The organism is Phascolarctobacterium succinatutens (assembly GCF_023497905.1).
Lineage (GTDB): Bacteria > Bacillota > Negativicutes > Acidaminococcales > Acidaminococcaceae > Phascolarctobacterium_A > Phascolarctobacterium_A succinatutens.
The window spans coordinates 287,385-345,055 of the sequence record NZ_CP097284.1; the positions used below are offsets into that span (position 1 = coordinate 287,385).

General features: G+C 45.1%; 56 protein-coding genes, 3 tRNA genes and 2 riboswitches (2 of these 61 cut by a window edge). Of the genes, 51 read left to right on the forward strand and 8 right to left on the reverse strand.

The features are described 5' to 3' along the window. The 20 genes from fabZ to M5E81_RS01495 all read left to right on the forward strand — a co-directional run. Nucleotides 1–2: a 2-nt sliver of a 3-hydroxyacyl-ACP dehydratase FabZ gene (gene fabZ, locus M5E81_RS01400; RefSeq protein WP_021720680.1), read on the forward strand. Its footprint begins 445 nt before the window's first position; just 2 of its 447 coding nucleotides fall inside the window; the start codon falls outside the window, past its left edge; its stop codon straddles the left edge of the window (only 2 of its three bases are visible, at nt 1–2). A 177-nt stretch (nt 3–179) separates the two neighbouring features. Continuing rightward, nucleotides 180–986: an acyl-ACP--UDP-N-acetylglucosamine O-acyltransferase gene (gene lpxA / locus M5E81_RS01405; protein ID WP_249747687.1), complete on the forward strand. Its 807-nt coding sequence runs from the start codon at nt 180–182 to the stop codon at nt 984–986. Between the two features lie 4 nt (nt 987–990). Beyond that, nucleotides 991–1,797 carry an LpxI family protein gene (locus M5E81_RS01410; protein ID WP_009144988.1) on the forward strand — a complete coding sequence of 269 codons (807 nt, stop codon included), beginning with the start codon at nt 991–993 and terminating at the stop codon, nt 1,795–1,797. A gap of 104 nt (nt 1,798–1,901) precedes the next feature. Next, nucleotides 1,902–3,038 (forward strand): lipid-A-disaccharide synthase, encoded by a 1,137-nt coding sequence (gene lpxB, locus M5E81_RS01415; protein WP_249747688.1) that lies wholly within the window; start codon nt 1,902–1,904, stop codon nt 3,036–3,038. Then, nucleotides 3,035–4,768 (forward strand): lipid A export permease/ATP-binding protein MsbA, encoded by a 1,734-nt coding sequence (gene msbA, locus M5E81_RS01420; protein ID WP_249747689.1) that lies wholly within the window; start codon nt 3,035–3,037, stop codon nt 4,766–4,768. The genes lpxB and msbA overlap by 4 nt, the downstream gene beginning before the upstream one ends. Nucleotides 4,769–4,787: 19 nt before the next feature. Then, on the forward strand, nt 4,788–7,319 hold the full coding sequence (gene lpxK, locus M5E81_RS01425; RefSeq protein WP_249747690.1) for a tetraacyldisaccharide 4'-kinase: 2,532 nt from the start codon (nt 4,788–4,790) through the stop codon (nt 7,317–7,319). Next, complete coding sequence (gene kdsB / locus M5E81_RS01430) at nt 7,316–8,050, forward strand: 3-deoxy-manno-octulosonate cytidylyltransferase (RefSeq protein ID WP_009144992.1); 735 nt, start codon at nt 7,316–7,318, stop codon at nt 8,048–8,050. The genes lpxK and kdsB overlap by 4 nt, the downstream gene beginning before the upstream one ends. A gap of 14 nt (nt 8,051–8,064) precedes the next feature. Beyond that, on the forward strand, nt 8,065–8,883 hold the full coding sequence (kdsA, locus tag M5E81_RS01435) for a 3-deoxy-8-phosphooctulonate synthase (protein WP_249747691.1): 819 nt from the start codon (nt 8,065–8,067) through the stop codon (nt 8,881–8,883). 15 nt (nt 8,884–8,898) lie between these two features. Continuing rightward, complete coding sequence (locus M5E81_RS01440; RefSeq protein WP_009144994.1) at nt 8,899–9,873, forward strand: KpsF/GutQ family sugar-phosphate isomerase; 975 nt, start codon at nt 8,899–8,901, stop codon at nt 9,871–9,873. Then, nucleotides 9,873–10,451, forward strand: coding sequence for a KdsC family phosphatase (locus tag M5E81_RS01445; protein WP_249747692.1), 579 nt, complete (start codon nt 9,873–9,875; stop codon nt 10,449–10,451). Before M5E81_RS01440 ends, M5E81_RS01445 begins: the two co-directional genes overlap by 1 nt. Then, entirely contained in the window at nt 10,451–11,353 is a 903-nt protein-coding gene (locus M5E81_RS01450; RefSeq protein WP_009144996.1) for a lysophospholipid acyltransferase family protein, read from the forward strand. The genes M5E81_RS01445 and M5E81_RS01450 overlap by 1 nt, the downstream gene beginning before the upstream one ends. Next, nucleotides 11,343–11,897: an LPS export ABC transporter periplasmic protein LptC gene (lptC, locus tag M5E81_RS01455; RefSeq protein ID WP_249747693.1), complete on the forward strand. Its 555-nt coding sequence runs from the start codon at nt 11,343–11,345 to the stop codon at nt 11,895–11,897. The genes M5E81_RS01450 and lptC overlap by 11 nt, the downstream gene beginning before the upstream one ends. A 1-nt stretch (nt 11,898) precedes the next feature. Continuing rightward, nucleotides 11,899–12,669 carry an LptA/OstA family protein gene (locus M5E81_RS01460; protein WP_050787092.1) on the forward strand — a complete coding sequence of 257 codons (771 nt, stop codon included), beginning with the start codon at nt 11,899–11,901 and terminating at the stop codon, nt 12,667–12,669. Nucleotides 12,670–12,687: 18 nt separating this feature from the next. Beyond that, a complete protein-coding gene (gene lptB, locus M5E81_RS01465; RefSeq protein ID WP_210685018.1) occupies nt 12,688–13,407 on the forward strand; it encodes an LPS export ABC transporter ATP-binding protein in 720 nt (239 codons plus the stop codon). Between the two features lie 14 nt (nt 13,408–13,421). After that, complete coding sequence (locus tag M5E81_RS01470; protein WP_009145000.1) at nt 13,422–14,513, forward strand: LptF/LptG family permease; 1,092 nt, start codon at nt 13,422–13,424, stop codon at nt 14,511–14,513. 34 nt (nt 14,514–14,547) lie between these two features. Further along, the gene (locus tag M5E81_RS01475) at nt 14,548–15,705 is read left to right on the forward strand and encodes a DUF3084 domain-containing protein (protein WP_249747694.1); all 1,158 of its coding nucleotides are present in this window, start codon (nt 14,548–14,550) and stop codon (nt 15,703–15,705) included. Then, nucleotides 15,698–16,108 carry a RuvC family protein gene (locus M5E81_RS01480; RefSeq protein ID WP_249747695.1) on the forward strand — a complete coding sequence of 137 codons (411 nt, stop codon included), beginning with the start codon at nt 15,698–15,700 and terminating at the stop codon, nt 16,106–16,108. Before M5E81_RS01475 ends, M5E81_RS01480 begins: the two co-directional genes overlap by 8 nt. Continuing rightward, a complete protein-coding gene (locus M5E81_RS01485; RefSeq protein ID WP_249747696.1) occupies nt 16,108–16,740 on the forward strand; it encodes a cyclodeaminase/cyclohydrolase family protein in 633 nt (210 codons plus the stop codon). The genes M5E81_RS01480 and M5E81_RS01485 overlap by 1 nt, the downstream gene beginning before the upstream one ends. 69 nt (nt 16,741–16,809) lie before the next feature. After that, nucleotides 16,810–16,899 (forward strand) — tRNA-Ser (locus M5E81_RS01490). Between the two features lie 66 nt (nt 16,900–16,965). Beyond that, a tRNA-Ser gene (locus M5E81_RS01495) sits at nt 16,966–17,057 on the forward strand. 178 nt (nt 17,058–17,235) lie between these two features. On the opposite strand, the gene M5E81_RS01500 is transcribed toward M5E81_RS01495, so the two are convergent. Continuing rightward, complete coding sequence (locus M5E81_RS01500; protein WP_249747697.1) at nt 17,236–18,402, reverse strand: CGNR zinc finger domain-containing protein; 1,167 nt, start codon at nt 18,400–18,402, stop codon at nt 17,236–17,238. 268 nt (nt 18,403–18,670) lie between these two features. Here M5E81_RS01500 and M5E81_RS01505 point away from each other — a divergent pair, with 268 nt between their 5' ends. The 13 genes from M5E81_RS01505 to M5E81_RS01565 all read left to right on the forward strand — a co-directional run bounded on the left by M5E81_RS01505 (nt 18,671) and on the right by M5E81_RS01565 (nt 29,395). Continuing rightward, nucleotides 18,671–18,889, forward strand: coding sequence for a helix-turn-helix domain-containing protein (locus tag M5E81_RS01505; RefSeq protein ID WP_249747698.1), 219 nt, complete (start codon nt 18,671–18,673; stop codon nt 18,887–18,889). Nucleotides 18,890–18,930: 41 nt separating this feature from the next. After that, the gene (locus M5E81_RS01510; RefSeq protein ID WP_249747699.1) at nt 18,931–19,563 is read left to right on the forward strand and encodes a zinc-ribbon domain-containing protein; all 633 of its coding nucleotides are present in this window, start codon (nt 18,931–18,933) and stop codon (nt 19,561–19,563) included. A gap of 51 nt (nt 19,564–19,614) precedes the next feature. Further along, nucleotides 19,615–21,021 (forward strand): hypothetical protein, encoded by a 1,407-nt coding sequence (locus tag M5E81_RS01515; RefSeq protein ID WP_249747700.1) that lies wholly within the window; start codon nt 19,615–19,617, stop codon nt 21,019–21,021. Between the two features lie 453 nt (nt 21,022–21,474). Beyond that, nucleotides 21,475–22,830, forward strand: coding sequence for a GmrSD restriction endonuclease domain-containing protein (locus tag M5E81_RS01520; RefSeq protein ID WP_249747701.1), 1,356 nt, complete (start codon nt 21,475–21,477; stop codon nt 22,828–22,830). A gap of 15 nt (nt 22,831–22,845) precedes the next feature. After that, complete coding sequence (locus tag M5E81_RS01525; protein ID WP_249747702.1) at nt 22,846–23,163, forward strand: hypothetical protein; 318 nt, start codon at nt 22,846–22,848, stop codon at nt 23,161–23,163. Then, nucleotides 23,100–23,435, forward strand: a complete 336-nt coding sequence (locus M5E81_RS01530) for a DUF4143 domain-containing protein (protein ID WP_419720852.1) — start codon at nt 23,100–23,102, stop codon at nt 23,433–23,435. Before M5E81_RS01525 ends, M5E81_RS01530 begins: the two co-directional genes overlap by 64 nt. Nucleotides 23,436–23,657: 222 nt before the next feature. Then, nucleotides 23,658–23,733, forward strand: a riboswitch (cyclic di-GMP riboswitch). Then, nucleotides 23,715–24,014, forward strand: a complete 300-nt coding sequence (locus M5E81_RS01535) for a hypothetical protein (RefSeq protein ID WP_249747704.1) — start codon at nt 23,715–23,717, stop codon at nt 24,012–24,014. (Overlaps the previous riboswitch by 19 nt.) A 58-nt stretch (nt 24,015–24,072) precedes the next feature. Then, on the forward strand, nt 24,073–24,426 hold the full coding sequence (locus M5E81_RS01540) for a GTPase (RefSeq protein WP_249747705.1): 354 nt from the start codon (nt 24,073–24,075) through the stop codon (nt 24,424–24,426). Nucleotides 24,427–24,510: 84 nt separating this feature from the next. Next, nucleotides 24,511–25,551 (forward strand): IS30 family transposase, encoded by a 1,041-nt coding sequence (locus M5E81_RS01545; protein WP_249746999.1) that lies wholly within the window; start codon nt 24,511–24,513, stop codon nt 25,549–25,551. Between the two features lie 90 nt (nt 25,552–25,641). After that, nucleotides 25,642–26,628 carry a CFI-box-CTERM domain-containing protein gene (locus M5E81_RS01550; protein ID WP_249747706.1) on the forward strand — a complete coding sequence of 329 codons (987 nt, stop codon included), beginning with the start codon at nt 25,642–25,644 and terminating at the stop codon, nt 26,626–26,628. Beyond that, nucleotides 26,619–27,311 (forward strand): GTPase family protein, encoded by a 693-nt coding sequence (locus M5E81_RS01555; protein WP_249747707.1) that lies wholly within the window; start codon nt 26,619–26,621, stop codon nt 27,309–27,311. The genes M5E81_RS01550 and M5E81_RS01555 overlap by 10 nt, the downstream gene beginning before the upstream one ends. A gap of 11 nt (nt 27,312–27,322) precedes the next feature. Next, nucleotides 27,323–28,270 (forward strand): GTPase family protein, encoded by a 948-nt coding sequence (locus tag M5E81_RS01560; RefSeq protein ID WP_249747708.1) that lies wholly within the window; start codon nt 27,323–27,325, stop codon nt 28,268–28,270. A 42-nt stretch (nt 28,271–28,312) separates the two neighbouring features. After that, on the forward strand, nt 28,313–29,395 hold the full coding sequence (locus M5E81_RS01565) for a hypothetical protein (RefSeq protein WP_249747709.1): 1,083 nt from the start codon (nt 28,313–28,315) through the stop codon (nt 29,393–29,395). A 250-nt stretch (nt 29,396–29,645) separates the two neighbouring features. Here the strand turns inward: M5E81_RS01565 and M5E81_RS01570 are convergent, their stop codons facing one another. The 3 genes from M5E81_RS01570 to tnpA all read right to left on the reverse strand — a co-directional run bounded on the left by M5E81_RS01570 (nt 29,646) and on the right by tnpA (nt 31,608). Beyond that, nucleotides 29,646–30,845: an IS256 family transposase gene (locus M5E81_RS01570; RefSeq protein WP_249747710.1), complete on the reverse strand. Its 1,200-nt coding sequence runs from the start codon at nt 30,843–30,845 to the stop codon at nt 29,646–29,648. Nucleotides 30,846–30,946: 101 nt separating this feature from the next. Then, the gene (gene tnpB / locus M5E81_RS01575) at nt 30,947–31,282 is read right to left on the reverse strand and encodes an IS66 family insertion sequence element accessory protein TnpB (protein WP_249747711.1); all 336 of its coding nucleotides are present in this window, start codon (nt 31,280–31,282) and stop codon (nt 30,947–30,949) included. Then, on the reverse strand, nt 31,276–31,608 hold the full coding sequence (gene tnpA / locus M5E81_RS01580; protein WP_249747712.1) for an IS66 family insertion sequence element accessory protein TnpA: 333 nt from the start codon (nt 31,606–31,608) through the stop codon (nt 31,276–31,278). Before tnpA ends, tnpB begins: the two co-directional genes overlap by 7 nt. Nucleotides 31,609–31,869: 261 nt before the next feature. Between tnpA and M5E81_RS01585 the strand changes: the two genes are divergently transcribed. The 4 genes from M5E81_RS01585 to thiD all read left to right on the forward strand — a co-directional run bounded on the left by M5E81_RS01585 (nt 31,870) and on the right by thiD (nt 37,608). Continuing rightward, on the forward strand, nt 31,870–32,916 hold the full coding sequence (locus tag M5E81_RS01585) for a tetratricopeptide repeat protein (protein WP_249747713.1): 1,047 nt from the start codon (nt 31,870–31,872) through the stop codon (nt 32,914–32,916). Nucleotides 32,917–32,929: 13 nt separating this feature from the next. Continuing rightward, on the forward strand, nt 32,930–34,330 hold the full coding sequence (locus M5E81_RS01590; RefSeq protein WP_249747714.1) for an ATP-dependent nuclease: 1,401 nt from the start codon (nt 32,930–32,932) through the stop codon (nt 34,328–34,330). Nucleotides 34,331–34,788: 458 nt separating this feature from the next. Further along, nucleotides 34,789–36,651 (forward strand): TonB-dependent receptor, encoded by a 1,863-nt coding sequence (locus tag M5E81_RS01595; RefSeq protein ID WP_249747715.1) that lies wholly within the window; start codon nt 34,789–34,791, stop codon nt 36,649–36,651. A gap of 144 nt (nt 36,652–36,795) precedes the next feature. After that, nucleotides 36,796–37,608 (forward strand): bifunctional hydroxymethylpyrimidine kinase/phosphomethylpyrimidine kinase, encoded by an 813-nt coding sequence (gene thiD / locus M5E81_RS01600; RefSeq protein ID WP_249747716.1) that lies wholly within the window; start codon nt 36,796–36,798, stop codon nt 37,606–37,608. A gap of 70 nt (nt 37,609–37,678) precedes the next feature. Here the strand turns inward: thiD and M5E81_RS01605 are convergent, their stop codons facing one another. Both M5E81_RS01605 and cysE read right to left on the reverse strand, forming a co-directional pair. Further along, nucleotides 37,679–39,067, reverse strand: a complete 1,389-nt coding sequence (locus tag M5E81_RS01605; protein ID WP_040564753.1) for an NAD(P)-dependent oxidoreductase — start codon at nt 39,065–39,067, stop codon at nt 37,679–37,681. Nucleotides 39,068–39,081: 14 nt separating this feature from the next. After that, nucleotides 39,082–39,774 (reverse strand): serine O-acetyltransferase, encoded by a 693-nt coding sequence (gene cysE, locus M5E81_RS01610; RefSeq protein ID WP_009144847.1) that lies wholly within the window; start codon nt 39,772–39,774, stop codon nt 39,082–39,084. Between the two features lie 370 nt (nt 39,775–40,144). Here cysE and M5E81_RS01615 point away from each other — a divergent pair, with 370 nt between their 5' ends. From M5E81_RS01615 to M5E81_RS01670, 12 genes are all read left to right on the forward strand, one after another. Next, nucleotides 40,145–41,455, forward strand: coding sequence for an amidohydrolase (locus M5E81_RS01615; protein ID WP_249747717.1), 1,311 nt, complete (start codon nt 40,145–40,147; stop codon nt 41,453–41,455). Nucleotides 41,456–41,484: 29 nt separating this feature from the next. Next, on the forward strand, nt 41,485–42,291 hold the full coding sequence (locus tag M5E81_RS01620) for a DUF3100 domain-containing protein (RefSeq protein WP_249747718.1): 807 nt from the start codon (nt 41,485–41,487) through the stop codon (nt 42,289–42,291). Continuing rightward, the gene (locus M5E81_RS01625) at nt 42,291–42,737 is read left to right on the forward strand and encodes a DUF340 domain-containing protein (RefSeq protein WP_249747719.1); all 447 of its coding nucleotides are present in this window, start codon (nt 42,291–42,293) and stop codon (nt 42,735–42,737) included. The genes M5E81_RS01620 and M5E81_RS01625 overlap by 1 nt, the downstream gene beginning before the upstream one ends. A gap of 136 nt (nt 42,738–42,873) precedes the next feature. Further along, nucleotides 42,874–43,320: a hypothetical protein gene (locus M5E81_RS01630; RefSeq protein WP_249747720.1), complete on the forward strand. Its 447-nt coding sequence runs from the start codon at nt 42,874–42,876 to the stop codon at nt 43,318–43,320. 3 nt (nt 43,321–43,323) lie between these two features. Further along, entirely contained in the window at nt 43,324–43,611 is a 288-nt protein-coding gene (locus M5E81_RS01635; protein ID WP_009144841.1) for a hypothetical protein, read from the forward strand. Between the two features lie 103 nt (nt 43,612–43,714). Next, nucleotides 43,715–43,789 (forward strand) — tRNA-Gly (locus M5E81_RS01640). A 177-nt stretch (nt 43,790–43,966) separates the two neighbouring features. Further along, nucleotides 43,967–45,250: a trigger factor gene (gene tig, locus M5E81_RS01645; RefSeq protein WP_009144840.1), complete on the forward strand. Its 1,284-nt coding sequence runs from the start codon at nt 43,967–43,969 to the stop codon at nt 45,248–45,250. A 36-nt stretch (nt 45,251–45,286) separates the two neighbouring features. Then, on the forward strand, nt 45,287–45,880 hold the full coding sequence (gene clpP / locus M5E81_RS01650) for an ATP-dependent Clp endopeptidase proteolytic subunit ClpP (protein ID WP_009144839.1): 594 nt from the start codon (nt 45,287–45,289) through the stop codon (nt 45,878–45,880). 25 nt (nt 45,881–45,905) lie between these two features. After that, complete coding sequence (gene clpX, locus M5E81_RS01655) at nt 45,906–47,156, forward strand: ATP-dependent Clp protease ATP-binding subunit ClpX (protein ID WP_009144838.1); 1,251 nt, start codon at nt 45,906–45,908, stop codon at nt 47,154–47,156. A 123-nt stretch (nt 47,157–47,279) separates the two neighbouring features. Next, nucleotides 47,280–49,613, forward strand: coding sequence for an endopeptidase La (gene lon / locus M5E81_RS01660; protein ID WP_249747721.1), 2,334 nt, complete (start codon nt 47,280–47,282; stop codon nt 49,611–49,613). Then, nucleotides 49,606–50,256 (forward strand): ribosome biogenesis GTP-binding protein YihA/YsxC, encoded by a 651-nt coding sequence (yihA, locus tag M5E81_RS01665; protein WP_009144836.1) that lies wholly within the window; start codon nt 49,606–49,608, stop codon nt 50,254–50,256. The genes lon and yihA overlap by 8 nt, the downstream gene beginning before the upstream one ends. 5 nt (nt 50,257–50,261) lie before the next feature. After that, nucleotides 50,262–51,299, forward strand: a complete 1,038-nt coding sequence (locus M5E81_RS01670) for an AbrB family transcriptional regulator (protein WP_009144835.1) — start codon at nt 50,262–50,264, stop codon at nt 51,297–51,299. Between the two features lie 564 nt (nt 51,300–51,863). On the opposite strand, the gene M5E81_RS01675 is transcribed toward M5E81_RS01670, so the two are convergent. Together M5E81_RS01675 and M5E81_RS01680 are read right to left on the reverse strand one after the other, a co-directional pair. Then, nucleotides 51,864–53,249 (reverse strand): IS4 family transposase, encoded by a 1,386-nt coding sequence (locus tag M5E81_RS01675; RefSeq protein ID WP_249747153.1) that lies wholly within the window; start codon nt 53,247–53,249, stop codon nt 51,864–51,866. 116 nt (nt 53,250–53,365) lie between these two features. Next, nucleotides 53,366–54,751: an IS4 family transposase gene (locus M5E81_RS01680; RefSeq protein WP_249747014.1), complete on the reverse strand. Its 1,386-nt coding sequence runs from the start codon at nt 54,749–54,751 to the stop codon at nt 53,366–53,368. Nucleotides 54,752–55,029: 278 nt separating this feature from the next. Beyond that, nucleotides 55,030–55,204: riboswitch (cobalamin riboswitch) on the forward strand. A gap of 398 nt (nt 55,205–55,602) precedes the next feature. On the opposite strand from M5E81_RS01680, the gene M5E81_RS01685 reads away from it, so the two are divergent. Both M5E81_RS01685 and M5E81_RS01690 read left to right on the forward strand, forming a co-directional pair. Further along, nucleotides 55,603–56,025, forward strand: coding sequence for a conserved domain protein (locus M5E81_RS01685; protein WP_009144834.1), 423 nt, complete (start codon nt 55,603–55,605; stop codon nt 56,023–56,025). 238 nt (nt 56,026–56,263) lie between these two features. Next, nucleotides 56,264–57,671: the 5' portion of an acyl-CoA mutase large subunit family protein gene (locus M5E81_RS01690; protein ID WP_009144833.1), read on the forward strand. 818 nt of this gene lie beyond the right edge of the window; only the first 1,408 of its 2,226 coding nucleotides appear in the window; it begins with the start codon at nt 56,264–56,266; its stop codon lies off the right edge, out of view.

Here is a 57,671-nt window from a genome sequence, read left to right on the forward strand (position 1 = left end):
AATCAGCAAAATATAAAAAAGGCTGTAATTGATAGTATAAGCGAGCAATACAGCTAAAATTAATGCTAAATTCATTTAACTGTGGTTTTTGTAATGTTAAAAATCGTGGATGCCTGTGATTATAGTATTATATTTGTATTTAATTGCTTGATTAACATCTTGTTTGGGGAGTGAAAATAATGAGTTCGGTTATTATGCCAACCAATGGTATCCATGAAACTGCAATCATTCATCCGTCTGCTAAAATCGGCAAGGACGTAAGCGTAGGTCCTTATGCTGTTATCGACGAAGATACGGAGATTGGCGACGGCTGCGTGATTGGCGCACATGTGACTATCCATCCATATACTAAAATCGGCAAGAATTGCCACTTTTTCCCGGGCTGCTCTATTGGCGCAGTACCGCAGGATTTAAAATTTGTAGGTGAAAAAAGCTATACCATTATCGGTGACGGCGGCAGCTTCCGTGAATGCTGCACTGTTCACCGTGCATGCGGTGAAGGCAACGAAACCCGTATCGGCAATAACATCCTGATGATGGCCTACACCCATGTAGCACATAACTGCATCGTGGGCAATAATGTTATTATGTCTAACGTTGCAACAATTGCAGGTCACGTTATCGTTGAGGACCGTGCTGTTATCGGCGGCTTGTCTGCAGTACACCAGTCCTGCAAGATTGGCCGTAACGCAATGATCGGCGGTATGGCACGTGTAACCCAGGATGTTCCTCCGTTCATGATCTGCGCCGGTGACCCCGCTTTTGTTTCCGGTCTGAACAGCGTAGGTCTTTCTCGTGCAGGTATGCCGGTTGAAGAACGCAGCGAGCTGAAAAAGGCTTTCCGCATTCTTTATCGCAGCGGTCTGCCGCTGCAGGAAGCAATCAGCACTATGGAGCAGGAGCTGACAAGCTCTGAGCCTATGGAACATCTGATGCGTTTCCTGCGTAATGTAGAACGCGGCATCATCCGTACACGCAGAGGCTAAGGCTATGGAGGTGCTGGGCGTACTTTCAGGTGTCGGACATCTGCCGGTAGAGGTAGCACGCTCAGCGAAAGAGCTGGGTTACCATGTTGTCGCTGTAGGTGTTGTTCCCGGTATTGACGAGGAGCTGCCCGGCAGTGTTGATGTTTATTACGATATCAACATCGGCAAAATCGGCAAGATTATTTCTACGCTGAAAAAAAATAAGGTTACCAAGGTCACAATGATCGGCAAGGTAACAAAGGAAGTTTTGTACAAAGCAGGCAGGATTGTTCCTGATCTGCGGGCGATAAAAATTTTGGCCACCATTCCGGACCGCAAGGATGATACTATCATGAATGCGATTGTCAAGGAGCTGGAGGACGAAGGCATTGAGGTTATGGATCAGACCTTATTGATTAAACCGCTGCTGCCGCCGCCCGGTGTTCTGACCAAGCGTAAGCCTACGGAGGCAGAGCTTGCGGATATGGAATTCGGTTTTGAGATGGCCAAAGCCATCGGCGGATTGGATATCGGTCAGACCGTTGTTGTAAAAAATCGTGCCGTTATGGCGGTAGAAGCGATTGAAGGCACTGATGCCTGCATTCTGCGCGGCGGTTTTTTAGGCAAGGGCGGCGTTATCGTAGCCAAGGCTGCCAAGCCGAAGCAGGACCAACGCTTTGATATTCCCGGTTTCGGTACGACGACGATTGAATCAATGATTCACGCCGGTGCTACAGGAGCTGTTATTGAAGCAGGTAATACTATCATTCCGGAGCGCGAAAAGGTGATAGCGCTGGCAGATGAGCATAATATTACCATTCTTGTAAAATAAATATCGGAAAAATTTCGTATTTCTTAGCGGCTGATAGCTTATGTCAGCCGCTTTTTGTGTTATAATATATACTGAATATATATAGGTAAATGCAAGGAGACATCATGGCGAAAATATTAATATCTGCCGGAGAAGCCTCTGGCGATATCCATGCAGCTGCTGTGACTGCTGCTATAAAAAAACTTGATAGCAAGGCCGAGGTTTTTGGTATGGGCGGCGACGCTCTGCGCAAGTCCGGCGGCGAGGTGCTGTGGGACATTAAGGACCACGGCGTAATGGGTTTTGTGGAGGTTATCCGCAAACTGCCTGATTTATTCCGTCTGCGCAGTGATTTTGCGCGCATTATGGACGAACGCAAGCCGGACTGTCTGGTAGTTGTCGATTACCCCGGTTTTAATATGAAGCTGGCTAAGCTGGCTCACGATAAAGGAATTCCCGTTGTATCATATATTGCTCCGTCGGCATGGGCCTGGAACAAGGGCCGTGCCAAAAAGGTTGCGAAAATAGTGGATAAGGTTGCCTGCATCTTTCCTTTTGAATACGATGTGTACAAGGAAGCAGGTGCTCCCGTAGAGTTTGTAGGTCATCCGCTGCTGGATATTGTACATCCTACGATGACCAAGGCTGAGGCTGAAGCCTGGGCCGGCAAGCAGCCCGGCAAAAAACTGATATTGCTGATGCCCGGCAGCCGTCTGATGGAAATTGAAAAAATGCTGCCGACGCTGCTGGCAGGTGCAAAGCTTTTAAAGCAGCAGTTGCCTGATGTGCAGTTTGTTATGCCGCGCGCTAACACAATTCCGCTTGCTATGCTGCAGGAAAAAATTGCGGCGTATGGCATTGAGGTAAAAATTACCGAAGGCCATAACTATGATTTGTTCAGTGTAGCGGATTTGGCGCTGGCTACCAGCGGTACGGTAACGCTGGAGGCTGCTTTGTGCGGACTGCCGAGTGTTATTGTTTACCGTACTTCCGCACTGAATGCTTTTATCGCGCGTTTGGTAATCAATATCCCCAATATCGGCTTGCCGAATATTGTTGCGGGCAAAACGATTATGCCGGAGCTGCTGCAGGAGGACTTCACCCCGGAAAAATTAGCGAAAACTGCAGTAGAGCTTTTGCAGCCTGAGCGTCAGGCACAGCTGCAAAGCGATTTGGCATATATGAAGCACAGACTTGGTGAACCCGGTGCGGTAAACCGCGTTGCTCAATTAATCTTAAAAATAACTGAGGAGAGAAAATGAATTTATACCTTCGAGCATTGAAATATGTAAAAGCCTATTGGATGCGTGCGCTGGCAGCGCTTATCTGCACCGGCATTGCCTCCGGCTGTACTGCTTATCTGCCTTGGGTTATCAAGGATATGGTAGACCAGGTTCTGCGAGATAAGGATACATCCATGCTGAACTATATTGTAATCAGCATTGTGGTTGTTTTTATTATCCGCGGTGTTTCCTATTACGGACAAAGCTATCTGATGAACTATGTCGGTCAGCGTGTGATTATTGATATCCGCAGGGATGTTTTTGAAAAGCTGCAGCGTTTAAGTATGAGCTTTTATGACAAGCATAAAACCGGTACCATTATGAGTTATGTTACTAACGACGTTAATGCGTTGCAGTCCGCGATGGTAGAAAACGTTGTGGAAATGTTTACCGAAAGCGTTATTCTTATCGTATCTATCGCTATGATGCTGTATCTGGACTGGAAGCTGTTCCTCGTAACCTTTGCAACCTTCCCGGTTGTACTGTTCTTCATTGACAGCTTCGGTAAGCGCATCCGTAAATCCGGCAGCCGTATTCAGGAGGCTGCTGCTGACATTACTTCTGTACTGCAGGAGGTTGCTTCCTCTCCGCGTGTTATCAAATCCTTTGTGCGCGAAGGCTATGAGGTAGAGCGCTTCGACAAGGAAAACATGAACAACTTCCGCGCCAATATGAAGTATGCGCAGCTTTCTTCAACGCTCACCCCGACGATTGAATTTGTTGCGGCTGTCGGCGTTTCCATTATTCTCTGGTACGGCGGCAACAGCGTTATCAACGGCAGCATTACCGCAGGCTCTCTGGTAGCCTTCCTGACCTATGCTGTTAATATTTCTAACCCGATTAAACGTTTAAGCCGTGTTATCGGCAATATTCAGAAGGCATTGGCTGCAGCGCAGCGTGTTTTCGACGTATTGGATTTGCCTGAGGTTATAAAAAATGCACCTGATGCCAAGGCTCTGCCGAAGGTAAAAGGCGATGTACGCTTTAATGATGTAAGCTTTGCTTATAACGAAAACGAAGAAGTGCTCAGCCATGTTTCCTTCGAGGTTAAGCCCGGCGAAATGATTGCCTTTGTCGGTCCTTCCGGTGCTGGTAAGTCTACAGTAGCCAGCCTGTTGCCGCGTTTCTACGATGCGACTAACGGCAGTATTACGATTGATGGGCAGGATATCCGTAAGGTTACGCTGGATTCCCTGCGTGAGCAGGTTGGTATTGTACCGCAGGAAACAGTGCTGTTCAACGGTTCTGTTTATGATAACATTCTTTACGGACGTCTTGATGCGACACGTGAAGAGGTAGAGGCTGCAGCGAAGGCTGCGAATGCCCATGACTTTATTATGCAATTGCCTAACGGCTATGAAACAATGCTGGGTGACCGCGGTATGAATATTTCCGGTGGTCAGCGTCAGCGCATTTCTATTGCCCGGGCAATATTGAAGAACCCGCAGATTCTGATTCTCGACGAGGCAACCTCTGCACTCGATACGGAAAGCGAGCGCGTGGTACAGGAGGCTCTGGACCGCCTGATGGTAGGCAGAACGTCCTTTGTTATTGCGCATCGTCTTTCGACGATTAAAAATGCTGATAAGATTATGGTTTTGGAAAATGGCCAGCTTATCGAGCAGGGTAACCATGATGAGCTGATGGCTATGGACGGGCTGTACGCGCATCTGTATAAGATTCAGTATCGCAGCAAGGAAGTCAAGTAAGGCGAAAAGAGGTTAGTAAATGTATATACTCTACAATATTCTTATTTTAATAGTGCTGGTAATTTTTATTGTCCCCTATTACACTTACCGCCTGTTTACAGAAAAAGGCTTCGCCTTGCGCTTTAAGCAGAGCCTCGGTTGTGTAGATGAAGAGGATATTGCCAAGGTTGCCGGCAAGGACTGCGTATGGATTCATGGTGCATCCGTAGGCGAAATTGTTGCCACCAGCCCGCTTGTTAAACAAATCCGCAAGGAAATGCCCGAGCGCCCGGTATTGGTATCTGCCTTTACCGTAGGCGGTTATAACATGGCCAAGCAGATTATTCCCGAAGCAGATGCTATTATCTACTTCCCGCTGGATTTACCGTTTGTTGCGGAATCTCTGGTCAAGCGTATTCACCCCGGTGTCTTTATGCCGGTAGAAACAGAGCTGTGGCCTAATTTCCTGCGCGCTATCCGCGAACGTCATATACCTGTAATGATGGTAAATGGCCGTATCTCCGAAAAATCCGTAAAAAATTACAAATATCTTTATGGTATCTGGGATGATATGCTAAATACTGTAACCCGTTTTTGCATGCAGTCCAGCATTGATGCCGATTATATTGCGCATCTCGGTGCCGACCGCAGCAAAATCTTTGTTACCGGTAATACAAAATTTGACCAGACCTATGCGGAGGTTACGCCGGAGGATTTGGCGAAATACCGCTTTGAGCTGGGATTGAAAGAGGATTATCCTATTATCGTTGCCGGCTCTACGCATCCCGGCGAAGAAAAGGTGCTGTTTGAATCCTTCAAGTGCATCCGTAAAAAATATCCGCATGCACGTCTGATTATCGCACCGCGTAAAACTGCCAGAGCAGATGAAATTGCCAAGCTGGCAAGCCATTACGGCTATGAAACAGGCTTCCGCTCCAAGATGCTGGAGAAAAGCGGTGAGCGCAAGGAATATCCTTTGCTGATTATCGATACCATCGGTGAGCTGGGACGTATTTATGCTGTCGGCGATGTTGTGTTCGTCGGCGGTTCCTTCAGCAATACCGGCGGTCATAACGTACTGGAGCCTGCTGCCCATGCCAAACCGATTCTCGTCGGCCCGAGCATGCAGAACTTTAAGGATTCCTATGCACTGTTGAGCAAGGTTAAGGCCTGTAAGATGGTTAACAATAATGATGAACTGACGAAGGAAATGCTGGATATTCTGGGCAATGACGAGCGTCGCACGCAGATGGGTGCAGCTTCCCTGCAGGTTATCAAAGAGAACCGCGGAGCGGATGTGCGCAGCATCCATTATCTCAAGGAACTGCTTGATTTAACTGCTGTGCCTGCCCGTGAATACAAAAGCTATCCGATTAATACGCGTAACCTGACGGATGAAGGCGGCGGACGCCTGCGTCACGGTGATGCGATTATCCAATATGTTATGCAGGTTGCCTATGGTCCGGAAACTCCGTTCTTCGGCTGGCTGTTGCTGGCAGTTCTGCGTGGCATGTCTTATTTATACGAATTCGGCGTTTGCTGCAAGCTGTCTATGTATAATTGCGGCCTGCTGCACAGAGAAAAGCTGAACTGCTGCGTTATCTCTATCGGTAATATTACCGTCGGTGGCACCGGTAAAACTCCTACCGCCCAGAAGATGGCGGCAATTATCAAGTCTATGGGCTATCGCGTTGTTATCCTGAACCGCGGCTACCGTTCGCATTGGGGCAAGGAGCTGGGCGTAGTTTCCGACGGCAATAAGATTTTCATGACTGCCTATGAAGCAGGTGACGAAGCTTACCTGATGGCTAAGACTTTGCCGGGTATTCCGGTAATCATCGGCAAAAACCGTGCCGTTACCGGCCGTTATGCCGTTGAAAAGCTGAATGCCGAGGTTATCATTATGGACGATGGCTATCAGCACTGGCAGCTGGAGCGCGACCTGGATGTCGTCTTGGTAGATACGCTGAATATGTTCGGCAACGGCTGTGTGCTGCCGCGCGGTACTCTGCGTGAGCCGCTCGAAAACCTGAGCCGCGGCGATTTGTTCCTGCTGACCAAAACCGACCAGAGCAGCAAGCTGAGCCGCATTCAGCTGCGTCATACTATTGCCAAATATAATGACAAGGCACCGATAGTAGAAAGTATTCACCATCCGAAAAACTTTGTGGAAATTGCCGACTGGTACAAGGGTATTTCCGAAAATATCAAGGATCTGGAAGAGCTGCGCGGCAAGGATGTTATGGTTTTTTCTGCAATCGGCAACCCGTCATCCTTCGAACAGACTCTCTCCAGTATCGGTTTGAATATCATGGAGGCTGTACGCTATCCAGACCATCACGATTACGGTATGCTGGAAATGCAGTACATCAACGAGCGTGCCAGCAGCCTAAAGGCTGTAGCAATGGTTACTACAGCGAAGGATGCTGTTAAGATACCGACTGAATTTATTTATTCTGCCCGCGAAATTCCTTTGTATATCCTGAATATGGATATCTGCATTACCGAGGGCATGGATAAGTTCAAAGAATATATTGATCATGCCATTAAAAAGGAGCTTGATAAAAAATGAAAGTTTTATGCGTAATTCCCGCACGTTATGCTTCTACCCGTCTTCCGGGCAAACCGCTTTCCCTGATTGCAGGTAAGCCGATGATTCAGCACGTTTATGAGCGTGCCTGTCAGGCTAAGCTGCCGGACGAGGTAGTTGTAGCTACCGATAATGAGCTTGTCAAAAAGGCTGTAGACGGCTTTGGCGGCAAAGCTATGATGACCTCTCCCGACCATCCGAGCGGTACCGACCGTCTGGCTGAGGTAGCTTTGAACTATCCCGATGTTGACGTTATCGTTAACGTACAGGGTGATGAGCCGATGATTCCGCCTGAGGTTATTGACCGCCTGGCTGAATGCTTTACCGGTGACAGCGAGCTGCAGATGGCAACATTGAAGGTTGCTATGAACGAGGAGGATTACAACAATCCTGCTGCCGTAAAGGTTGTAACCGACCTTAACGGCTATGCACTGTACTTCTCCCGCAGCCTGATGCCGTATCCGCGCAATAAGCCGGAGGGGTACAAGGTTTACAAGCATGTAGGCATTTATGCTTACCGCCGCAGCTTCCTGCTAAAATATGCAGCACTGCAGCCGACACCGCTGGAAAGAGCGGAAAGCCTGGAGCAGCTGCGTGCACTGGAAAATGGTTATAAGATTAAAGTTCTGGAAAGCGATTTCCAGGGCATCGGTGTTGATACTCCCGAGGATTTGGCAGCAGTCAATGAGCTGTTTGCTAAAATGAATAAATAAGCTGGAGGATACTTATGCAAATCGTTAAAGTTGGTAATTATGAAGTAGGTCAGGGCCATCCCCTGATGCTGATGGCCGGTCCCTGCGTGCTCGAAGGCTATGAGCGCAGCCTGATGATTGGTCAGCGTACAAAAGCAATCTGCGACAAGCTGGGCATTCCCTATGTATTTAAGGCTTCCTTTGATAAGGCTAACCGTTCCTCTTATGCTTCCTTCCGCGGACCCGGCATTGAAGAGGGCTTAAAGCTTCTGGCACAGATTAAAAAAGATCTTGGTGTTCCTGTTGTAACCGATATCCACGAGCCCTGGCAGGCTGAAAAGGCTGCCGAGGTTGTAGATATTCTGCAAATCCCGGCTTTCCTGTGCCGTCAGACCGATTTGGTTTATGCAGCTGCCAAAACCGGCAAGACTATTAATGTAAAAAAAGGTCAGTTCCTGGCACCTTGGGACATGAAAAATGTTATCAAAAAGGTTGAGGAAGCAGGCAATCATAACATTATGCTGACCGAGCGTGGTGCAAGCTTCGGCTACAACACACTGGTAACCGATATGCGCGGTCTGGCCATTATGCGTGAGCTTGGTTATCCCGTAGTTATGGATGCTACTCACAGCGTACAGATTCCCGGCGGCCAAGGCACCTCCAGCGGCGGTCAGAGCCAGTATGTTCCGCATATGGCACGTGCTGCTGCGGCTGTAGGCATTGATGCACTGTTCTTAGAGGTGCATGATAATCCGGCAGAAGCACTAAGTGACGGCCCGAATATGGTTAAGCTGGACAATCTGGAAAAATTATTGACCGACGTGCTGGCAATCGACAAGATTGTACGTGGCTAAAGGTAGGGTGATAACATGGAAGCAATGCTAAAGCATGCACAGGATGTTCTGCGCATGGAGGCAGAAGCAATTTTAGAGCTGGTGCCGCGTGTAGATGAAAATTTTGCTGCGGCAGTAAAATTGATTTTAGATTGTCAGGGCCGTACCGTTATTACTGGTATGGGTAAATCCGGCCTGATCGGCCGCAAAATGGCTGCAACCTTTGCCAGCACCGGCACACCGTCCTTTTATCTGCATCCTGCAGAGGGTATTCACGGTGACCTGGGCATGGTTACGGAAAGCGATGTTGTTATTGCTCTCTCCAACAGCGGTGAAACAGGCGAGGTTTTGAATATCCTGCCGTCCTTGCGCCGCATCGGTGCCAAGATTATCGCTATGGTTGGCAAGCCTGATTCAACACTTGGCAAGAATGCCGACGTTGTACTTAATGTAGGTGTCAGCAAGGAGGCCTGCCCGCTTGGTCTTGCTCCGACAAGCAGCACGACCGCAGCGTTGGCGTATGGCGATGCGCTGGCTTTGGCGCTGCTCAAAAAGCATAACTTTACAGCAAGTCAGTTTGCTATCTTCCATCCGGGCGGCAGCCTGGGACGCAAGCTGCTTCTGACCGTAGGCAGCATTATGCATAAAGGCGAGGAGAACCCGACTGTGCTGGCAGATACCAAGGTACAGGATGCTTTGTTTGTTATTACCGACAAAGGTCTGGGTGCTGTATCCGTTGTTGATGCGGACGGTGTTATGCAGGGTGTGCTTACCGACGGCGATATCCGCCGCGGTCTGAGTAAGGGTGTTGATTTCCTGCAGCGTCCTGTTTGCGAGCTGATGACAAAGGCTCCGAAAACTATTACCGAAGACAAGCTGGCAGCACAGGCTCTGCATCTTATGGAAAGCAACAAGCCGAAACCGATTACCGTGCTGCCTGTTATTGACAAAGATAATAAGGTTATCGGTCTGCTGCATATGACCGACCTTGTAAGGCAAGGAGTAGTATAATGGTAAGCTGGTTAGATGATGCACAGGATGAGGATGACGAATTTATAGAAGCAGCTAAAGCAATCAGACTGCTGGCATTGGATGTTGACGGTGTGCTGACCGACGGAACTATCTATATTGCGGCAGACGGAGAATGCTTTAAGGGCTTTAACGCAAAGGATGGCATGGGCATCAGCTGTGCCCTGCACAATGGTCTTGATGTAGCAATTATTACCGGACGCAAAAGCGAGATTATCCACCGCAGAGCCGAGGAACTGGGCATAACAACCATTATCGAAGGCGCGAAGGATAAGCGTGAAGCGCTGCGTTCCTTGAGAAGGCTGCGCGGACTGTCGGTAGAAGAGGTTGCTTATGTAGGCGATGACCTCAATGATTTGCCGGCCTTTGCCGAGAGTGGTCTGACATTTGCTCCCAATGATGCTGCAGAAGATGTGTATGATGCAGCTGATATCGGTTTGGATAATCCTGGCGGCAGAGGTGCTGTCCGCGAAGCAATAGAGTATATTTTAGCTGCTCAGGATAAATGGGAAAAAATTGTTGCTTCATATGAGCAAGCTGGACAAGGAGATAGACAATAATGTGGCTTTATTATTTATTAAAAACAATGAGTACCGTAATTTCCTGGCTGCCCTATAAGGCAGTTGTGGTTATCGGTAAGGGTATGGGCCACCTCTATCATAAAATTGCCAAAAAGCAGCGTGTGCGTGCTGAGGAAACTATCCGAGAGCGTTTAGGTTATAGTCAGGAGCAGGCCGAGGCTACAATCAAATCGCTGTTTGTGAAGCTGGGCATAACCTTTATGGAAATTATGTACATGCCGGCGTTGAACAAGGACAATATCCGCGGTCTGGTAACCTTTGACCGTCCGGAGGTTCTGTGGGATGCACTAAAGGAGAAGCATGGTGTTGTCATGCTGGCCTGCCATATGGATAACTGGGAATGGCTGGGCGCTGCACTGGCGCTGAACGGCTTCCCGCTGAGTGCGGTAGAAAAACCGCAGCCTAACCGTGTTTACAGCGATTTTATGAATGAGCTGCGCAAGGGCGTAGGCCAAGAAATTTTTTCGCGTGGTACAAGTGAAATCCTCGGCTGTGCGCGTGCTATGAAGAAGGGCCGTATGCTGGGTCTGATAGCTGACCAGGACGGCGGCTATGATGGCATCTTCGTTCCTTTTTTGGGCAAGATGGCATCAACGCCTAACGGACCGGCATATTTTTCCCGTAAATTCAAAGCACCTATTGTGCCGATTTTTATAGTACGTAAGCCTGACGGCTATGGCCATAAAGCGATTGTACGCGACCCTATCCATTATGAATTCACCGGCGACCAAAAGCTGGATGATTATAATGTTACCCTGAAAATGACTCAGGAAGTTGAAAAAATAATCAAGGAATATCCTGATAACTGGTTGTGGTTCCAGCATCGCTGGAATACACCATACACCCCACAGGAGGAGGAAAAGCAGCCAGATGAAAAATAAGAAAGTAATTCTGTCAGTATTGGCAGGCATTGTAATTGCCGGTGCAATTATTGCCTGGCTGATGCTGAGCGGCGATAAACCTATAACTGTAAAACCGGGTGATGGTGTTACAGCGCAGATTAATGCTTCCTTAAAAAACAGTATGGTTAAAAGGGAAAAGGATGGCAAAAAGCTGTGGGAGTTTACAGTAGAAGAGGTTGTTAACGATAAGGATAAAAACACAGCCTATCTGAAGGGCATCAAAGGCAAAGTTTATCGTGCGGACGGAAGCTTTATCGATATTTCTGCCGATAAAGGCAGTGCCGGCATGAAGAGCAATGACTTTTTCCTGGAGGGTAATATTAAGGCTGTACTGAATACCGGCGGCGAGCTTTATGCCGATAAAATAAGCTGGAATCAGGAAAAAGAGCTTATTACGGCAACAGGACATTTTAAAATGCATAAGGATGCCTATACCGCAACTGCGGATAGTGCTGTAACTACCAGTGCTTTTAAGCATATTAAGCTTAAGGGTAATGCTAAAGTGGAGAAAGGCGGCGAATAAGATGGCTTACAAAAATAGATTACTGCTGACAATGGCTGCAGCCATGCTGGCAGCAGGCATAACAGCAACTGCTTTTGCAGCTCCCGGCAATTTCAGCGTTCAGGCTGATGAGCTGGAGTATGACCTGGGCAGCGGTGAAGCTGTAGCAAAAGGAAATGTTGTACTGATGCAGGATGGCGGCAGAGCTACTGCCGATTATGCCAAATTCAACAGCAAAAGCAAGAGCGGTGTTTTAACCGGCAATGTTATTGCCGACCGTGATGATGCACATATTGTGTGCAATGAGTTTATAGTGCATAATGAAAATGATTTGTCTGCCGTAGGCGGTGCCATGATTACCAAGGGCGGCAAAAGCCTGAGCTCTGACAGAGTTGATTATTACAAGGCGCGCGAATTTGCCGAAACAATCGGCGGCTGGGCACGTCTTACCGACAGCGACGGCAGTGTGCTGAATGCGGCAAAGATTGATTATAATATGGCACAGGGAGTTGCCAATGCATACGGTGGTGTTGATATCCGCAGTGATGCACGCAGCCTGACTGCTTCTGCTGACAGTGCAGTCTACAAAACCGATAACAGCGGTTATGTAGAGCTTATCGGCAATGCCAAAGCAACTCAGAACGGCAACAGCGTTGCCGGCGATAAACTGCGCCTTACCAATACCAACGTGGCTATTGCCGACGGTAATGTAGATATTATCTATATTCCGGAAAAGCAGCCTGCGCTGCCCGGTAAAGAAAAACAGGGCGCAGATGATAAAGCTTTAGCCTAAGAAGCGGAGGGCAAAGTTTTGGTTATAACAACAGATAATCTGGTAAAAATTTATAATACCCGTCACGTTGTTGACGGAGTAAGCATCAGCGTAGAGCAGGGCAGCGTAGTAGGCCTGCTCGGTCCTAACGGTGCCGGCAAGACGACAACCTTCTATATGATTGTCGGTATTGAAAAGCCTGATGCTGGTACCGTGATGCTCGACGGCAAGGATATTTCCGCAATGCCCATGTATGAAAGAGCGCGTGCCGGTATCGGCTACCTGCCGCAGGAGGCTTCTATTTTCAGCAAAATGACGGTAGAAGACAATATCATGGCGATTCTGGAAACAACTGATCTGAATGCATCCGAGCGAGAAGCGAAGATGAACGCTCTGCTGGATGAGTTCCGTCTGAATCATGTGCGCAAGAGCGAGGGCAAGGCGCTTTCCGGCGGCGAACGCCGCCGCGTAGAGATTGCCCGTGCGCTGGCTACAGACCCGGCCTTCATTCTGCTGGACGAACCGTTTGCCGGCATCGATCCTATTGCCGTAGCGGATATCCAGGGCATGATTGCGCATCTGGCGCAACGCGGCATAGGTGTGCTGATTACAGACCATAACGTCCGTGAAACACTGAGCATTGTTGATAAGGCCTATATTTTGGCCGAAGGTCATATTTTACTGCATGGCGACAGCGAAACAATCGCTAATGACCCTGTTGCCCGTAAATATTACCTTGGCGATAACTTTAGCATGTAACAGGAGGAAGAAAAGTGCGCTTACGATTATTAGACCGTTATGTACTGAAGGAGCTTTTATACCCCTTCGTTTTCGGCATTGCTGCTTTCTCCAGTATTTTTATTGCCAGCACGATGCTGTTTAAAATTACGCAATACATGACTAAATACGGTGCTCCGTTGGAGACTGTAGCCCGTTTGTTTATGTATAATCTGCCGGAGGTTATCAACTATACCTTCCCGATGTCTATGCTGCTGGCAGCGCTGATGGCTTTTGGCAAGCTTTCCGGCTCCAGTGAGATTACGGCAATGAAGGCCGGCGGTGTCAGCTACTACCGTATTGTTGCGCCGGTGCTGGTTGTTGGCTTCTTTGTCAGCATGTTTTCCATGGTGTGGGCAGAAAAGGTAGTGCCCACCTCCAAAGCGAAGGCGTCGATAATCCTGAATGAGGAAATCCGCCACAATACGCGCCCCACAACTCAGAATCATATTATCATCAAAACTATCAGCGGTGATACCCAACGTGTTACCTATGCTAATAAGTTTGATGAAAAGCTTGGCAAGATGACCGATATCACTATCGAAGAGTTTAATAAAGGCAAAATTGCCCGTATTCAGACCGCCAAGGAAGGCTATTGGGAAAACGGCAGCTGGCGTATCGTAGACGGTAATGTTTTTGCGCTGGACGATAAGGACGGCGTACAAAGCAGTGCCAAATTCAAGGAACAGATTATTCCTTTGAATTTCTCGCCGAAGCAGATTTCCTGGGAGCAAAAGGAGCCTGAGGAAATGACTATCCGCGAATTACGCGAATATATCAGCATGCTGGAAGAACAGCATACCTCGGCAGCACGTCAGTGGTGCGAAATCTTTATGAGAATCAATATTCCGCTGGCAAGCTTCTTCTTTGCAATGATCGGTGCTTGTCTGGGCACTCAGAAGCAGCGTACCAGCTCTTCTATCGGTCTGGGCATCAGTATCATCGTAATATTTATTTATTATGCAATAATGACCTTCACCACCGGTTTGGGCAAGGGTGGTGCAATGCCGCCGCTGCTGGCCTGCGCATTGCCTAACATTCTTTGCTTGGGTGTCGGCGTTTATCTGATGAAAAAGAAAAATGCCTAAAAGACTTGGATGAGTAAGTCATGGAGGTGAGTACTTGGTAGGTATAAGATTAATTATCATTATGGCCATTGTAGGTGGCCTGATTGCCTATCTGGCCGATAAAATGGGCAGTAAAATAGGCAAAAAAAGAATGTCGGTATTTGGCTTGCGTCCAAAGCATACGTCCATATTACTTACGGTACTCGGCGGTACTATTATTGCTGTTCTGACTATCAGTGTTATGGCAATAGCATCACAGAGTGCGCGCACAGCTTTGTTCGGCATGGAAAAAATTCAGCAGGAGCTTAAGCTTTTAAACCAAGAAAAGGCAGATACAACTGCTGCACTTGAACAGGCTAAAGGCAAGGTTAACGAGCAGAACAAAAAAATCAGTGAGCTTGATGCTAAAATCCAGGAAGCAGTTGCCGAAAATGATGCAATGGAAATCAAGCTGGCCCAGGTTAATGACATGTACAGCCAGGCACAGAATGAGGTAAATTCGCTTACACATTCCAAGCTGCAGCTGACGAATGAAATTGACGAGCTGGAAAAAACTACCGAGGCTCTGCGTAAGGGTATCATCAATATGCGTGAAGGCCAGGTTTATTACCGCGCCGGTGAAGTTGTTTTTGCCGGTGTTATGCGTGGCGGTCTGAAGCATAAAGAAAATATAATTCAGATGAACTGGCTGCTGCAAAATGCAAATGAAGCAGCATTGCAGCGCTTGGGTGTTATCCACGATGAACAAAAGCCTCTGCAGGCTATCTGGATTGGTAAAAACGTTGTCGATAATGCTGTAGAAAGACTGGATAAAAGCAAGGGTAATATGCTTTTCCGTATCCGCGCTGTTGCTAATATCATAGTTGGCGAGCTGGCAGTATGCGATATTGAAATGGTAGATAATCAGCTCATTTATCCTGACGGAACCTTGATTTTCAGTGAGCAGTATAATCTTGGTAATAACGGCCCGAGCTATGAAAGCGTGCTTATGGAATTCTTGACGCAGATTAACCATAATGCGGTAAAGGCCGGTGTGCTGCCTGATCCGATGACGGGTAAGGTTGGCAGTATGGATGCTGCTACTATGATTGAAGCAGCTAATTCAATGCGTCGCACCAGAGGCAGCTTTATTCTGCGTGCTTATGCTAAAGGCGATATTACGACAGCCGGACCTGTAAGGGTAAGGCTGGAGGTGGTTCCGGTCAATGAGTAATTATCTTGGCGTAGATCCGGGGCGCAGCAAAACAGGATTGGCATTAGTTGCCGCTGATGGCAAAATCCTGAGCCTGCATATTGCGATGACGGATAATCTGGCTGCAGAGCTGCGACAGTTTGTCGGTTCAGCTAAGCTGCAGGGAATTATTATGGGCAACGGCACAAATAATAAGGCTATAGGCGCAGTTTTGCGTGAGCTTTATCCGGATTTGGTACCGGAGCTTGTCGGTGAAGCATACAGTACGGAAGAAGCTCGTAGCCTGTATTGGCAGGAAAATCCTCCTAAGGGCTGGCGTAAGCTGGTGCCGCTAGGTCTTTTGGTGCCGCCGGAGCCGCTCGATGCATATGCTGCTGTTGTGCAGGTGCGCAGATGGTTAGAGAAACATGAGGAAATGGATTAATGAATAAGCTTGGCGATTTAAGCTGTAACGAATTTTTAACTGAGCTTGCAAGCGCTGCGCCCGCCCCCGGTGGCGGCGGCGGCGCTGCAATGGCCGGAGCTTTGGCGGCGGCGCTTGCTTCTATGGTTGCTAATCTGACGATTGGCAAGGAAAAGTTCGCCGAATGCGAACCTGAGGTCAAAGAGCTGCTGAAGCAGGCGGAAGCAGAACGCGTACGTCTTTTGACGCTTGTAGATGAGGATGCGGCTGTATTCAACAGCTTTATGAGTTGTTATAAGCTGCCTAAGACTACTGATGAAGAAAAGGCTGCGCGTACAGCGGCAATACGTGCCGCTGCAAAGCAGGCAGCGACTGTACCGCTGAATATTGCCCGCAGCTCCTTTGCTGTACTGAAGCTGGCAGACAGGTTGGTAGTGGCAGGAAACCCGGGCGTGATTACGGATGGTGCCTGCAGCGGTTTGCTGGCGCGTGCGGCACTGCGCTGTGCGGAGTACAACGTGCGCATTAACCTGGGACTGACCAAGGATGAGGTGTGGAACGCGCAGGCTGCAGCAGACCTGAAGAAGCTTTTGGCAGATGCCGAAGCGTTGGAAACACGTTTGCTTGCAGTAACGGATAAAGCGTTGCAATAAGGCTTTATTGCTTGGTGCTTTGTAAGTACTTGACGTAAGCGTGTTTTTAAAGTATAATAAAATTCTAATGGAAAGGTGGCCGAGTGGTTGAAGGCTCTAGTCTTGAAAACTAGCGAAGGTGCAAGCCTTCCGTGGGTTCGAATCCCACCCTTTCCGCCATTAAAAAATTATAATAGGGTCTTGCAATTTAGATAAGAATCTGTTATAATAAACAAGTAGTCTAATGGAGTGGTACTCAAGCTGGCTGAAGAGGACGGTTTGCTAAATCGTTAGACGGTTTACCCCGTGCGTGGGTTCGAATCCCACCCACTCCGCCAACTATGGCAATCGGCTCTCGGAGAAATCCGAGAGCTTTTTTGTTTTTAAATTTTGCTTCTTGCGAAATGTTACAGCGGTTTACCCCGCACAGGGTTTGCCACCCCAACCCGCTCCGCCAACTATGGCAATCGGCTCTCAGAGAAATCTGAGAGCTTTTTTGTTGCTTGAATTTGTTTCTCATTTCTCTTTATGCGGTCTATATGTTTTGCCTTGCTTACCCATTTTGGAAGCACAGCGATTGGAGCAGTAGCGTTTGTCTGCGCGGCGTCCGCTGATGAGAAAATAATTGCTGCATTCAGGATTGGCGCAGCGATGGTATTCGCCCGGATTGAGCAGCAGCTGATACAAATCAAGATAAATTGCCTGCATAAGATAGCTGCATTGCCAAAGACTGGTAAATTTTTCTTGCGCCAGGTCCATTTGCGGTCTGGCGGTATAGATATTATCGTTGATGATGTCGAGCAGGACGCTTCTGGCAAAAGTGTGGTCAAGGCTTATGCTTGGAATATCTTCAGCGAGAATTATAGCAGTAAGCTGTTTCTTCGTCAGCAGGTCCTTGTCATAATCATCAAGCGTGTGCAGCATATGCTTGTCTACAATGGTGAGAAAGTTTTGCAGCCTGCAGGCGTAGTCTGCATCTGTTTTACGGATATTCTTGAGCAGCTGCGTGTGCGAAATTCGCTTGTGCGTAGCAAAGTATTCTGCTGCCTTGAGCGTAGGTGTTTTGATGCGCGGCAGCAGGTAGTGAAGGCCACGTGCGCTGTAATGCAGCAGGTAGGCAAGCGCATAGATAACGCTTGCCTGCGTCCCTTCATGTCTGATGAGATAGCTTTGGACAATAAGCAGGCTGCGGACGATTTTGACGCAGCGGGCAAAAAGACGCAGGCTCATAATGTCTATTTCGTCTACTTCGAACAGTGTGTAATTCAAGGTAACCTCGGCGTCATTGGCAGCATAGTCTTTTTCTGCAAGTATATCTCCCAGATACAGGGTGTCGTCGATAAAGCTGAAATCGTTGATGAGCATAGAGTGATTTTCGTCGTCAAGGTGTGCACGTTTCTCAAGGCAGCGCTGCGAAGAATAGGGCAGGCCGTAGGCATTGCAGAAGGCAAGCACCTGCTTTTTATCGTTTTCGTCAATATTGGCGAAGGCTATAGTCAGGGAAGAAGCTGCCGCACCTTCCTCACTTTGTGAAGCGATAGTTTGCGTATGAAAGGGGCCTTGGGCGCAGATAAAGTCGTCCTGACCGTTAAAAAAGCGGCGAAGCTGATAATTGCCGCAGACATTATTGGTGAAAAATTTGGGAATCACTGGCGCCGGAAAGGCGCGTTGCATTGTCGTCATAGGTATAACCTCGCAAAAATCTAAAATCTTATGTTGCTAGCAGATGCTGATGTTTTGTCGGCATCTGCTTTTTCGTCATTATAATATCACAAAAAAGAAATTTTATAATGGTATTATTGTTTCTTGCTTCATCTTATACTAAATGTAGGCGGTGGTCAAGTAAGCCTGCGTAGCTGGTGTCAAATATATTCCACATATATAAAATTTAAAGCACAGCAAGAGGTACTTTTTTAGTGCATAATAGAGGGGAGAGATAAGGAGTGGTAGTTTGTTTGAAGAAAAATATAAAATTATTGGCTTAAACATTATGTATTATCGCAGGGCATTGAGTCTGACACAGAGCGAGCTGGCGGAGAAAGCCAAAATGTCAAGGGCGCGCGTCTCGGATATAGAATGCGGTAAGGGACCGTTTAATATGGAATCTATATTTTTGCTGGCCCAGGCCTTGGGGGTTGATCCTGTACGGCTTCTGCAGGAGAGAAATTAAGAAGCAGCGGCAATAAAAAATATTAGAGGGAGGCAGATATTATGTCAAAGTATTGTATTAAGTGTGGAGCCGAAATTGACGACCAGGGAAGGTTTTGTCCGGTATGCGGGACAGATCAGTTACCGAAGATTGAGCCGACAAATGTAATTTGCCCTAAGTGCGGTACAACTTATCCTATTGGTGTCAAATTTTGCACAAAATGTGGTTTTCAGTTGGGAAAAGCTCATAGCAATGATAATCCCAAGGATTTCAAAGAAATCTTCAGCAGACTTTTTGGTAATAATCCCGAACGTAAACCTGCTTTGAATAAAGAGATTTTTAAAGAGCAATTTTTGAGCTTTGAGGGACGCATCAATAGATTGGATTATTTCCTCAAGAGCATGAGTAGTTGTTTGGTGTTTTTTATTATCGCCTGCATCATCGACGAGTTTGTAGATGATTACTATATGGAAGCAATTGATTATCTGGCTTGCTTCATAGGCTTAATAGCTTTTGCTCTTTTGGTTTGGATAAATAGTGCTATATCTGTTCGTCGCTTGCACGATTTGGATAAAGATGGCTTATTAGTATTATTAACCTTTGTGCCACTTCTCAATGGCTTTTTTGAGTTGTATTTACTGTTTGCGCCTGGTACGGTAGGTGAGAATCGCTACGGAGCAGATCCTTTGCAATAGTACTTTTTTATAAAACATTTAACTGGAAAAGTTATATAGGGAGGTCATAGTGTGAAAAAGCTGTTTTTTTATGCAATGCTTATCTTAACAGTGGTGCTTACCGGTTGTGGTAAGTCCGAAGAGCAAAAAATACATTCCATGTATCTTAACAACAGTACGAAGGTTGCTGAGATGGAAACAGAGCAGGCTCAGGCCATGCTGGAAAATCGCAATATTGATAAACAGAAAATGCTCAAGCAGATTAAGAGTTTAATTGAAGAAAATGAAAAGAATATCACCAAGCTGAGTGATGAAAAATATGATGAAGCGAAGGCCAATGAGAGCGTTAGGGATTTCAGCAAGAAAATGATGGAAAGCAAGGATAATGGTCCTTCTAAAAAAGATGGGGAGAAAGCCATCAAACGCTACCAAATAGCTAATTACGCTAAAAGCGTGAAGGATTATCTGCAGGCTTACAATGTTTATCTTAAGAGAGTCTGCTCTAATATGGAACAATATTCTGGCGATAATGGACCAATGGAAATGGAAGCCTTTGAAAAGGTAGAATTCCAAAATGCTGTTTTGCAGCACGATTTAAACTGGTATGGCATGGCTAATGATGGTGAATTTCATAAGGGAGCCGCTTATTTAGATTGCAGTGACGCTTCGTATCGAGTTCAACAAATTGGCGATACCAAGCTAGGCTTTGCCGTGCTTGAACGACGCAAGATTGATGATTGGGTTTATAGTGTAACGATAGCTTTTACTAATATGAGCAAAAATGAAACAATAGACCTTGATAAGCTTTCTGTTAACCTGAGAATTGGCAATGATTTGCTAACGCCTAAAAAATTTAATGTTATTACTTTTGGCGATCGTAATGATTTAAAAGGCTTCAAATTGAATTCTAAGCAAGTTTTGACAGTAGAGTGCCAATATTTCTTAGAGAGTAAATACAAGGACTTTAATTTACACTGGACTCAGTTGGAATTAGATAATGGTAAAGGCAAGCTGCTCATCAATACAGGTGCCTATAAATATAATGTGCAAGGCATTTTAAACATGCAGCAGGAAGAGAATAATGGTAAAGCAACTACATACAACAATAACAATGCAAATATCAGTGTGAATAGCAGTGGACCGAAGTATAATTTATTTCAACCGCAAGCGTTTTTGAATGGCGATAAATATATACCGGAAGTATTTCAACGACAAGGAGCACATCGTTATGTTGATTGTCGCAGTGCGAAAATTTTGTCGCGCAATAATGGTCAAACAATTGTGCAATATGACATGATTGTAATAGGTAGCACTGGGAAGCAAAGCCGACAGCAATGTATTGTAGGTCTGCTTACTGGTAAAGGCTATCTTGTTCAATATCAGGCTGATGATGGTTCGTGGCATCCTATGGATAGGACAACTGCTTCGCTGGCCGGCTATAACGCTGGTTTAGTATTGATTGATTATTTACAGCTATAAGGTAACAGGCAGGGCTGCGTTTTGCAGTCCTGCGAAAAATTTATTTAATATGTTGAACTTTAAATGTGTTCATGCTTATGTGGCAAATGGGTGATTTGACGTGAGGTTAGGAGAATAACGCACCATAACTTCTTATCGCAATTATGGCGAAAATATAAATTACGTAAGCACCTTGCTAAGCTTAATAGGTAAAGCGCAAGAAATTAAACTATATGTAAAATTGTGAAAAAATTGTGCAAAAATATGAAATTAAGAATGTGCTATAATATAGTGGGAAAAGGAGCTAATGCTAATTATTTGCACCGAGATATAATAAACAGACACCAAGATGCTTTACTTACAGGCAATTGAAGAGTTTGATACAGGAATAGATTGCCGAGAAGCTAGGGATTACGATGAGTGAGCTAATGGAAGGAGTAGAAGATACTTCTTTATAAATTTTGGAGGCAGCATATGAGTGATAAGATAAAGCGTAGTCAGGTAGATGACATTAACAGACGCAATAATGCGGCTGACAGCTATAAAAACAGGTCATTTGGTAAGAAAAAAAGTGTAATTGACGAATATACCGGCGATAAAATTTTTTATAATGCTAATAAGCATATTAATGAAAAACAATCAAACGTTGACCACATTGTTCCGTTAGATGAGCAAATCAGGCGTTATGGCTCTGATTTGACGCCGGAGCAGATAAGAACAATGGCTAATGATGATGCGAACCTTGCTAATACCAATGCTTCACTGAACAAGTCCAAGGGTGCGTTAAATAACCATGAGTATATAGCAAAAAAATATACTGAAGCAGGCGCTGCGAAGATTAACGATGCATCAGAAACCTTATTTGGCAAGAAAATCTTCAAGACAAATAAAAAAGCTGTTGACTGCCCGGATGCTGTGACGAGCGTTAATATGCTGAAAGAAGAAGTGAAGGCAGAGGCGCATATACGGACACAGGCGACTAAGTATAAAATAGAAAATACGGTTAATGAAATAAAAAACAGCAAAGTTATCAGTTCTAAGCTGGATGCAGTTGCGCCATCGGTAAAGAAGGCAACTGCTGCCGGCAGGGAAGCAGCCTTTGTAACTGCAACAGTTTCCAGCTTGACCAATCTTGTGGGCGTGGTGAAAGGTGAACAGGACATTAAGCAGGCTGTAAAAAATGTCGGGAAGGATACTGTAAGGAGCTTTGGCAGTGCTGCCGGTATTTCGGTAGTGCAGGATGGTGTTGTCGCAGTAGCGAAAAAAGCCGGGGCGAAGGATTTTGCCAAACTTGCAGGTAAAAATTTGCCGATTATGCAGCTGACGATGGCTGTAGAAATAGGTGGCATTGTTGCGAACTATTTAGATGGCAATATCAGCGGCGAAGAATGCTCTGCACAAATTGTTTGCGGCACTGCAGGTGTATTGGCAGCGAACATGGCTTTTGCCTTGGGCGGACCGGTAGCGGCAGTGGTTACTTCCCTGGTTGTGGGAGAAATAACCAGAGCGGTCACTAAATATCAGATGGAACGCAGGTTGGATAAAAAACGGCAGGCGGAATTTAAGCATATTATTAATACTGCATTGCAAAGTCTGGCGCAGCAAAAGCAGCGGATTGATGAATACAATAAAGCAAGAGATGCATATATGACGGCGGTTTTTGATGGTGGTTTTGAGCATGTTATGCAGGGCGTTTACGCAGTAGATGATAAAGCGATTACCCAAGGACTGAATGATATTCTGGCGGTATTTAAGCAAAAATGTGCTTTTCAGTCGCTGGAAGAGTTTAACAATTTTTTTGATGATAAAGATGCAGTGCTGACATTATGAAGGGGGTAAGATGATATGATCGGACTTATACTTGGGGCAGCAGCTTTAGGCAGTAGCTTTTATGGTGCTGAGAAATCAATGCAGATAGATAGCAGGACAAAAAAGCGTTATGCTAAAGCTTTTGCGATGGAGCAAGAAGCTCACAGGCTTGTGGAAGCCAAGAAGCAGGCAGCGGATGATGCTATGAAGAAGCTTTCCAACCGTAAGCGTTCGATATTAATTACTTCAATGCAGAATTTTGTTGCTGTGTACAGCAAGAACAGGAGAAAATACTTGCCAGTTATCAGGAGGACGTTTCTAAATATGCCAGCAATACAGAGAAGCCTAAGGTAAAAAATTGCTATTTTTCTATTCCTAAGCAGTTGGCTAAAGAAAACAAAAAATTTCAGTTCTCTGTTGTAGAGAAAAAGGGAACGGCTCGTAAATTTGAAAATAGCATTAAGTGGCTACGGGATGCAAATCTTGTTTATTTGTGTTATAACGTTAGCACGCCTGCTTTTCCTTTAGCTGCTTATGAAAAGAAAGACTTCTATACGGCAAAAATGCCGATAAATGCGGTAAATACGGCACTTTCCAAAGGGTCATGGTGTTTGGTTGGTGTTTGAATTTAAGTGACACAGTAATACAATGTTAAACGATATTCGCATAAGGTAGCGACTGCATCACAGATGAAAAATTGTGATAGAATGTGTGAGCGGAGAAATGAACATAATAGTGCATAAGTTATGGATTGGTCATCTCATATAATCTTGACCTTCAAATGCTATGAACTGTGCTGAAATTATTCGACTTGCATTGATAAAGTTCGCCTAAAGGTATATAATGTGTTTATATCTTGGCAAAGTGGATGAAAATCCATGACGCAAAACTATAGGGCCTGTAAAATGGCAGCCAGTTGCACGTTGACAGTAAGAATTGCCGAAATATATGGCAGTGCTTTTTTGCTTTTAAGCGAGGTAGATAAAATGATTGAGGGTTATACCACAATAAAAAACATAGCTGAAAAATGGGGTATAACACCAAGGCGAGTTCAAGTGATGTATTCTCGGGATAAAATTCCGGGAGCAGTAAAGTTTGGACGTGATTGGGCTATACCTGCAGATGCGGAAAAAACAGAAGACAGTAGAATTACCACTGGCGAGTATAGGAATTGGCGAAAAAAAGAAGAAAATAGCTTGGAATGACAGTATGTGTCACTGCTGCAGGATATAATTATGTAAAAGTGTATAAGGAGAGGGTCTTATGGAAAACAAGAAAAAATTTTTAGATGCAATGGAATCTGACATTATGAATGCAGATATTCCAGATTCAGAAAAGAATAAATTGATGAAAAATTTCCTGCATCTTAAGCAGCAAAAAATCAATCTTATGATTACTGGTGCTACGGGATGCGGAAAGAGTTCAACTATAAATGCATTATTTAATACTGAAGTTGCTAAAGTCGGTGTGGGTGTAGATCCTGAAACTATGGAAATTACACGTTATGATTTGGACAATCTGGTATTGTGGGATAGTCCGGGACTTGGTGATGGGAAAGAAGCGGATAATCGTCATGCAAAAAATATGGCTCATTGTATAATGAAATTGCACACCTGAAAAATTGAATAAAAAATAGTCCATTGTGATACCTTTGTGTTAAGATTAAGTTGCTACACAAAAACTAACTAAGGAGTAATCACAATGGACTACACCAAAGATATCACAAATCATCAAAAAGGTAAACACTTTTCTTTAGGAGACCGCAGGGAATTACAAGGAATTCTGTCTGACAGCTCTAAACAGTATTCTCTTCGTCAGCTGGCAAAGTATTTTAACTGTGCTCCAAATACTATCAGGAATGAACTCAAGCGTGGTGCTCATCCTCATACCGGTAGATATGGAGCTGCTCGTGCTCAACGTGCCTATATTGCTAGCCATAGCAACAGTATTTGCAAGTCTAAAAGATTTCTTACAAGTAATTTTGTTACTTGGACTGTTCGAAAAGTATTGCAAGAACACTGGTCTTTGGATGCCTGCCATGGCTATGCCCTAGACAATCATCTATTTCCTCTCAAAGAAATTGTGTGCGTAAAGACTCTCTATAACTATGTAGATTCCATGCTGCTTAGATTGCGCAACATTGACCTTCCATTAAAGGTAAGAAGACGTAGAACAACCCGCAGCATAAAGAAAAATCTGAAGCATATGGGTCGCAGCATAGACGAGAGGGATTCTAATGTGGATGAACGCAATGAATTCGGTCATTGGGAAATAGATACTGTTATAGGAAGTAAAAGCAAGAGTGACAACGTGGTGTTGACTCTTGTGGAACGTATAACACGCAAGTATATCGCACTGAAAATAACTAGTAAAACATCCTTTGCTGTTAACGAAGGCATTGCTTACCTAAAGGAATACTATGGTACTAAATTCAGTCAGGTGTTTAAGACAATTACTAGCGATAATGGAAGCGAGTTTGCAGAACTCTCGCAAATAGAGAATGACACTTCTATAAAAATATACTTCGCACATCCTTACAGTTCTTGGGAAAGAGGCAGTAATGAGCGCCATAATGGTTTGCTCAGAAGATTCATCCGAAAAGGAAAGAGGATGGACAATTATAGCTACGAAGATATTATGTTTATCGCTGATTGGTGTAATTCACTTCCAAGGAAGATTCTGGGATATAAAACTCCAGATGAACTGTTTGACTTTGAGTTGGATAAGATCTATGCATCTTAATTTTCAAAAAGTGTGCAACTTCTTATTGCAATTTAGAATGCAAAAAATATCATCAAAAAACTGAATGAGCGTGATGAAAATGGAAATCTGTTGATTGACTTAGTTCTTGTTATTTTGGATGGAAGTACAAGAGACTTAGGCACATCGTATGAATTGATTAACAGCGTTATTGTACCTAATTTAGGTGAAGATAAAGAAGGCAGAATCCTTATTGCTATTAATCAGGCTGATGTGGCGATGAAAGGAAGATATTGGAACTATGAGGAAAATAAACCCGAGCCTCCGTTGATTAAATTCCTTGAAGATAAGGTAGTATCTGTTCAAAAACGAATTAAAGAAGGTACTGGGATTGATGTCACACCAATTTATTACAGTGCTGGATTTAAAGAAGAAGGTATGGAACAATGCAGACCATATAACCTTTCAAAATTGTTGTATTATATCATCAAGTTTACTCCAAAGGAGAAGAGACTGTCCTTTGTCGAAAACATTAATCGTAGTGAGGAAATGTGGAAAGACAATGACGATTTAAAGGATTATCGCAAGGGAATTTTGGAAGAACTTGGCGAAACAGTTACTGACTGTGCGACTCAAGGTGCTGATGTCGGAGGAGCCATCGGCTCAATATTTGGTGGTGCAGGAGAAGCCGCAGGACGTGCTATCGGTGGTGTTGTTGGAACTGTTGTTGGTGTGGTAAAAGCAGTAGGTAAAATTTTTGGTGGCGGAAGTAGAAGTAGTGGTGGTGGCGGTGGTTGCTACATTACAACCGCTATTTGCGAAGAATACGGAAAACCTGATGATTGTTATGAACTGACAGCATTTAGAGGTTTCCGAGATAATTGGCTCATTAATCAACCAGACGGAAAAGAGCTTATTGATAGGTATTACAAGACAGCTCCTGCGGTTGTTGAGTTGATAAACAATCAGAAAAATCGTACAGAAATATATCGTCATCTTAATGATAATTATCTTGCAAAATGTTTGGGGTACATCGAGGTGGGCGAAAATGAAAAATGCAAGGACTTGTATGTTGAGATGATGGAGTATTTGTATGAGGAGCAGAGAAAATGGCAATAAATTTCAGCACTTATAGAACAACCGATATTGATGATAATTTACGAAAAATGCAGATACGACCACTTGACGTAATGGTCACTGGAGTTACTGGAGCTGGAAAGTCAACCACTTTAAACGCATTTTTTCAAAGAACTGTTGCTAAAGTTGGCGATGGTGTCGACCCTGAAACTATGGAACTGGATGCATACAAATTGAATGATTTTTTTCGAGTATGGGATACACCTGGATTGGGTGATGGTGTTGCTATAGACCAAATTCATAAAAAGAAAATGACAGAGCTACTGTATAAAACTTATTCTGTTGATGGAATAACATACGGTTTTATTGATATGGTTATTGTTATTGTGGAGGGTTCTAATAGGGATATGGGTACAACATATACTTTACTCAATGAAGTCGTCGTTCCCAATATCCAAAAAGAAAGGATTTTCGTAATCATTAATCAAGCTGATGTGGCTATGAAAGGTCGACATTGGAATCATTCTACTCGAACACCAGATTCACAATTGATTACCTTTCTTGAGGAACAGGCAATGTCTATTCAGAAAAGAGTACGAGAAGCTACAGGAATTAATATTATGAAACCGGTGTATTATTCTGCTGAATATGGGTGGAATGTTCAAGCAGTGTTTGATTTTATTATTGATCATATGCCACCTCAAAGAAGACCATTGATAAAATAGGAGGATATTGCATGAGAAATAGTATTTTAGAGTCTATCTCAAGTGAAATTGAAGCCGATAATAATCAAGTAATATCAGATAGAGATATTCTGCTGAAAAATATTGAACAATTAAAACAACAAAAACTAAATATTTTGTTTGTTGGAGCAACTGGTGTTGGGAAAAGTTCAACGATCAATGCGATTTTTAATACTGAGGTTGCGAAGGTTGGGTATAGTGTTGACCCTGAAACAGCAACCATCCAGAAATTTGAAATTGACAACATGGTTTTATGGGATACCCCTGGTTTGGGAGACAATCCTGAAAAAGATAAACGATATGCAGTTGAAATTGCAAATGCGTTGAAAGCCAAAGATAATAACGGTCAGTTGGTCGTGGATGAGGTGGTTGTTCTTATTGACGGCTCAAATCGAGATATGAAAACTGCGTATGAAGTAATTGAAAATGTCATTGTACCGTTCATTGGGGATACCAAGCGTATTATTATTGCAATTAATCAATGTGATATGGCACTCAAAGGACGTTACTGGAATTATGATGTAAAACAACCGGAAGAACAATTGGTTTCCTTTTTAAATGAAAAGGTTCTCTCGGTAAAAAACAGAATTATGGAGTCTACTGGAATTTCTACACAACCAATATATTACTCTGCTTTGCATCACTACAATATTTCTAAGCTGTTGCTGACAATGTTGCGAGGAATGCCAGAAAACAAGCGCTTTTTGTTTACAGACAGCTTAAATAAAAACCCAGAGATCTGGAAAAAGAACGATGAAATCGAAGACTATAATGTTGAAATTCAGCAAGAAATAAAAGGTTCCTTGTCAAAAGCACTTGCTGGGGCTGCAAAAGGCGCTGTAGCTGGGGCAACTGTTGGTAGATTAATTCCTGTCATTGGACCGGTAGTAGGTGCCGCCGTAGGTGCGGTCTTGGGATTTTTAGGTGGATTGGTGGATTAATGCTGTTTGCAATTATAAATTTAAGAGGAAGGGAGTGATTGGGTGAAGACATCGTTATTTGACAGCATTAAAAACGGAAACAGCGGCTATCCATTGACGGATGCATATAATACTAATCATCGTTTCTATTCTGATTTTATAGAGATGATGGATTATTTCAAAGCAAAATTATCAAAATCTCAATATAGTGATATCGAGAAGAAAATACTTTCTGGTAGTTCACAAGATGAGCAGTCTTATCTACAGTGTATGTGTGAATTGTCGGTCATATATTATGTAATGAGAAAATGCTGTTTGTCAGATAGTTTTAAATATGAACCTAAATATAATGGGGGTTATAATCCAGAATGTGCATCTGATTATAACGGAAAAACCATAAACATTGAAGTAAAATGCCCTAATATGTGTAAACGCATGGGAATTGAATCTCATGACACATTAAAACTATCTTTTGCCGAACGTATACCTGATGAGTTTAATTATAAAAGCATAATAAATAACTTGACGCAGGTTTTGATGCCGTCTTTGCAAAACAGTCAATATTCAGGAATAGAAGCCGTTCCGAGATTAGACAACAAGCTTAAAGATTACTTAGAACATTCACAAAAAAAGTTTCCGTTTGGTGATAACTATTTCAATATTTTAGTCATTACACTTGAAACCACTCAAGATTTAGATGAATGGTATGGCTATCTCTTGGGCGATAATGGCGCTTTTACTTCTAACAGTTATATAAAATCAAATTATGAACGAGTAGATGCAGTGCTTCTTTGCACACCTGTATGTGGATTTAAAAGATGGAAACAGTATACGGATATAAATATCTGGAAATTAGAGGAGACGATTAATCTATTAATACTGAACCCAAGGGAAGAGTGTACAATTGACAAAACTGGATTATCAGAAAAAGGAAAGTTTTATTTTAAAAATGCACTTAAAATGTTTGGACCTCTTACGGAAGCGTTTTTATGCTTTCAACAGGATTTAGATGCAAAGCAAACACCAGTTATCTCTCAGCTACATCCAGAAGACAAGTATTTCTCTTTTAAAGAAAATGATATTTGTATATGCTCATTGTTTATTGAATATCTAAAAAATAATTCAAATAAATCAACTGAATTGTAATTTATTTCCACACTCCGTTCCACTAAGGGTTACGGAGTGATTTTTTTGAAGTTTTGAAGTTTTATTCGTCACTGATGAACCTCGACAGAGCAAGAAATGTTCCGTAAGAGTACTGTCAATAGTTTTGCGCAAATTTCTTCAGACATCCTAGCAGAAGTTTAGTTATATAAGTTTAACGGTTAGTGCACTTCACCGTTAAATATCAACTAGCTTCTGCTTTAGATACCTTTGCTTATTAAGTTAGCTGTTTTTAAGATATTTTTGCTTCACAATACAGTTCTTCGGCAAGCATATCTGTTAGATGTTTCATGTTCAAGTAACGTTTTTTGCCCCAATCATTGCTGGCTATATAACGCAATCTTGCACATACAAGCATCAATGCTGATTCACCATCAGGAAACGTGCCAATCACTCTTGTGCGACGCTTTATTTCTCTGTTTACACGTTCAATAACGTTATTGGTACGTATACGCAGCCAATGCTCTGACGGAAAATCCATATAGGTTAAGGTTTCCTCTAAACCATTTTCTAGTTTGTCTGCAGCCTTGTTAAGTTTCATCTCACGTAATCTGGAAATTACTGATTTTGCCTTTTCTTTAGCTGCTGCTTTATTCTCCTGAGCATGAATTGCTTTGAGCATCTTGGCAACTTCCTTGACAGTTTTACGTGGGACTACAGAGAATATATTACGGTACATATGCACCGTGCAGCGTTGGTATCTGGCATTTGGAAACACTTCACCTATGCTTTCTACCATGCCTAAATTTTTATCGCCAATTATAAGTTTTACGCCGTCTAAGCCACGACTTTTCAGCCATACAAAGAAATTTTTCCAGCTCTCAGTATCTTCTTTGAGGCCTTCAGCTGTACCTATAACTTCTCTGTATCCATCTTCTGTGACGCCGATAGCAACTAGTACAGAGGCGTTTTCAAAGGAGCCTCCCCAACATCTTTTTAGAAAAATACCGTCTACAAAGACATAGGAATACTTTTCTGTAAGCTTCCTGGAGCGCCATTCTTCAATTTGAGCAAAGCATTTTTGATTCAGGTTACTAATAGTTCCTGCAGAAACCTTCTGTCCCCAAAGAATCTCTGTAATACTTTCAACACGACGCATAGAAACACCGGCAAGATACATTTCTACCAAGGCTTCTTCTACAGAGCATTCACGTCTTTGGTAACGCTGAATAATAGCAGACTCAAAGGTAAGACCTTTTAATTTAGGCACTTTTAAAGTAACGTCACCAGCTTGAGTAGAGAATGATCTTTCGTAATGTCCGGCACGATAACCTTTTCTTGCTTGGTCACGTGCGTAGCGTTCAGCTTGTACAAGTTTGTCAGCCTCAGCATCCAAAAGAGCATTGAGAGTTTCTTCCACACTATTTTTTACAATAGTTTTCAATTCGTTGTGGATAAATTGCTCGTTTAATTGTATAATGTTACCAGACATAGATTCTACCTTCTTTCATGTTTTGTGTGGTAACTTAATTGTAAGCAAAGGTAGTCTCTATGTCTATCTTTTTGAATTGAATTTGCGCAACTTATTATACGTTATCCATTTTTAATAGACCTTTTAGGTTCTAATACCAAACCTTCCATAAGCCAACGATATTGCTGAGGTGTAAGCTGTTTCAGATCAGCACCGCTACGTGGCCATTGAAAAATTCCCTTTTCCAGTCGTTTGTAGAGAAGAAGAAAACCATCACCCTCCCAGTATAGTGCTTTTATTCTGTCGCATCTACGGCCACAGAATAAGAATAGTATATTGTTATATGGATCCAGTTCGAAATGCAATTTCACAAGATTAGCAAGACCGTCAATGCCTAACCTGAGGTCAGTATAGCCACATGCTATATAAACATGCTCTAGCTGCAGATCTTTCAGCATTGTTTTAACCCTAACCCTGCTATTATTTCTGCTATTTCTTTTGCAGAAATTCCTGATAGAAGTTCTACTGCAATGCCGTTGACTGTGAGTCTTGCAATAGCTTCGTAATTACTCTTCGCTGAAACAGGAATCTCGACAAAACTAGATTCTCTGCCGGAAACTCTGTTGAAAATCTTCTTTTGCCAATAGTAAAAAGAAGATAGGGGAACATTGTTTTCTCGACACCAAGCACGTACAGAAAGGCTGCTGCTGCGACAGGCCTGGATTTTATTTGACCACTCTTGCATTTCACGATTGGTATTGACAATTTGCAAGCTGTTGTCCATGTCATAACACACTCCAATTCAGTTTAATTAAAGTGTTTAGAAGTGTTTACAACACTCCTAAACACTAAAAAGATGCATGGAACGATGTTCCATGCACCTATTATATATTACTGAATTGAGATTTTATATCCGCGTTATATTTGACGCTTACGTGATAAGATTGGCATTACCAAGGACGGTCAGAGCCGGAAGGCAACCTATTATGACCACATCCGCACACTGTTCTCTCTTTATGAATTGGACAGCGACGAACAGGATATTATGAGAAATCTGATTTTTGTACCGCAGACGGGAATTAACGCCCGTGTGTTTGCGAACTGGCTGAAACTCCGGGACATGAATACCATCAACGATTTGGTGGAAAATGGCGTTGTCCAGGAAAAGCCTTTCCGTGATGTCGCACTGCATCCGATGATCCAGGAGGTGGCTGTTTCGGAAACCAAGCCATCGGTTCAGAGTTGCCGGATTTTGCTGAACAGCTTACAGGAAACCTGCCTGCGTCATGGCGATGATGTTTCCTATTATAAGCAGATGTTCCAGACCATCGACCATATTGTGAAGCTGATAGAAAAGGACGATATACCTACATATCTTCGCTTTTTGGAATATGTGTTCCCGTATATGGAAAAATACAAATACCGCTCCGGCATGGAAATGATTGTTGAGGAAATGAATACTTTGCTGAAGGATACATCTTTTGGGACAGTTTCAGACCGTGCGTTGCTTCTCGACTTCCTTGCAAACTGTGAAGTGCGAACGGAGAAAGCAATCAAGTATGAGAAGGAAGCAGTGGAGCTTTTGAAAGAAATAACATCAGACAACGTCCTGCTTGCTTCCAATCTTCGTGGCAACCTGGGCGGTATGTACCGGGAAAGTGGCAAGCTGGAACTGGCGAAACAGCACATGGAAGCCGCTATCCACCTGCTTGAAGAATACGGCCTGGTTCCGTACCACGACAGTATCCCGCAGATTGTTAATTATGTGATGCTTCTGAGGGATATGGGACAGCCACAGTTGGGCTTGTCTGCTTTGCAGAAGCTGGCTCGTGGCATAAGGGAGATTACATCTGACAAAACTGCGGATTACGGTGCCGTGCAGGAAGCTATGGGTAAATTCTGCCTGACTATGGGGGATGTTCCGCAGGCTACCACGCATTTGAAGAAAGCTCTGGCAATTTATGAAACAGTGTTTGAATCAGAGCCGGAAATGATTGAAGAAAATAAACAAGATATACTGGAAACCTATGCGCAGACTGGTGTATATTTTGCTTATCAATTATTTTCAAATAATAGGCAACGAAAGGATTAAGAACGGTGATCAAATGATTAAAAGCATAACAATACAAGGACTTAGAGGTTTTGGCGAAGAACGAACAATCCAATTTGCACTTCCAAATAATAAATTAGGCGGAGGTCTTACTATTTTAGTGGGAGCAAATAATTCTGGTAAAACTACTATTTTAGAAGCAATGCGTTCTTTTAACTCAACGAAAGATAATCCACCTTCATTTTCTGAACGAAAAAGAAATATGAAGTGTGAAAACGGGAAAGTTCATCTAAAGTTACAAACAACGGATATTGGTGACTATCGAATTGATACTATCAATAACGGAGGCAGTACAACGACAATAAGTAAAATAGGCGTAGCTGATAATGAATATTGGGAAGGGCCAAAGATTTTTATTCTCCAATCAAGGCGTTTTGTCGAATATGAATTCAATCGGAGTTTCATGGAAAGATCTGATTATGTACGAAATCAGCAAATGAATATTCATAATAGAACATCATCTATTTATGAATTTAATGCTCGTCTATTCAAGATGCAAAAGAACAAAGAGCAGTTTGATATTCTCTTAAAGCGAGTTTTGGGATATGATCTTGAGTGGACAATAGAACAAAATGACAATGGTATGTACTACCTGAAACTAATTGTTAATGGGTGTACACACAGCAGTGAGGGCCTTGGCGACGGGATTTGGAGCGTATTTACAATATGTGATGCCTTATATGATTCTGAAGCCGGAAGCGTTATTGCTATAGATGAACCAGAGCTATCACTCCATCCTGCATATCAAAAGAGAATCATACAGATGTTTAAAGAGTACTCCAAAGACAGGCAAATCATTATTAACACACACTCTCCCTACTTTGTAGATATGGATTCATTGGTCAATGGTGCTTGCCTTTATCGAACTATCAAAAATAATGCCGGAAACATTGATGTGTTTCCTCTTTCCAATCAGTCTAAAAAAAATATCGGTGGATTTTTAAAGAACATCAACCAACCACATACATTAGGTACGGAAGCAAGAGAAATATTCTTTTTAGAAGACAGAATAATTGTTACTGAAGGACAGGAGGATGTTATCATGTATAACAAGGCTGCAGAATCCGTAAAAATGCAACTGCATGGTACATTCTTCGGTTGGGGTTCTGGCGGAGCGTCTAATATCGCTAAAATAGCAACTATTTTAAAAGATCTGGGTTACCAAAAAGTGGTAGCAATTTTTGATGGAGATAAGCCAGAAGATTTAACACAGTTTCAAAGAGACTTCCAAGAATACAGTGGTTTGATTATTTCTGCGCCAGATATTCGAGATAAACCAAGTATAAACAAACCAGAAAAGCAGGGAATTATGACGCAAAAAGGAGAACTCAAAGAACAATACAAACCAGAAGTGAAAAATTTGTTCAGTACAATAAACTCATACTTTCAAGAATAATCAAATAATCTCTAAATAAATCTATTTCGCAGTCATGCACTCCGGTGTGTGGCTGCTTCTTTTTTACTCAATTTTCGGTCAATCGTAAGCGTCAAATATAATGACGACTTGTTGTTTTAATTCACACATGTCATAATCAAACTATCACTAAAGACTACCATAGACTCTATTAGAATCCAGTAGACTATAATAGACTCTACCGTAGTCTTTGTACTCAAGGAGGATGTTTGATGTGACTAAAGAACTTATAAGCCTCAACAAAGAAGCTACTATACAGCTCTGGACGGAGCGGGTTAGCGCATGCCGAGCTAGTAATCTTACAGTAAAGCAATGGTGTCAACAAAACAATAAGCTTTGTCTTTAACCAGGTTTACAAAATCATATTGACAACCATCGTCAAAAGTGCTATAAATCTATATTTGGTAGATGTTTTATGCACATGAGAGGATGAGTATATTATGAGAAAAAGTTTTGCCAATTCCTTTGTAGCCACATTTATGGCTGCAAATATTTGCCTTGCAGTCCCGGCTTTTGCCGACAGCCTGCAGACATACAATCTTGATACGATGGTTGTTACCGCGCAGCGTGAAAGCAAGCGTGATGTTGATACGCCTGCTTCCGTTACAACCGTTTCCCAGAAGCAGCTTGTGGAAACCGGTGCTTCTAATCTTTTTGATGCCCTGCGCCTGCAAAGCGGCGTAACTACCTATTCCTATGGCGGCAGCCAGTCCCTTGGCGGTATGAACGCAAAAATCCTGATGCGCGGTGCGAATAAAGGCACTGTGGTAATGATTGACGGTGTACCTGCCAACATCAATGAAACATATTATCTGGATTCCATTCCTGTAGAATCTATTGCACGCGTAGAAATAGTTAAGGGCGCTGCTTCTACTCTTTACGGTTCCGAGGCTTCTACCGGTGTTATCAATATCATCACGAAAAATAAAATGCCTAACACCTTATCTCTGACTAAGGGTGAATACGGCAGGGAGAAGGCAGTACTGACATTGAATGCTAATAAGCTGAACTTTGCAGTAGCGCTGGAGCAGAGTGACCCGATGAAGGGATACAGCAGTAATTATAAGCAGATTAATGATTTAAACAAAAAGTCCTTTACCGCAAGCTATAAGTTTGATGATAATTGGAGTTTTTCACATCAGCACAATGACAGCAAGTATTCCTATGATCAGTATGACAAAACTTGGAGCAAGCTTACTGAGGATGCGAATTACCACTATATTGATGATTTTTCACGCTTACAATATAAGGATGACAGCGTGAGTGCCAATTTGTTTTATAACCGCAGCAACCGCAGAAATCAGACTTACAATGTTACGGGCTCTAAATGGACCAAGTCCGATCATTTACGCTTTGATACCATAGGCCTTGATCTGCAAAAGCAGATTACCGGTAAATTCGGTGATGTTATTGTTGGTACGACGGTTTCCCGTGATTCCTATAAAAATGATATTACCGTAGCCAAAAATATTAAACCGGGTACGAAGATTAACGAATTCAGAACGAATTATGCTGTGTTTGCACAGCTTTCCAAGGATCTTGGTGCAGGCTATACTGCTACAGTAGGTGCCCGTGAAACTGTTGTAGAGGCCAATAAGCGTTACAATGCTTTTACTCCGCAGTTTGCTTTGCTGAAGAAGCTGGATAACAACAGCAGCTTATATGCAAATGCGGCAAAATCTTTTAAGATGCCTACATTTACCCAGATTTACGGCGGCGGCGGTGCCAACTTTGCGGCTAATCCTTTACTGGAGCCTGAAGAAGGCTGGACCTATGAGTTCGGTTACAAAAAGACATCGAATACAAGCATGTTCAAAGCTGCTTTGTATTATATGGATTTGGATACTATTGAGTACGAAGGCAAGGGAACAAGCTCCAATCCGTATGTAACACGTAATATGTCCTTTAAAAACAAAGGTCTGGAAATGACCTATGAGAAGGATTTTGGCAGCAAATACAGCTATTCTCTGGGCGCTAATTTCTGCAATCCTATGGGTAAAAATAAAAAAGGCGTATGGGAGCGTAAATTTGCACGCGAGCAATACAATGCCGGCATTAAATACCATGATGCTAAGTTCAATGCTGCGCTGACAGGCATGTTTACTACGGACAGAGCCAGCGGCTGGGGCGATTTGCTGCCGGTAAACTTTATTGCCGGCTATAAGTTCGATAAGAGCAGCAGTGTAGAGCTTGGCGTGGAAAATATCTTCGACAGGGATGATATCGTAAGCAATCCGGGCTCCGCTACCAAGTATTACTGCCTGCCGCGCATGGTGCATGTGACCTATACTTATACATTCTAAACATAAATAGGTTGCTATGTTTCTAGGTCGTTTTGTTTGCAAAGCTTTTTATCTGACTATATTAAATATCCATAAATTGAGCTTATTCAGATGCCAGTCGATAGGTTATAATGATTACATTATTAAAGTGAAGGAGTGTGTCTTATGACCTTGATGAATAAAGCATTGACAATTGCCGGTAGCGATACAAGCGGCGGCGCCGGTATGGAAGCGGATATTAAAACTATGGAGGAGCTGGGCGTTTATGGTATGCCTGCCTTGACCTGCATTGTTACTATGCATCCTACTACTTGGGAGCACAGCGTATTTCCGTTGCCGTTGGATTTGGTAGAAAAACAGCTTGTGACAGCGATTGAAGGCGTTGGCATCAATGCGATGAAAACCGGTATGCTGGGCAGTGCCGAGCTGGTAGAGCTGGTTGCAGCTACGATTGATAAGTACAATTTGCAGAACGTTGTTATTGATCCGGTTATGGTCTGCAAGGGCTGTGACCTGATTCTGGTGCCGGATGCGGCAGAATCTATCAAAAAGCTGCTGATGCTGCGCTGCGATATTATTACCCCGAATACCGTGGAGGCTGCTTATCTTGCAGATATGCCTGAGGTTACTACCGTAGAGCAGATTAAGGAAGCAGCAGAGAAAATTGTTGTTGCCGGAGCGAAGAGCGTTGTTATCAAGGGCGGCGAGCGTCTGAGCGACAATTCCGCTATTGATATTTTTTACGATGGCAAGGAATTCACAGAAATGGCTGTGCCGAAAATTTATCCTTCCTACAACCATGGCGCAGGCTGCACCTTCTCGGCAGCAATTACCGCAGGTCTGGCAAACGGCCTTAGCATGAAGGAAGCTGTGCTGCAGGCAAAGAAATTTGTCACTGCTGCGCTCAAGCATGGCTTTGCTATCAATAACATTGTCGGCTGCACCAATCATACCGCGTATAGAAAATATAGCGAATAAAAGAAATAAAACCGTCATTTCCTCAGACTATTGGGGAAATGACGGTTTTTTTTGTATGCAAAAATGCTTATTACAGAGTAGTGGAATCCATAGTGCAGTCTTCCAGCAGCTTTTTGGCATCAACATATTGCGCAATGCCTGCAGCTACCTTCTTCGATTCCTTCATTGCCAAAACGACGGTAGCAGGACCATGTACCACATCACCGCTGCTGAAAACGCCGGCGCGGGTAGTCATGCCGTAGGGACGGTCACGGGTTATAACAAAGCCCTGTTTATCAACCTGAATACCCTTAGTGGAAGAAACAATACGTGCTGCAGGTTTCTGGCCTACTGCGAGGATAACGCAGTCGCAGGGGATAAGCTCCTGACCGCCTTCTGCGATAAACTCACCGGTTTCGGTTTTGGTGATGTTTTGCAGCAATAAGCCGGCTAATTCGGTTTCGTCCGCTGCCGTAGCCTGTCGGCGGATATTCTTTAAGGCGCGCATCTGCTTCTTGTTGAAGTAGGCGATAGGTTGCTTCAGGAAGCGGAACTGTACACCTTCGGCAACAGCGGCTTCATATTCAGATGGAAAAGCAGAAATTTCAGCCTCCGTTTTGTGGTAGACGATGGTGACGTTTTTGGCACCGCGGCGGATAGAGGTGCGGGCCGCATCCATAGCCACGTTGCCTGCGCCGACAACGATAACGTTGTCACCGGTGTGCAGCAGTGTTTCGCTGGCATCCAGCTTGCCTCCGTCAGCTAATACAACCATACGCAGGAAGTAGGTTGCGGTCAAAATACCGGACAGCTCTTTGCCGGGGATATCCAACGTGCGCGGCAGAGAGGTACCTGTGCCCATGAAAATTGCATCATAGCCTTGGGCAAAAAGGTCATCTACGGTAAAATCTACGCCGGCAAGCTGCTTGGTGCGGATTTCCACACCGATATGTTGCAGCTCGCTGATTTCACGGCGGACAACATCCTTTTGCAGACGGAATTCCGGAATGCCGAAAAGCAGTACGCCGCCGGGCTCGCTTTGTGCTTCGAAAATAGTAACATCGAAATCCATTTTGGCCAAATCGCCTGCTACAGTAAGACCTGCCGGGCCGGAGCCGATTACGGCAACCTTACCGCGCAGCTTGCTTGAAGGTTGCGTGGACTTTAAATCATTGTTGTGGGCAAAGTCGGCAATGAACATTTCCAGACTGCCGATTTCGATACCGCATTTCTTTTTTGTCAGCACACAATGTGCTTCGCACTGACGCTCATGCGGGCAGACGCGTCCGCAGATAGCGGGCAGATTGCTGCGTTCGGAAATAATTTCGTAAGCCATACCGATATTACCTTCGCTTAAGGCACGGATAAAGCCGGGAATATTGTTTTCAATCGGACAGCCGGTGCGGCACGTAGGGCGCGCACAATTCAGGCAGCGGCGTGCTTCCTGAATGGCTTCTGCTGTGGTCATTGTTCTGCTCATTTTTCTACCTCTTTTTAGTCAGAATGCTTACCTTGAGTGTCATAAATAAGATTTTCCAGTTCCTTGAGGCGGCCGTTAATTTCTTCCATGTGCTTGGCGAGCAGCTCTTCATAATCTGCTACCGGATCAGGCAGTTTATCATGGTTCAGGTCAATCATGCTTTCGGCATCATTGTTGGAGGCAATACGTACACCGTTGCGTGTTACAACACGTCCGGGTACACCAACAACGACGGAATTGGGCGGAACCTCTTTAAGAACTACGCTGCCGCTGCCAATTTTGGAATTGTCGCCTACCTTGAAGGAACCGAGTACCTTCGCACCGCTGGAAACAACAACATTGTTGCCGATGGTGGGATGGCGCTTACCTTTTTCCTTGCCGGTACCGCCAAGGGTAACTCCCTGATAGAGCGTAACATTGCTGCCAAGCTCAGCGGTTTCGCCGATAACAAGTCCCATGCCATGGTCAATGAAAAGACCGGGGCCCAGTGTAGCACCGGGATGGATGTCAATACCGGTAAGAAAACGGGAAAATGTATTAAGTAGGCGTGGGAATACTACCCAGCCTTTCAGATAAAAGTGATGCGCTATACGATGGAGCCAGATGGCATGTAGCCCGGGATAACACAGTGCGGCCTCCAGTCTTGTTTTTGCGGCCGGGTCGCGCAGCATAATGGCATCAATATCTTTTTTCATCTGAGCAAACATGTCAAGACTCCTTTCCTTATATTATATCAACATGTGCTGTAGTTGTCAGCAGTCAACTGTTTTAAGTCGGATTCTTTCTGCCGACAAATACCATTTTTATATTTTAGCACAGATGTCGGTAAAAGGTAAACAGAAAAACTGTAAAACTTAGCAAAAAAGTAGGGAGTAAACATTTTAGAGCATATATTTAGTGGACAAAATTCTGAAAAATAGCTAATATTGCATCAAATTGCACATTATAAGGTAATAATTTTTTTAGCGGATATTCTTATTTGACTTTACCTATAAGTATGATATAATTGAGTCAAATACTTAAATTTTTTTATTAATGTACGTGTCAAATAGACAGGTACGTTGGAGGCGCACTGAAATGACAAAAGAAATTTTAAAAGAAAAGGCATGTGCGGCAATTGACGCATATGCGGACAAGATAAAGGCAATTTGTGCCAGCATCAACGATGAACCGGAATTAGGCTTCAAGGAAGTCAAAACCGCTGCCAAGGTTGCGGAATTTATGCGTGACCTGGGCTTGGAGCCGCAGACCGGCTTGGCAATCAATGGTGTTAAGGGACGTGCGAAAGGCGGCAAGCCCGGACCGACAGCAGCCGTTTTAGGCGAGCTTGATGCAGTAGGCTGTCCTACAAGTCCGAAGGCGGACCCGGCAACAGGCGCTGCGCATGCCTGTGGCCATAATCTGCAGATCTCCACCATGCTGGCAGCTGCCTGCGGTATTGTAAAATCCGGTGTTTTACCGGAGCTGGCCGGTGATGTGGTGTTCTTCGGTGTTCCTGCTGAGGAATATATCGAAATTGCGTACCGCAAAAAATTAGTGGAGTCTGGCAAGCTGCATTTTATGAGCGGCAAGGGCGAGCTGATTTATGAAGGCGCTTTTGATGATATTGATATGGCTATGCAGATGCATGCTGATAAAAATATGCCGAAGCCTACGGTTTCTATCGGCGAAAGCAGCAACGGCTTTGTAGGTAAAACTGTTCGCTATATCGGCAAAACAGCCCATGCAGCCGACGCTCCGCATGAAGGTGTCAACGCGCTGAATGCTGCTTGTCTGGGACTTATGGGTATCAACGCTTTGCGTGAAACCTTCCGCGAGCAGGACGTAGTGCGTGTGCACCCGATTATTACTAAGGGCGGTGACTTTGTAAATTCTGTGCCTGATGATGTACGCCTGGAGCTGTATGTGCGTGCAAAAACCATGGATGCTATTGATTCCACACATACGCGCGTTGACGCAGCACTTAAGGCTGGCGGCGATGCTGTCGGCGCACAGACCGTTATCGAAACACTGCCGGGCATGTTCCCGCTGAGCTGCAACAAGCGCATGAATGAACTGTTTGCAGCAAATGCGAAAATTGCTTATCCGGATGTAGAGATAAAGGATGCCGGTCATTTCAGCGCATCTACCGATATGGGTGACGTATCACACCTGATGCCTGTTATCCATCCGTTTATCGGTGGTACGGACGGCCTGCTGCATACACCTGACTTCCATATGGTAGATTTTAATGCTGCTGTGCTGTTGCCGGCTAAAGCCTTTGCCATGATGCTGATAGATTTGCTGTATGATGATGCGAAAGAGGCTAAGGCTATCCTGGCTGACTTCAAGCCGATTCTGACCAAGGAAGAGTATATTGCGAAATTGGAGAGCTATTTTAATAAGTAAAATAGAAATAATTTGTGGGAGGGAATGTAATGAAGAACATTAAATTACATGCCATAATTCTGGCGCTGATCATTGTTTCCGAGCTGATTGGCACTCATACCCTGAAGTTCGGTATCGGTCGTATCGTATTGTTGCCGATGCTGTACGCTCTGCTTTTGGGTATTTTGACAACACCTAAATTTTTGAACCTGTCCGGCAGAAAGGAAATGCTGGATGCCAGCAGTCTGGTCGGCGTAACGCTGATGCTTTTGATGGCACGCTACGGTACGCTGGTAGGTCCTACCCTGCCGAAGATTCTGGCAGCTTCTCCGGCGCTGATTCTGCAGGAGTTCGGTAACCTCGGTACTGTGCTTTTAGGCGTACCTGTTGCTGTTTACCTGGGCCTGAAGCGTGAAACCATCGGTGCTGCGCATTCTATCGCACGTGAGCCGAACGTTGCGCTTATCGGCGAAAAGTTTGGTCTGGACAGCAGTGAAGGCCGCGGCGTTATGGGCGTTTATATTGCCGGTACTGTTTTCGGTACTATTTTCTTCGGCCTGATGGCCAGCGTTGCTGCTTCCGTACTGCCGATTCACCCGTATGCATTGGCTATGGCCTCCGGCGTAGGCTCTGCCAGCATGATGACGGCTGCAGTGGGCTCTTTGGTTGCTATGTATCCTGATATGGCTGATCAGCTGGCAGCCTTCGGCGCAGCAAGTAATATGCTTTCCGGTCTTGACGGTTTGTATATGTCCGTATGGCTGGGCTTGCCGATGACCGAATGGCTCTATAAGAGATTCTATAAGATAAAATATGGCGTACTGCCAGAAGCTGATAAGAAAGGAGAGGAAGCATAATGAAAATTAAAGATACAATTATCATTTTGGCTATTGTAACCTTCATGAGCTTGTTCTCCAACGTATTGGGAACCAAGGCTGATATTATCCAGTCTATTCCCGGCCTGCTGATTTTGGCGGTTATTGCTTTTGTCGGCATGCTGTTGTCAAAATATATTCCCGGAGGTATTCCGGCTGCGGCATGGGTTGTAACACTGGGCTGTATTCTGACTGTCCCCGGCGTTCCCGGCAGTGATATTATCAACGGCTATGTAAAAAATGTCGGCTTTGTGGCCTTATGTACCCCGATTCTGGCTTATGCCGGTGTATCCATAGGCAAGGACCTTGATGCCTTTGCCAAGACCGGCTGGCGCATTGTTATTCTGGCAATCGTTGTCTTTGTAGGCACCTATATTGCCAGCGCGATTATCGCTCAGTGCATTTTGAAGGCTTTGGGACAAATTTAAAAGAATTGCTTTTGAACCGGCATCAGCTTGATGCCGGTTTTTTAAAAGTTTGAGACTTATTGTATACATGCTTTTTTGTTGAAATAATCTGCAAGTTAGAGTAAAATATGACTATAAACCATGAGGAGGTATCAGTATGTCTGAAATCTTAGCGGAAGCAACTTTTCCGAGCGTAATCCATAATAATGAAGTTTGCGAAGAAATCGTTAAATGGGGCAATAAAAATGGTTTCCCTGTACAAAAAGCAAAATTATATAATAAAATGGATGGTTATGTAGGCTTTTCTCCTGATAATTATTTCATTAAAGCAACCCGTCTGCCGCCTGTTCCCGGTGGCTGGAAGGTTGTTGTAGAAAAATATGAGGCTGAAAGCCGCATTATTCCTTTGAATGTTAAGCCCGGTACCAATGAAGTTAACCGTTTCATTCTGAAAATGATGGATGAATATGTTAAGGAAGGCCTGAAAATGGAGCTGAGTGACGAGGTTTATGAATCCTACGGCACTTATCTGCGCGATTTGAAGGTTACCGGTCACACTGTATTGATTAACACCTTTGAAGACTTTATCGAAAACATGCGTTAAGCTATGGCCGGTGTTTTAGAAAAACAGCTGGCGCGGGCGCTGGATATGCGCCTTGCGGTTTTCGCATCCAAGGCAGCAAGCGGCAGCCTGCTGCAGGATGAAATGTCTTTGCGCGCCGCTGCCTATATGGCCAGCGAAATCATTATGCCTTGCTGCTGCATTATGTGCAACAAGGCTAAGCTGGAAGCATTGCTGTCACAGACGAAGCTTTGTGCGGAAAACCAGGAATTAACGCAGCGTCTGGCGGCGCTTGTCTATGATGATTTGGCGCGTTGTAATGGGTTAGGATAGGGCTGAGAAAAAAACTTGAAAAAAATCTCAACTTTTTTCAAAAAAGGTGTTGACAAAAGTCGCCTGATGTCTTATACTTATATTCGTTGCTGATGCACACGACGCGGAAATAGCTCAGTGGTAGAGCACCTCCTTGCCAAGGAGGGGGTCGCGAGTTCGAATCTCGTTTTCCGCTCCACTTAAAAATTTGCCCGACAGATTGCTTCTGTCGGGTTTTTTGGTATTGTCAAGAAGCGAGCATTGTGATATGATATTATGAGCGATTTGTGTCAGCACATTTTCGCTAAGGAAAGCTGACAGTTTAATCCGATTATATTATTTTTTACCCACATAAATTTAAGGGAGGATTTTATTAATGAACGTTACTGTTGAAAGAGTAGAAAATGAGGCAACTTTAAAAATTACCGCTCCGGCTGCTGAGGTAAACGCAGGCTATAAAAAGGCTGTACAAAAAATTGCTGACCAGGCAAATATCCCTGGCTTCCGTAAAGGCAAAGCTCCGCGTGCTATCATTGAAATGCACTATGGCAAAGAAGCTGTAAAACAAGAAGCTTTTGAAATCGTTGCTAACAAAGCATACAGCGAAGCTCTGAATCAGGAAAAACTGATCCCTGTATCCGATCCTAAAGTTGAAGAATCTACCTTCGAAGAAGGCAAAGATATGGAACTGACCATTAAAGTAACCCTGAAACCGGAACCGGAACTGGGCGAATACAAAGGTCTGCATGTAGAGAAAAAAGAAGTTGAAGTAACCGACGAGCAGGTTGACGCTCAAATTAAAGACATGATGGGCCGCGACGCTAAAATGGTAGTTGCTGAAGAAGGCGCTGTAATTGAAAAAGGTGACTTCGCTATCATCGACTTTGCAGGTACTGTTGACGGCGAACCGTTCAGCGGCGGTGAAGGCAAAGGCTATCCTCTGGAAGTTGGTTCCAACTCCTTCATCCCCGGCTTCGAAGATCAGCTGGTTGGCCTGTCTAAAGGCGATTCTACTGACGTAGAAGTAACCTTCCCGGAAGATTACTTTGTTAAAGACCTGGCTGGCAAAGAAGCTATCTTCAAAGTAAACATCCAAGACGTAAAACGCAAAGAGCTGCCGGAACTGAACGACGAATATGTTGCTTCCAAGACCGAATTCAAAACTGTAGAAGATCTGCGTGCTAACTACAAAGAGCGTATGCAAAAAGCTGCTGAAGCTAACGCTAAAGCTGAATACGAGCATGAACTGATTGACCTGGCTGTAGCTAACGCTAAATTCAGCGTTCCGGAAATCATGATCGAAGACAAAATCAGCCAAATGGTTGAAGAAATGAAAATGAGCCTGGAAAGCCGTAAAATGAGCCTGGATATGTACATGCAATACACCGGTCTGGACATGGCTAAAATCCGTGAAAACCAACGCCCGGTTGCTGAAGAAAACGTTAAGACCGATCTGGTTCTGGACGCTATCGCTAAAGCTGAAGACATTCAGGTTGACATGGCTGACGTTGATGCAGAAATCGCTGCTATTTCCGCACAACACGGCGCTTCTCCTGAAGAAGTTAAGAAAATCATCAAAGGCAACGGCACCATGGGCTTGCTGCTGGCTAACATTCTGCGCCGCAAAGCTGCACACGTTGTTATCGACAGCGCAAAATAATTTTAGGTTATACTTACAGTAAAGGAGTGTGACAAAATGAATTATGTGCCTATCGTTGTTGAACAATCTAGTCGTGGAGAACGTTCCTATGATATTTATTCACGTCTTTTGAAGGATAGGATTGTTTTCGTTACCGGTCCGATTGATGACAATATGGCAAATGTTGTCATTGCTCAGTTATTGTTTCTGGAGTCCGAGGATCCGGACAAAGACATCCATCTGTATATTAACAGCCCCGGCGGCAGCGTAAGCGCCGGTATGGCTATTTATGATACGATGCAGTATATTAAGCCTGACGTTTCTACTATCTGCATGGGCATGGCTGCCAGCATGGCATCCGTGCTCCTGGCAGCAGGCGCGCCGGGCAAACGTTTTGCATTGCCGTATTCCCGTGTTATGATTCATCAGCCCTTGGGCGGTGCACAGGGCCAGGCAACGGAGATTGAAATCCATGCCCGTGAAATTCTGCGTATCCGTGAAGAAATGAACCAGGTTCTGGCAAAGCATACCGGTCAGACAGTGGAAAAAATTGCTGCCGATACCGAGCGCGATCATTATCTGACAAGTAAAGAAGCTAAGGAATATGGCCTGATTGATGAGGTTGTTTCCCGTAGTAAATCTGCAGAGTAAGATATACTATAAGGAGATTTAAAATATGAATTTTGATGAAGGACATGATGGAAAACCATGCTGTTCCTTTTGCGGCAAGCGTGAAGGTCAGGTAAAAAGATTGATTTCCGGTCGTGGAGTATTTATCTGCGATGAGTGTGTCGACTTCTGCAAATCCATGCTTGACGAGGAAAAAGAAAGCGATGCTGCCGAGCAGTTGGCGAATGCAGCTGATCTGCCGAAGCCTCAGGAAATCAAGGCAATCTTAGATGAGTATGTTATTGGTCAGGATGAGGCAAAAAAAACCTTGTCCGTAGCAGTATATAATCATTACAAGAGAATCAACTACGAAATCCAGAATCCGGAGTCCAAGCGCGACCTGGAGCTGCAGAAATCCAATATTCTGATGCTCGGTCCTACCGGTAGCGGCAAAACACTGCTCGCCCAGACTCTGGCAAAGATTCTGCAGGTTCCCTTTGCTATTGCTGATGCTACTACCTTAACGGAAGCAGGCTATGTAGGCGAGGATGTTGAAAACATTCTGCTCAAGCTTATCAGCAATGCCGATTATGACATTGAAGCTGCTCAACGCGGCATTATCTATATCGACGAGATTGATAAAATTGCCCGTAAATCCGAAAACGTTTCCATTACCCGTGATGTTTCCGGTGAAGGTGTTCAGCAGGCTCTGCTGAAAATCCTTGAAGGTACTGTTGCCAGCGTTCCGCCTAAGGGAGGACGTAAGCATCCGCATCAGGAGTTTATCAATATTGATACAACCAATATCCTGTTTATCTGCGGTGGTGCCTTTGCTGGACTGGAGCATATCATCAATGCCCGCGTAGGTAAGAAAAACCTGGGCTTTGGTGCTGATATCCGCCGTAAGGAAGAGGTTGATAACGAGGCTGTATTTGCCAAGGTATTGCCTGAGGATATCATGAAGTTCGGTATTATTCCGGAATTTGCAGGACGTATGCCGGTAGTAGTAACACTCAATCCGTTGGATGAGGCTGCCCTGGTACAAATACTGACTGAGCCGCGTAATGCTTTGGTTAAGCAATACCAGCGTTTCCTGGAAATGGATGGCGTGGAGCTGGAGTTTGAACCGGGTGCTCTTACTGCTATTGCTGAGGAAGCATTGAAACGTAATGCCGGAGCGCGTGGCCTGAGATCTATTATTGAATCCACCATGCGTAACGTAATGTATGATGTTCCTTCCCGTGATGATGTAACAAAGTGCATTGTTACTGAAGCTACTATACGCCAGCATTGCGAGCCGCAAATGCTTACAAAATAACAAAATATCTAAGGGGGAAGGATTATTATACCTTCTCCCTTATTTTATCGCTATGGCAAGTATGCCTGTGTGCGTACTGCCGATAAATTTCTCTCTTGTTTTGGGAGCTTAAGGAGGGATTATATGGCTAATTTGATAATTACAAAGCCCCTTCTTGCTTTGAGGGGCGTCTTGATTTTTCCGGGCATGATTGCCAATCTGGATGTCGGCCGAGAAAAATCTATAGCTGCTATTGACGCAGCCGAAGGTACGGACAAGCAAATTATTCTGGTTGGGCAAAAACAGCCTGAGCAGGAAAATGTTGCTGCCGATGATTTATATGAATGGGGGGTTCTGGCTAATATCAAGCAAAGGCTGCAGCTGCCTAATGGTGCTGTGCGCTTGCTGGTAGAAGGCCTGGAGCGCGTACATGTGCTGAATGCGGTAGAGGTTCATGAGAATGAGCAGGATTTCTTTGTCGGTGAGGTAGAAGTAGTGCCTGCTGACGATGCGGTCGATGCCGAAGCAGAAGGCCTGCGCCGTCTGCTGCTGGATGCCTTTGAGCAATGGGTACTGCTTACGAAAAAGGTTAATCCCGATACGGTGCAGTCGCTTAAATCTCGTACTGATTTAAGCAAGGTGCCTGATATTATTGTCGGCTATCTGCCGCTGTCTTTGACCGAAAAGGAAGAGCTGCTGGAAATGGCGCCGCTGAAGCTGCGTCTGCGTAAATTATACGAGATTCTGGTGCGTGAGCAGGAAATTGCCGATGTAGCCAAAAATATTTCCGAGCAGGTACACCAGCAGGTGGAGCAGAATCAGAAGGAATATTATCTGCGTGAACAGATTAAGGCTATTAGCAAGGAGCTTGGCGAAAACGAAGACGTGCAGGCAGAAATCGCTGACTACAAGGAGCAGATGTCCAAGCTGGAAATGCCGCAAAACGTTGCGGAAAAAATCAATAAGGAGCTGGGACGTCTGGCGAAAATGCCGTCGATGACGCCGGAGGGAGCGGTAATCCGCACCTATATTGATTCTTTGCTGGCATTGCCTTGGGGCAAATTTACCAAGGATAATTTTGACCTGGATAAGGCTCAGGCTGTTCTTGATAATGACCACTACGGCCTGAAGAAGGTTAAGGAGCGCATTCTGGAGTATCTGGCAGTACGTGCATTGTCCAAAAGCACACGCGGACCTATTCTGTGTCTGGTAGGACCTCCGGGCGTAGGCAAGACCAGTTTGGCAAGCAGTATTGCCAAGGCTATTAAGCGTAAATTTACCCGCGTTTCTTTGGGCGGTGTGCGTGATGAAGCGGAAATCCGCGGTCATCGCCGTACCTATATCGGTTCTATGCCGGGACGCATTATTCACGGTATGCAGGCTTGCGGCTGCATGAACCCGGTATTCCTGTTGGACGAGATTGATAAAATGGCTTCTGATTTTCGCGGTGATCCGGCTTCAGCGCTGTTGGAGGTGCTTGATCCGGAGCAGAACAACAGCTTCAGTGACCACTTTATTGAATTCCCGTTTGATTTGTCGCATGTATTCTGGATTGTAACAGCTAATGCCGTAGATACTATTCCGCCGGCTCTGCTGGACCGTCTGGAGATTATCCAGCTGAGCAGCTATACTGATGAAGAAAAGGTTAAGATTGCTCAATTGCATCTTTTGCCGAAGGAGCTTAAGCTGAACGGCTTGGAAAAATATAAGGTAAGCGTCAGCGAAAAGGCTATCCGCCGTGTAATTCACGACTATACCAGGGAAGCAGGCGTGCGTAACCTGGAGCGTAAGCTGGCAGGCATTTGCCGTAAGGTTGCGTTCAAAATCGTCAAGGGCAAGAGTAAGGGCGCTCAGGTAACAGAAAAGAATCTGGAAAAATATCTGGGACCGGTTATTTACCTTGATGATGATATCAGCCTGAAATCAAGTGTCGGCGTTGCCAATGGCCTGGCATGGACCAGTGTCGGCGGCGAGCTGCTGAAGGTAGAGGTGCTGGCGTTTAAGGGCAAGGGCAACCTCACGCTTACAGGTCAGCTGGGCGATGTAATGAAGGAGTCGGCTCAGGCCGGTTATACCTATATCCGCAGCCGTGCGGAAGCGCTGGGGATTGCAGCCAACTTTGGTGAAACGATGGATATCCATATCCACCTGCCGGAGGGCGCTGTGCCCAAAGACGGACCGTCTGCCGGCGTAACAATGGTTACTGCCATGGTATCGGCGCTGACAGGTAAAAAGGTTAAAGGCAAGCTGGCGATGACCGGCGAAATTTCCCTGTCCGGCAAGGTATGGCCTGTCGGCGGTATTAAGGAAAAAATGCTGGCGGCTTATCGCTATGGCGTAAAGACAGTACTGCTGCCGAAGCGCAATATGCAGGATCTGGACGAGCTGCCGGAAAATATTCGTAAGGAAATGCAGTTTATACCTGTTGAGCATCTTGATGATGTTTTGAAGCTGGCATTGGAGGATAAAAATGAGTAAAGATAATTGGGATATTATCCGTGCTAAATATGTGGCCTCTGCAGTACGTGCAGACCAATATCCGCAGCCTGCTCTTATTGAGGCTGCCTTTATCGGCCGCAGTAATGTCGGTAAATCGTCGCTTATCAATTCACTCTGCCGCCGCAACGGCCTGGCACGCGTAAGCTCTACTCCGGGAAAAACGCAGACCATCAACTTTTATGAGCTGGAGGCTAAGCGCGTAGTTGAGGGTGAGGATGAAAGGGCATCCTTTTATCTGGTAGATTTACCCGGCTACGGCTTTGCTAAAACAAACCATAATAATAAGGACCAATGGTCCGGGTTTATCAGCAAATATTTATCCGGCAGTGAAAACCTCGGTGTTGTCTGCCAGCTGATTGATATCCGCCATAAGCCTATGGACAGCGATATGGAATGCTTTAACTGGCTGCGCAGCTGCGGCCTGAAGGTACAGGTTGTACTGACAAAATCCGACAAGCTTTCTAAAAATGCGGCCATGTCCCAAAAGGCACTCTTCAAGCGTGAAATGGGCCTGAAGGAGCATGAGATTATCACTTATTCCTCCTCACAGCATACAATGCGCGGCGAGCTGATTGAGCGCATCATGAATGCTTTATCCGCTAACGGTGTAGAGCAGGAGTAAAAGCTATGTTTTTAAACCGCTTATTGCTTTTTATCATGGCGCTTTGCCTGGGAAGCCTGCTGGTACGCATGCATCTGCCGATACCGTTTTTGCTGGGCGGCCTGCTGACTGCTTTGCTTTGTAAAACTCTGACACATCGCAGCGACGTAAGCTGGCCTAAGCAATGGCGTGAATATGCATTGATGGTTGCAGGCTACGGTATCGGTTCTACCTTTACAGCCGACACTTGGAATAACTTTCTGGCTGAGCTGGTTGGTGTAGCGGAAGCAACGATAGTTATTTTGGCTGCCAGTATTGCCTTGGCCTTTGTTACGGCAAAGCTGGCGCGGGAAAACCTCAAAAGCTGCATTATGGGTATGCTTCCCGGCGGCATGACGCTGACGATGTTGCTTTGCGAGGACGACAAGGAGGTCAATCCTAATGTTGTCATGGTAATGCAGATTCTGCGTCTGCTGGGTGTAGTTATTACTGTGCCGTTTCTTGTAATCTGGCTGCTGAACGCGCAGGTGACGGGCAGCAGCGTAGCATTGCCCAATCATGGCGGAGTGCATTGGCTTGTTGTAGTGCCATTGTCTATATTGGGCAGCTTTATAGCAACAAAAATACATATGCCGACGCCGAAACTGTTAGGACCGATTTTGGCGACGGCTGCATTTTCCGTCTTTGACGGCGGTGTGCAGCCTGTGCCTTTTTGGCTCATGGCGGCGGCGCAGGCCAGCATCGGTCTGTTCATGGGTATGCAGCTTGATGCGGACCGCATCGTAAAAACAGAAAAAATGGTGCCCTATATTCTTATCGGTACGGCGATACTCATTGTTGTGAGTATCGGTATGGCTAATGTGCTTTCCGCACGCTACAGTTTTTCGCTGGTAACGGCGTTTCTGGCGATGGCGCCGGGAGGTATAGCCGAAATGTCTTTAGCCGGTATGAGTATGGGTGAGAATGTTTCGATTATCCTGACCTATCAGCTGGTGCGTGTGCTGGTGATAAATATCTTTATCCCGCCGCTGCTGGCATGGTGGTTTAAGGCTAAGCAGGCATAATTTTAGAGGATTGCAGAAAAATTTTTCATGATTTAAGAAAAATTTTTCTTGCAGTCCTCTTTGCTTTTGTATGTAAAATCCTTGTAAAATAGCATGATGCAAGGCTTTGAAGCATTATAAACATCTATCGGGACATAAAAAGTCCATAGTGGACAAAAACGTCATAAGGTGTTATACTTAATGCATGTTAAGGCAAGACCTTAAAATAAAGCAGAAGGGATGATATAAAAATGACTTTTGAAAAATTTGTTGAAACTCTGTGCAACTTTAAATGGTATATGATTCACTGATCTCGGGAGGTGAGAATAATGCTGGAAAAATTTGTCAAAGCTTTATATGAAATGAATTTCTACTATATCCATTAACAGGTGGTATAAAAATGAAGATTGCTAAATCGTAAGAACGCTTGCAGCTGAGCTGTAGGCGTTTTTTATTGCCTTAAAGCCAGTTGCGGCTGATATAATAGATTTTTTATTGTATTATATGTAAATTACTCAAACTTCGCACACGGAAAACATCCCGTATGCCTTGATAAATCAGCTTGAACTGAATGTCGAAAGCCATTCACGCACACTTCTGTGCACGCAGACGACTCATCCAAAGAGCGGGCAGATCGTTCAGGAATCGTTCCAAGAGCGATTCGACCAGCAAGACTTCTGACGGATATTCTGCCCGAAGCTGCTCCGCAAACTCCTGCAACACGAGGCGAAGCGCTTCCATGTACTTCAAGTCCGGAAGCTCATCAAGCCCCAGATAGAAGAGCTCGCCGAGGCTTCGCCCATCCGTGTTCTCACGTTCCTCGACAGCCAGGAGCATATATCGTGTGCAGACGACGGCGACATGCGCCGTCATCGCATCGTAGGAGACGGAACGACAATCCTTGCCGAGCCGCAGGTAGGACTTGCACGCTTTGAAGAACACCTCGATGCCCCAGCGCTTCCCGTAGAGCTGGATGACTTCTTCCTCCGAAAGCGAGAGGTCTGTCGTGACGAGGACGAGATAATCCTTCCGCTTGTTGCGGTTCCGCACGAAGACCAATCGCACAGGCACGAGGGATTCTCCCTGTTTCGTCGCGACAGCATCGACGGACAGGAGGTAACGCGAGCGTCCGCGGCGTTTCTTGTGTTCCTTGTAGATGGCCTTGACGTTCGAGATCTTCCCTTCGCAGAGGTAGCGCACCTTCTTGCTCTTCTTTGCCATAGCGGTGACGTCATAGCCGAGGTCATGGATGGCTTTCAGCGACGACGGCGAGCAGAACCATGTGTCGAAGAGGACGTACTGCGCGGGGATTCCTGTCGCCTTGACCTCCTGCAACAAATTGAGGACGACGGCTGGCGCTTCCATCTGCGCGAGCTTGCGCTGCTTTCCGCCGTTGCTCCTGGCATCGACGGACGCGTCGGCCTCGTTGAGACGATTCTTTCCCTTCGATGTCGAAAGGAGGCAGAACGTGAGCGGCAGGAAGGTGTTCCCATCCGTCCAGCCAAGGACGAGCAGGCGGAAGCCCTTCGTATAACGGTGGCTCACATGGTCGTAGACGTTCGCCAAGAGTTCCACGCGCTTGGAGCGCGAGCGGCTGAAGAGCGAATCGTCGACGATGATAGCGCAACGACGTCCGGCGTCTGTCAACGGTTTGATGGTTTCGTTGATGATCCGCGCCGCAAGGAGCAGCGTGAACCTGCGCCAGTTCGTGTGACAGGAGTTCAAGAAGCGGTAGGCCGTGTCCTTGCCAAACGGCAGGGATTCCTCGTGAAGCCGGCGTTGCATGTAAAGCGAGCGGTTCTCGAAGATGATGCTGACGAGCACAAGGAACACCAGAATAGCGGAAAAGCCCTTGAGTTTGCATGCGTTGGCAGACCGCAAAATCTGGCCGATGCGATATTGGTGGAAGAACAGCGAAGTTTTCTTCGAAATGGATTCCATCTGATGGGTGGTTTGTGGTATAATTTGCATAGCATGAACCTCCGCTTTAGTATGTTTTGTTTCACATCTTAATTACTCAAACTTCGCACACGGAAAACATCCCGTATGCCTTGATAAATCAGCTTGAACTGAATGTCGAAAGCCATTCACGCACACTTCTGTGCACGCAGACGACTCATCCAAAGAGCGGGCAGATCGTTCAGGAATCGTTCCAAGAGCGATTCGACCAGCAAGACTTCTGACGGATATTCTGCCCGAAGCTGCTCCGCAAACTCCTGCAACACGAGGCGAAGCGCTTCCATGTACTTCAAGTCCGGAAGCTCATCAAGCCCCAGATAGAAGAGCTCGCCGAGGCTTCGCCCATCCGTGTTCTCACGTTCCTCGACAGCCAGGAGCATATATCGTGTGCAGACGACGGCGACATGCGCCGTCATCGCATCGTAGGAGACGGAACGACAATCCTTGCCGAGCCGCAGGTAGGACTTGCACGCTTTGAAGAACACCTCGATGCCCCAGCGCTTCCCGTAGAGCTGGATGACTTCTTCCTCCGAAAGCGAGAGGTCTGTCGTGACGAGGACGAGATAATCCTTCCGCTTGTTGCGGTTCCGCACGAAGACCAATCGCACAGGCACGAGGGATTCTCCCTGTTTCGTCGCGACAGCATCGACGGACAGGAGGTAACGCGAGCGTCCGCGGCGTTTCTTGTGTTCCTTGTAGATGGCCTTGACGTTCGAGATCTTCCCTTCGCAGGGGTAGCGCACCTTCTTGCTCTTCTTTGCCATAGCGGTGACGTCATAGCCGAGGTCATGGATGGCTTTCAGCGACGACGGCGAGCAGAACCATGTGTCGAAGAGGACGTACTGCGCGGGGATTCCTGTCGCCTTGACCTCCTGCAACAAATTGAGGACGACGGCTGGCGCTTCCATCTGCGCGAGCTTGCGCTGCTTTCCGCCGTTGCTTCTTGCATCGACGGATGCGCTGGCCTCATTGAGCCGGTTCTTTTCCTTCGAGGTTGAAAGAAGGCAGAACGTGAGTGGCAGGAACGTGTTCCCGTCCGTCCAGCCGAGGACGAGCAAGCGGAAGCCCTTCGTATAGCGGCGGCTCACATGGTCGTAGACGTTCGCCAAGAGTTCCACGCGCTTGGAACGCGAGCGGCTGAAGAGCGAATCGTCGACGACGATGGCACAACGCCGGCCGGCATCCGTCAGCGGCTTGATGGTTTCGTTGATGATCCGCGCCGCAAGAAGCAGCGTGAACTTGCGCCAGTTCGTGTGGCAGGAGTTCAAGAAGCGGTAAGCCGTGTCCTTGCCGAACGGCAGCGAATCCTCGTGAAGTCGGCGCTGCATATAGAGCGAGCGGTTCTCGAAGATGATGCTTACGAGCACGAGGAAAACGAGAATGGAGGAAAATCCTTTGAGCTTGCAAGCGTTGGCCGCGCGCAGAATCTGGCCGACATGATAACGACGGAAGAACGCCGAAGTTTTCTTCGAGATGGATTCCATCTGCTGGGTGGTTTGTGATATACTTTTCATAGCATGAGCCTCCGGTGCTTGGTATGTTTTTGAGCCAACATAATTATACCAAACTGGCAAGACTCATGCTATTTTTCTGTTTACAAAGCCTGGACTTTCAAGGGGTGCAGGGGATTTTTACCTGCGAAGTTTGAGTAAATTAAACACAAAGAACAGTTAATCAGAAATGGATGCAGCTACACATAAGACTGATATATACATAGAATGAAAACACAAAAATAAAAATCAATGAAAAAGGTTGACAAGATAAATAGTAACTGCTATAATTAAGTCAACAAGTTGATATTGATATTACAGGTGCGAATGCTCAATAGAGAAGCCGGTGAAAGTCCGGCACGGTCCCGCCGCTGTGACGTGGAGCGTGTTTTGTTTATACCACTGGAGGGGTCCTCTGGGAAGGTGAAACACGTGAAGAAGCGAAGCCAGAAGAACTGCCTGTAAGATGCATCGTCGTTTGACCTGCGAGAGACGGGGAGAGATGTCGTAGAGCTGTAGTATAGGCTTGTGCGCCTAGTAGCTTTTGATATTTCACCGTTTTTCAAAAGTCCTGCCCATATTGGGTAAAGGATTCTTTTTGAGAAACGGTTTTCTGTTTCTTATGCCATTGAAGGTCATGTGATGGCTGTGACCTTTTGGAGAGTGGCCGGGCCATCGATGTTATCTGTCATACTTGTCCGCGATACTGGACATATCGTGTTTTTCAAATCCCATTCTCAAATTTTTCTTTTAGCTGAGAACATTTCCTTTCTCCTCTCAAGTACGACAGCGTAGGGGTGCGCTGTCGTGCTGACAATCCAGCCATCACAAATGTGGTGGCTTTATTTTTTGCTGTTTAAAGGGAGGTTATTGATATGAAAGAATTATATTTGGCAGGCAAAATTGCTGAACTGCTAGCAGCCTTTGAAGGTATGAAAGGCGTTGAAGAAGTTGTTGCCGGACGTGCTAAAGCCAGCGGTGAGCTGGAAGTAAAGTGCGTACGTGTGCAATATAACCCCAAAAAGACAGATATCTGCGAGCTTTTGAAAAAATACTTTAATGAAGGTGTAAATCCCTATATCATCGCAGAAGATCCTTTGGAACAGGCTGCTGTTATTTACAAGGCTGCCGAAGATGTTCCGCAGATTGAATACTATGCCCGTTTTATGCAGAACCGCGGCGCAGAGCCGGGTGCTGCTTTAGGCAACATGATTCTTAATGATACTATGCCTGAAGAAAACGAGCTGCGCAGAGTCCAGATTAATTACGGACGTCTGCAGGAGTTCCTGGCAGATTAAACTGCCTGTTATTTTGTTATATACGGCCTGGACAACCGTGACCGTGTATATAAATGCTGTTTGCTTCTTAAAATCTATCCAAGCAAGGATGCGGCACATGTCCCCTGATGACCGGGTGAGAGCGGTCGGATAGCAGCTGCATCAGCAGACGAGATTGGCTGGAGGTGATATGCGTTTCAGCTTGGTGCTGTGAGCTTTTTCACAGTAATGATTAAATTATTAAAGGAGGATTATTTGAATGGCTGATGAACAACAAAAAACTGCAGCAGTCGTTGATGGCGAAAGACCGTTGACAGACAAAGAACTGGAAGCCATGTTGCGTAAGTCAGAGAAAGTAACCGAATTCCCGGAGGTAACTTTTGATGAATTTACCGAACCCACCTGGGATGAATGGGTGGAGGCATGTAATGCACTGTTGAAGGGCAAACCCTTTGACAAGATCATGTATACCAAAAACTACGAGGGCATTACCTTTGACCCGATTTATACTCGTAAAGGCACTGATGCAATTCTGCCGACCAACGATTATCCCGGTATGGGCGATTTCCTGCGTGGCGCAACTGTTAACGGTTATGTACACGAGCCTTGGGGCATTGCACAAGCTTGCGATGAAACCCTGCCGGCTGAAAACAACGAGCTGCTGAAGGAAGAAATTTCCAAGGGCTCCACTGTTTACAATATCAAACTGGATACTGCAACCAAAAACGGCGTAGACGTTAAAGATGCAGAAAAACCCGGCGATATTGGCGTGAACGTTACTACCGTTGAAGATATGAGCGTTCTGCTGGATGGTCTGAAACTTGACAAATATCCTATTATGATGTACACCGGTGCCGGCGCTAAAAACCTGCTGGCTCTGACTGTTGCTGCTCTGAAGGGTGCAGGTCATGATGTAAAAACCCTGCGCGGCGTTATCGGCGGCGACCCGATCGGCGAGCTGGTAAAAACCGGTAAAACCGAAACCTCTCTGGATGCTTTGTATGATGAAATGGCTGAAACCATTAAATTTGCTAAAGCTAATACTCCGGAGCTGCGCACTGTTTTCATCAACAGTGATGCTTACACCGATGGCGGTGCTGAAGCAGTACAAGAGGTTGCTTACACCTTTGCTACTGCAGTTGAATATGTACGTCAAATGCAAAAACGCGGTGTTGAACTGCACGATATTGCTAACTCCCTGTACTTCTGCTTCAACCAAGGTGCTAACTTCTTCATGGAAATCGCAAAACTGCGTTCCCTGCGTATGATCTGGGCAGCTATTATGGAAGCATTCGGTGCTGAAGAAGCAGACCGTGCTATTAAAGTTCATGGCCGTTGCGCTCGCTTCACTAAAACCGTTGTTGACCCGTATGTTAACATGTTGCGTAACTGCACCCAAACCTTCTCCAGCGTTGTAGGCGGCGTTTGCACTTATGACAATCCGCCGTTTGACGAGCTGATCCGTAAAGGCGACGTATTCTCCCGTCGTATCGCTCGTAACCTGCATGTAATGCTGCAAGAAGAATTTGGTATGCTGAGCCCGATTGATGCTGCGGGCGGTTCCTGGGGCATTGAAACCCTGACCAAGCAGATTACCGAAAAAATCTGGGCTGAGTTCCAAAAGGTTGAGGAAATGGGCGGCATCATTAAAGCTCTGGAAGCCGGCT

Excerpts from the sequence above, each read along its gene's own strand:
- lpxA (WP_249747687.1), top strand. The coding sequence starts at position 180 with ATGAGTTCGGTTATTATGCCAACCAATGGTATCCATGAAACTGCAATC.
- M5E81_RS01410 (WP_009144988.1), top strand. The coding sequence starts at position 991 with ATGGAGGTGCTGGGCGTACTTTCAGGTGTCGGACATCTGCCGGTAGAG.
- lpxB (WP_249747688.1), top strand. The coding sequence starts at position 1,902 with ATGGCGAAAATATTAATATCTGCCGGAGAAGCCTCTGGCGATATCCAT.
- msbA (WP_249747689.1), top strand. The coding sequence starts at position 3,035 with ATGAATTTATACCTTCGAGCATTGAAATATGTAAAAGCCTATTGGATG.
- lpxK (WP_249747690.1), top strand. The coding sequence starts at position 4,788 with ATGTATATACTCTACAATATTCTTATTTTAATAGTGCTGGTAATTTTT.
- kdsB (WP_009144992.1), top strand. The coding sequence starts at position 7,316 with ATGAAAGTTTTATGCGTAATTCCCGCACGTTATGCTTCTACCCGTCTT.
- kdsA (WP_249747691.1), top strand. The coding sequence starts at position 8,065 with ATGCAAATCGTTAAAGTTGGTAATTATGAAGTAGGTCAGGGCCATCCC.
- M5E81_RS01440 (WP_009144994.1), top strand. The coding sequence starts at position 8,899 with ATGGAAGCAATGCTAAAGCATGCACAGGATGTTCTGCGCATGGAGGCA.
- M5E81_RS01445 (WP_249747692.1), top strand. The coding sequence starts at position 9,873 with ATGGTAAGCTGGTTAGATGATGCACAGGATGAGGATGACGAATTTATA.
- M5E81_RS01450 (WP_009144996.1), top strand. The coding sequence starts at position 10,451 with ATGTGGCTTTATTATTTATTAAAAACAATGAGTACCGTAATTTCCTGG.
- lptC (WP_249747693.1), top strand. The coding sequence starts at position 11,343 with ATGAAAAATAAGAAAGTAATTCTGTCAGTATTGGCAGGCATTGTAATT.
- M5E81_RS01460 (WP_050787092.1), top strand. The coding sequence starts at position 11,899 with ATGGCTTACAAAAATAGATTACTGCTGACAATGGCTGCAGCCATGCTG.
- M5E81_RS01480 (WP_249747695.1), top strand. The coding sequence starts at position 15,698 with ATGAGTAATTATCTTGGCGTAGATCCGGGGCGCAGCAAAACAGGATTG.
- M5E81_RS01485 (WP_249747696.1), top strand. The coding sequence starts at position 16,108 with ATGAATAAGCTTGGCGATTTAAGCTGTAACGAATTTTTAACTGAGCTT.
- M5E81_RS01500 (WP_249747697.1), bottom strand. The coding sequence starts at position 18,402 with ATGACGACAATGCAACGCGCCTTTCCGGCGCCAGTGATTCCCAAATTT.
- M5E81_RS01510 (WP_249747699.1), top strand. The coding sequence starts at position 18,931 with ATGTCAAAGTATTGTATTAAGTGTGGAGCCGAAATTGACGACCAGGGA.
- M5E81_RS01520 (WP_249747701.1), top strand. The coding sequence starts at position 21,475 with ATGAGTGATAAGATAAAGCGTAGTCAGGTAGATGACATTAACAGACGC.
- M5E81_RS01525 (WP_249747702.1), top strand. The coding sequence starts at position 22,846 with ATGATCGGACTTATACTTGGGGCAGCAGCTTTAGGCAGTAGCTTTTAT.
- M5E81_RS01535 (WP_249747704.1), top strand. The coding sequence starts at position 23,715 with ATGGCAGCCAGTTGCACGTTGACAGTAAGAATTGCCGAAATATATGGC.
- M5E81_RS01540 (WP_249747705.1), top strand. The coding sequence starts at position 24,073 with ATGGAAAACAAGAAAAAATTTTTAGATGCAATGGAATCTGACATTATG.
- M5E81_RS01545 (WP_249746999.1), top strand. The coding sequence starts at position 24,511 with ATGGACTACACCAAAGATATCACAAATCATCAAAAAGGTAAACACTTT.
- M5E81_RS01555 (WP_249747707.1), top strand. The coding sequence starts at position 26,619 with ATGGCAATAAATTTCAGCACTTATAGAACAACCGATATTGATGATAAT.
- M5E81_RS01560 (WP_249747708.1), top strand. The coding sequence starts at position 27,323 with ATGAGAAATAGTATTTTAGAGTCTATCTCAAGTGAAATTGAAGCCGAT.
- M5E81_RS01570 (WP_249747710.1), bottom strand. The coding sequence starts at position 30,845 with ATGTCTGGTAACATTATACAATTAAACGAGCAATTTATCCACAACGAA.
- tnpB (WP_249747711.1), bottom strand. The coding sequence starts at position 31,282 with ATGCTGAAAGATCTGCAGCTAGAGCATGTTTATATAGCATGTGGCTAT.
- tnpA (WP_249747712.1), bottom strand. The coding sequence starts at position 31,608 with ATGGACAACAGCTTGCAAATTGTCAATACCAATCGTGAAATGCAAGAG.
- M5E81_RS01585 (WP_249747713.1), top strand. The coding sequence starts at position 31,870 with ATGAGAAATCTGATTTTTGTACCGCAGACGGGAATTAACGCCCGTGTG.
- M5E81_RS01590 (WP_249747714.1), top strand. The coding sequence starts at position 32,930 with ATGATTAAAAGCATAACAATACAAGGACTTAGAGGTTTTGGCGAAGAA.
- M5E81_RS01595 (WP_249747715.1), top strand. The coding sequence starts at position 34,789 with ATGAGAAAAAGTTTTGCCAATTCCTTTGTAGCCACATTTATGGCTGCA.
- thiD (WP_249747716.1), top strand. The coding sequence starts at position 36,796 with ATGACCTTGATGAATAAAGCATTGACAATTGCCGGTAGCGATACAAGC.
- M5E81_RS01605 (WP_040564753.1), bottom strand. The coding sequence starts at position 39,067 with ATGAGCAGAACAATGACCACAGCAGAAGCCATTCAGGAAGCACGCCGC.
- cysE (WP_009144847.1), bottom strand. The coding sequence starts at position 39,774 with ATGTTTGCTCAGATGAAAAAAGATATTGATGCCATTATGCTGCGCGAC.
- M5E81_RS01615 (WP_249747717.1), top strand. The coding sequence starts at position 40,145 with ATGACAAAAGAAATTTTAAAAGAAAAGGCATGTGCGGCAATTGACGCA.
- M5E81_RS01620 (WP_249747718.1), top strand. The coding sequence starts at position 41,485 with ATGAAGAACATTAAATTACATGCCATAATTCTGGCGCTGATCATTGTT.
- M5E81_RS01625 (WP_249747719.1), top strand. The coding sequence starts at position 42,291 with ATGAAAATTAAAGATACAATTATCATTTTGGCTATTGTAACCTTCATG.
- M5E81_RS01630 (WP_249747720.1), top strand. The coding sequence starts at position 42,874 with ATGTCTGAAATCTTAGCGGAAGCAACTTTTCCGAGCGTAATCCATAAT.
- M5E81_RS01635 (WP_009144841.1), top strand. The coding sequence starts at position 43,324 with ATGGCCGGTGTTTTAGAAAAACAGCTGGCGCGGGCGCTGGATATGCGC.
- tig (WP_009144840.1), top strand. The coding sequence starts at position 43,967 with ATGAACGTTACTGTTGAAAGAGTAGAAAATGAGGCAACTTTAAAAATT.
- clpP (WP_009144839.1), top strand. The coding sequence starts at position 45,287 with ATGAATTATGTGCCTATCGTTGTTGAACAATCTAGTCGTGGAGAACGT.
- clpX (WP_009144838.1), top strand. The coding sequence starts at position 45,906 with ATGAATTTTGATGAAGGACATGATGGAAAACCATGCTGTTCCTTTTGC.
- lon (WP_249747721.1), top strand. The coding sequence starts at position 47,280 with ATGGCTAATTTGATAATTACAAAGCCCCTTCTTGCTTTGAGGGGCGTC.
- yihA (WP_009144836.1), top strand. The coding sequence starts at position 49,606 with ATGAGTAAAGATAATTGGGATATTATCCGTGCTAAATATGTGGCCTCT.
- M5E81_RS01670 (WP_009144835.1), top strand. The coding sequence starts at position 50,262 with ATGTTTTTAAACCGCTTATTGCTTTTTATCATGGCGCTTTGCCTGGGA.
- M5E81_RS01675 (WP_249747153.1), bottom strand. The coding sequence starts at position 53,249 with ATGCAAATTATACCACAAACCACCCATCAGATGGAATCCATTTCGAAG.
- M5E81_RS01680 (WP_249747014.1), bottom strand. The coding sequence starts at position 54,751 with ATGAAAAGTATATCACAAACCACCCAGCAGATGGAATCCATCTCGAAG.
- M5E81_RS01685 (WP_009144834.1), top strand. The coding sequence starts at position 55,603 with ATGAAAGAATTATATTTGGCAGGCAAAATTGCTGAACTGCTAGCAGCC.